The sequence below is a fragment of the Microcoleus sp. CAWBG27 genome (genome assembly GCF_020883145.1).
Classification (GTDB): Bacteria; Cyanobacteriota; Cyanobacteriia; order Cyanobacteriales; family Microcoleaceae; genus Microcoleus.
In genome coordinates this window covers 1-57,671 of sequence record NZ_JAHREU010000033.1, presented here as the reverse complement: position 1 = coordinate 57,671, position 57,671 = coordinate 1, and the positions used below count along the sequence as shown (strand labels likewise).

47 protein-coding genes and 1 CRISPR repeat array (1 of these 48 running past the window's edge) are annotated in these 57,671 nt (G+C 46.6%); of the genes, 23 read left to right on the top strand and 24 right to left on the bottom strand.

Annotated features, from left to right (window positions below; all coding sequences use genetic code 11):
* From QZ938_RS18700 to QZ938_RS18690, 3 genes are all read left to right on the top strand, one after another.
* Positions 1-199, top strand: the end of a protein-coding gene (locus QZ938_RS18700; RefSeq protein ID WP_293352724.1) for an antibiotic biosynthesis monooxygenase. Its footprint begins 431 nt before the window's first position; 199 of the gene's 630 nt are visible here — the last part of the coding sequence; its start codon lies off the left edge, out of view; its stop codon occupies positions 197-199.
* The gene (locus QZ938_RS18695; RefSeq protein WP_293352722.1) at positions 186-800 is read left to right on the top strand and encodes an antibiotic biosynthesis monooxygenase; all 615 of its coding nucleotides are present in this window, start codon (positions 186-188) and stop codon (positions 798-800) included. The genes QZ938_RS18700 and QZ938_RS18695 overlap by 14 nt, the downstream gene beginning before the upstream one ends.
* A gap of 330 nt (positions 801-1,130) precedes the next feature.
* On the top strand, positions 1,131-1,757 hold the full coding sequence (locus tag QZ938_RS18690) for a HEAT repeat domain-containing protein (RefSeq protein ID WP_293144666.1): 627 nt from the start codon (positions 1,131-1,133) through the stop codon (positions 1,755-1,757).
* On the opposite strand, the gene QZ938_RS18685 is transcribed toward QZ938_RS18690, so the two are convergent.
* Positions 1,746-2,039, bottom strand: coding sequence for a DUF2103 domain-containing protein (locus QZ938_RS18685; protein WP_293352720.1), 294 nt, complete (start codon positions 2,037-2,039; stop codon positions 1,746-1,748). The genes QZ938_RS18690 and QZ938_RS18685 overlap by 12 nt on opposite strands.
* Before the next feature lie 334 nt (positions 2,040-2,373).
* Positions 2,374-2,904, bottom strand: a complete 531-nt coding sequence (locus QZ938_RS18680; RefSeq protein WP_293352718.1) for a response regulator — start codon at positions 2,902-2,904, stop codon at positions 2,374-2,376.
* A 259-nt stretch (positions 2,905-3,163) separates the two neighbouring features.
* Here QZ938_RS18680 and QZ938_RS18675 point away from each other — a divergent pair, with 259 nt between their 5' ends.
* Positions 3,164-3,490 (top strand): antibiotic biosynthesis monooxygenase, encoded by a 327-nt coding sequence (locus QZ938_RS18675; RefSeq protein WP_293144672.1) that lies wholly within the window; start codon positions 3,164-3,166, stop codon positions 3,488-3,490.
* Here QZ938_RS18675 and cas6 read toward each other — a convergent pair whose 3' ends face one another.
* Positions 3,491-4,372: a CRISPR-associated endoribonuclease Cas6 gene (gene cas6 / locus QZ938_RS18670; protein ID WP_293144674.1), complete on the bottom strand. Its 882-nt coding sequence runs from the start codon at positions 4,370-4,372 to the stop codon at positions 3,491-3,493.
* A 537-nt stretch (positions 4,373-4,909) separates the two neighbouring features.
* Here cas6 and QZ938_RS18665 point away from each other — a divergent pair.
* The 3 genes from QZ938_RS18665 (at position 4,910) to QZ938_RS18655 (ending at position 7,382) form a co-directional block, all read left to right on the top strand.
* Complete coding sequence (locus QZ938_RS18665) at positions 4,910-6,076, top strand: MFS transporter (RefSeq protein ID WP_293144676.1); 1,167 nt, start codon at positions 4,910-4,912, stop codon at positions 6,074-6,076.
* Between the two features lie 220 nt (positions 6,077-6,296).
* On the top strand, positions 6,297-6,446 hold the full coding sequence (locus tag QZ938_RS18660) for a hypothetical protein (RefSeq protein ID WP_293144678.1): 150 nt from the start codon (positions 6,297-6,299) through the stop codon (positions 6,444-6,446).
* A gap of 168 nt (positions 6,447-6,614) precedes the next feature.
* Entirely contained in the window at positions 6,615-7,382 is a 768-nt protein-coding gene (locus tag QZ938_RS18655; RefSeq protein ID WP_293144680.1) for an SDR family NAD(P)-dependent oxidoreductase, read from the top strand.
* 227 nt (positions 7,383-7,609) lie between these two features.
* Here QZ938_RS18655 and QZ938_RS18650 read toward each other — a convergent pair whose 3' ends face one another.
* The gene (locus QZ938_RS18650) at positions 7,610-8,692 is read right to left on the bottom strand and encodes a class I fructose-bisphosphate aldolase (protein WP_293144682.1); all 1,083 of its coding nucleotides are present in this window, start codon (positions 8,690-8,692) and stop codon (positions 7,610-7,612) included.
* 45 nt (positions 8,693-8,737) lie between these two features.
* Positions 8,738-10,024 (bottom strand): RNA-guided endonuclease IscB, encoded by a 1,287-nt coding sequence (gene iscB / locus QZ938_RS18645; RefSeq protein ID WP_293352716.1) that lies wholly within the window; start codon positions 10,022-10,024, stop codon positions 8,738-8,740.
* Positions 10,025-10,272: 248 nt separating this feature from the next.
* On the opposite strand from iscB, the gene QZ938_RS18640 reads away from it, so the two are divergent.
* The 5 genes from QZ938_RS18640 to QZ938_RS18620 all read left to right on the top strand — a co-directional run bounded on the left by QZ938_RS18640 (position 10,273) and on the right by QZ938_RS18620 (position 14,236).
* A complete protein-coding gene (locus QZ938_RS18640) occupies positions 10,273-10,482 on the top strand; it encodes a hypothetical protein (RefSeq protein WP_293352714.1) in 210 nt (69 codons plus the stop codon).
* Positions 10,463-13,087: a M1 family metallopeptidase gene (locus QZ938_RS18635; RefSeq protein WP_293352712.1), complete on the top strand. Its 2,625-nt coding sequence runs from the start codon at positions 10,463-10,465 to the stop codon at positions 13,085-13,087. Before QZ938_RS18640 ends, QZ938_RS18635 begins: the two co-directional genes overlap by 20 nt.
* A gap of 198 nt (positions 13,088-13,285) precedes the next feature.
* Entirely contained in the window at positions 13,286-13,447 is a 162-nt protein-coding gene (locus tag QZ938_RS18630; RefSeq protein WP_293144690.1) for a hypothetical protein, read from the top strand.
* Positions 13,411-13,689, top strand: coding sequence for a hypothetical protein (locus QZ938_RS18625; protein ID WP_293144692.1), 279 nt, complete (start codon positions 13,411-13,413; stop codon positions 13,687-13,689). The genes QZ938_RS18630 and QZ938_RS18625 overlap by 37 nt, the downstream gene beginning before the upstream one ends.
* 130 nt (positions 13,690-13,819) lie before the next feature.
* The gene (locus tag QZ938_RS18620) at positions 13,820-14,236 is read left to right on the top strand and encodes an NUDIX hydrolase (protein ID WP_293144694.1); all 417 of its coding nucleotides are present in this window, start codon (positions 13,820-13,822) and stop codon (positions 14,234-14,236) included.
* A gap of 615 nt (positions 14,237-14,851) precedes the next feature.
* Here QZ938_RS18620 and QZ938_RS18615 read toward each other — a convergent pair.
* The 6 genes from QZ938_RS18615 to petC form a co-directional block, all read right to left on the bottom strand.
* Entirely contained in the window at positions 14,852-15,334 is a 483-nt protein-coding gene (locus QZ938_RS18615) for a hypothetical protein (protein WP_293144695.1), read from the bottom strand.
* A gap of 177 nt (positions 15,335-15,511) precedes the next feature.
* The gene (locus QZ938_RS18610) at positions 15,512-16,564 is read right to left on the bottom strand and encodes an FAD-binding oxidoreductase (protein WP_293352708.1); all 1,053 of its coding nucleotides are present in this window, start codon (positions 16,562-16,564) and stop codon (positions 15,512-15,514) included.
* Between the two features lie 245 nt (positions 16,565-16,809).
* Positions 16,810-17,253, bottom strand: coding sequence for a photosystem II protein PsbQ (gene psbQ, locus QZ938_RS18605; protein ID WP_293144699.1), 444 nt, complete (start codon positions 17,251-17,253; stop codon positions 16,810-16,812).
* Positions 17,254-17,774: 521 nt separating this feature from the next.
* Positions 17,775-18,626, bottom strand: coding sequence for an alpha/beta fold hydrolase (locus QZ938_RS18600; protein WP_293144701.1), 852 nt, complete (start codon positions 18,624-18,626; stop codon positions 17,775-17,777).
* A 316-nt stretch (positions 18,627-18,942) separates the two neighbouring features.
* Positions 18,943-19,932, bottom strand: a complete 990-nt coding sequence (gene petA, locus QZ938_RS18595) for a cytochrome f (protein WP_293145172.1) — start codon at positions 19,930-19,932, stop codon at positions 18,943-18,945.
* A 241-nt stretch (positions 19,933-20,173) separates the two neighbouring features.
* Positions 20,174-20,716: a cytochrome b6-f complex iron-sulfur subunit gene (petC, locus tag QZ938_RS18590; protein WP_293144703.1), complete on the bottom strand. Its 543-nt coding sequence runs from the start codon at positions 20,714-20,716 to the stop codon at positions 20,174-20,176.
* A 206-nt stretch (positions 20,717-20,922) separates the two neighbouring features.
* Here petC and QZ938_RS18585 point away from each other — a divergent pair, with 206 nt between their 5' ends.
* On the top strand, positions 20,923-21,240 hold the full coding sequence (locus QZ938_RS18585; RefSeq protein ID WP_293144705.1) for a DUF3067 family protein: 318 nt from the start codon (positions 20,923-20,925) through the stop codon (positions 21,238-21,240).
* A 200-nt stretch (positions 21,241-21,440) separates the two neighbouring features.
* Here QZ938_RS18585 and QZ938_RS18580 read toward each other — a convergent pair whose 3' ends face one another.
* The gene (locus QZ938_RS18580) at positions 21,441-21,650 is read right to left on the bottom strand and encodes a hypothetical protein (RefSeq protein WP_293144707.1); all 210 of its coding nucleotides are present in this window, start codon (positions 21,648-21,650) and stop codon (positions 21,441-21,443) included.
* Positions 21,651-21,696: 46 nt separating this feature from the next.
* Here QZ938_RS18580 and QZ938_RS18575 point away from each other — a divergent pair, with 46 nt between their 5' ends.
* Positions 21,697-22,005, top strand: a complete 309-nt coding sequence (locus QZ938_RS18575) for a carbon dioxide-concentrating mechanism protein CcmK (RefSeq protein WP_106149684.1) — start codon at positions 21,697-21,699, stop codon at positions 22,003-22,005.
* Positions 22,006-22,306: 301 nt separating this feature from the next.
* Here the strand turns inward: QZ938_RS18575 and pip are convergent, their stop codons facing one another.
* The 3 genes from pip to QZ938_RS18560 form a co-directional block, all read right to left on the bottom strand.
* Positions 22,307-23,254 (bottom strand): prolyl aminopeptidase, encoded by a 948-nt coding sequence (gene pip / locus QZ938_RS18570; RefSeq protein ID WP_293144709.1) that lies wholly within the window; start codon positions 23,252-23,254, stop codon positions 22,307-22,309.
* 292 nt (positions 23,255-23,546) lie between these two features.
* Positions 23,547-24,314 carry a twin-arginine translocase subunit TatC gene (gene tatC, locus QZ938_RS18565; protein ID WP_293145175.1) on the bottom strand — a complete coding sequence of 256 codons (768 nt, stop codon included), beginning with the start codon at positions 24,312-24,314 and terminating at the stop codon, positions 23,547-23,549.
* Between the two features lie 735 nt (positions 24,315-25,049).
* Entirely contained in the window at positions 25,050-26,003 is a 954-nt protein-coding gene (locus QZ938_RS18560; protein WP_293352706.1) for an NAD(P)-dependent alcohol dehydrogenase, read from the bottom strand.
* Between the two features lie 283 nt (positions 26,004-26,286).
* Between QZ938_RS18560 and QZ938_RS18555 the strand changes: the two genes are divergently transcribed.
* The 4 genes from QZ938_RS18555 (at position 26,287) to QZ938_RS18540 (ending at position 32,252) form a co-directional block, all read left to right on the top strand.
* Positions 26,287-27,045, top strand: a complete 759-nt coding sequence (locus tag QZ938_RS18555) for an SDR family NAD(P)-dependent oxidoreductase (RefSeq protein ID WP_293352704.1) — start codon at positions 26,287-26,289, stop codon at positions 27,043-27,045.
* A gap of 191 nt (positions 27,046-27,236) precedes the next feature.
* Positions 27,237-28,334, top strand: coding sequence for a DJ-1/PfpI/YhbO family deglycase/protease (locus QZ938_RS18550; protein ID WP_293352702.1), 1,098 nt, complete (start codon positions 27,237-27,239; stop codon positions 28,332-28,334).
* Between the two features lie 315 nt (positions 28,335-28,649).
* A complete protein-coding gene (locus tag QZ938_RS18545) occupies positions 28,650-30,044 on the top strand; it encodes an N-acetylmuramoyl-L-alanine amidase (protein WP_293352700.1) in 1,395 nt (464 codons plus the stop codon).
* 192 nt (positions 30,045-30,236) lie between these two features.
* Complete coding sequence (locus QZ938_RS18540; RefSeq protein WP_293352698.1) at positions 30,237-32,252, top strand: family 10 glycosylhydrolase; 2,016 nt, start codon at positions 30,237-30,239, stop codon at positions 32,250-32,252.
* Positions 32,253-32,476: 224 nt separating this feature from the next.
* On the opposite strand, the gene QZ938_RS18535 is transcribed toward QZ938_RS18540, so the two are convergent.
* The 3 genes from QZ938_RS18535 to QZ938_RS18525 all read right to left on the bottom strand — a co-directional run bounded on the left by QZ938_RS18535 (position 32,477) and on the right by QZ938_RS18525 (position 37,751).
* Entirely contained in the window at positions 32,477-33,634 is a 1,158-nt protein-coding gene (locus tag QZ938_RS18535; RefSeq protein ID WP_293352696.1) for an alpha/beta hydrolase, read from the bottom strand.
* A 14-nt stretch (positions 33,635-33,648) separates the two neighbouring features.
* Positions 33,649-34,851 carry an L-dopachrome tautomerase-related protein gene (locus QZ938_RS18530; protein ID WP_293352694.1) on the bottom strand — a complete coding sequence of 401 codons (1,203 nt, stop codon included), beginning with the start codon at positions 34,849-34,851 and terminating at the stop codon, positions 33,649-33,651.
* A gap of 541 nt (positions 34,852-35,392) precedes the next feature.
* Positions 35,393-37,046: a CRISPR direct-repeat array (repeat unit 36 nt; unit sequence GTCGCAATTCACTTTTCCCCGCAAGGGGATTGAAAC).
* 108 nt (positions 37,047-37,154) lie between these two features.
* A complete protein-coding gene (locus tag QZ938_RS18525; RefSeq protein ID WP_293352692.1) occupies positions 37,155-37,751 on the bottom strand; it encodes a TetR/AcrR family transcriptional regulator in 597 nt (198 codons plus the stop codon).
* A 455-nt stretch (positions 37,752-38,206) separates the two neighbouring features.
* Between QZ938_RS18525 and QZ938_RS18520 the strand changes: the two genes are divergently transcribed.
* Positions 38,207-38,911 carry a rhomboid family intramembrane serine protease gene (locus QZ938_RS18520; protein WP_293352690.1) on the top strand — a complete coding sequence of 235 codons (705 nt, stop codon included), beginning with the start codon at positions 38,207-38,209 and terminating at the stop codon, positions 38,909-38,911.
* Between the two features lie 174 nt (positions 38,912-39,085).
* Here QZ938_RS18520 and QZ938_RS18515 read toward each other — a convergent pair whose 3' ends face one another.
* The 3 genes from QZ938_RS18515 to QZ938_RS18505 all read right to left on the bottom strand — a co-directional run bounded on the left by QZ938_RS18515 (position 39,086) and on the right by QZ938_RS18505 (position 48,407).
* Positions 39,086-42,112, bottom strand: a complete 3,027-nt coding sequence (locus QZ938_RS18515; RefSeq protein ID WP_293365618.1) for a calcium-binding protein — start codon at positions 42,110-42,112, stop codon at positions 39,086-39,088.
* A 34-nt stretch (positions 42,113-42,146) separates the two neighbouring features.
* The gene (locus QZ938_RS18510; RefSeq protein WP_293352686.1) at positions 42,147-45,458 is read right to left on the bottom strand and encodes an Ig-like domain-containing protein; all 3,312 of its coding nucleotides are present in this window, start codon (positions 45,456-45,458) and stop codon (positions 42,147-42,149) included.
* 732 nt (positions 45,459-46,190) lie between these two features.
* On the bottom strand, positions 46,191-48,407 hold the full coding sequence (locus QZ938_RS18505) for a recombinase family protein (protein WP_293352684.1): 2,217 nt from the start codon (positions 48,405-48,407) through the stop codon (positions 46,191-46,193).
* A gap of 52 nt (positions 48,408-48,459) precedes the next feature.
* On the opposite strand from QZ938_RS18505, the gene QZ938_RS18500 reads away from it, so the two are divergent.
* On the top strand, positions 48,460-49,815 hold the full coding sequence (locus tag QZ938_RS18500) for a proton extrusion protein PcxA (protein WP_293352682.1): 1,356 nt from the start codon (positions 48,460-48,462) through the stop codon (positions 49,813-49,815).
* Positions 49,816-49,968: 153 nt separating this feature from the next.
* On the top strand, positions 49,969-51,369 hold the full coding sequence (locus QZ938_RS18495; protein WP_293144747.1) for a tyrosine-type recombinase/integrase: 1,401 nt from the start codon (positions 49,969-49,971) through the stop codon (positions 51,367-51,369).
* Positions 51,370-51,894: 525 nt separating this feature from the next.
* On the opposite strand, the gene rodA is transcribed toward QZ938_RS18495, so the two are convergent.
* From rodA to QZ938_RS18480, 3 genes are all read right to left on the bottom strand, one after another.
* Positions 51,895-53,154 carry a rod shape-determining protein RodA gene (gene rodA, locus QZ938_RS18490; RefSeq protein ID WP_293352680.1) on the bottom strand — a complete coding sequence of 420 codons (1,260 nt, stop codon included), beginning with the start codon at positions 53,152-53,154 and terminating at the stop codon, positions 51,895-51,897.
* 636 nt (positions 53,155-53,790) lie between these two features.
* A complete protein-coding gene (locus QZ938_RS18485) occupies positions 53,791-54,138 on the bottom strand; it encodes a VOC family protein (protein ID WP_293144753.1) in 348 nt (115 codons plus the stop codon).
* A gap of 59 nt (positions 54,139-54,197) precedes the next feature.
* Positions 54,198-56,615 carry a tetratricopeptide repeat protein gene (locus QZ938_RS18480; protein WP_293144756.1) on the bottom strand — a complete coding sequence of 806 codons (2,418 nt, stop codon included), beginning with the start codon at positions 56,613-56,615 and terminating at the stop codon, positions 54,198-54,200.
* Positions 56,616-56,833: 218 nt separating this feature from the next.
* Here QZ938_RS18480 and QZ938_RS18475 point away from each other — a divergent pair, with 218 nt between their 5' ends.
* Positions 56,834-57,016 (top strand): NfeD family protein, encoded by a 183-nt coding sequence (locus QZ938_RS18475; protein ID WP_293144759.1) that lies wholly within the window; start codon positions 56,834-56,836, stop codon positions 57,014-57,016.
* Positions 57,017-57,232: 216 nt separating this feature from the next.
* A complete protein-coding gene (locus QZ938_RS18470; protein ID WP_293144766.1) occupies positions 57,233-57,415 on the top strand; it encodes an NfeD family protein in 183 nt (60 codons plus the stop codon).
* Positions 57,416-57,671 lie beyond the last annotated feature (256 nt).

Genomic DNA, 57,671 nt, shown 5'->3' with positions numbered 1-57,671 from the left:
TATATCGGCAACGTTTCATCGCAGTTTAGACGGCACCCGGATGTTCAATTACGGACAGTGGGAGAGTCAAGAGGCGTTTGAAGCAATTTTGAAGCAAGCAGGATTTAATCCAGACAAACCCTATTGGGAAGGATTAGCGCGAAACGAGTTTCATCTCTATCATGTCGTCTACTCGGAGGTTTCAAATGCCGATTGTTAAGCAAGTTAATGGCTTACTAGCTGAGTTCGCCATATTTCCTGTAGAACCTGAGAGCCAAGCAAGTTTAGTAGAATACGTAATTCAAAATATCGATTCTGTTCTCAAACACAAGGAAGGATTTGCTTCTGGCTCACTTCTCCGTAGCCGTGATGGATTGCGAGTTACAAGCTATGTTCAATGGGCGGATCGAGAATCTTATGCGGCTACTCAACCCTTCACAGATTTTGCACTTCCAGATGTTCACTTGTTTGAAATCTTTGCCGCAGAACCTAAAGATAGCGAATTGCATCTCTCGCCGAGCATGGATGGACTTATCAACTTCGGAATTTTCAAGATGAAGCAGCCCGAAAATCAGCCTCGGTTTATTGAGTTATTTCGACAGGCACTTGAGATGGTGTCAGGACAAGCGGGACTGATTTCAACCCATGCTCACCGCAGTTTGGATGGATGGCGTTGCATCAATTTTGGACATTGGCAATCGCTAGAAGAGTATACAGCGATGGATTCAAACCGCCCGTTCTCTCCCATTTTTGGAGAAATGCTCGACTTAGGGAATAACGAGTACCAAAAGACATTGCATGAAGTAGTTTTCACCACTTGATTAGTTATTAGACTTCTTGCAAAAATAGTTAGGACGTTGCTGGGAGCAACGTCCCAAAATTTGATTAAAAGGACTGAGGCAAGAAATCTATTATTTTGAGACCAGGTAAGCAATCTTAGCAGAACGTTCTCGATCGCCAAACGCAGATAATTTTTGCAAATTATCGTCTGTTCGTAGACTGCCAAAGTCGGAACAAGCAATAGAGATCGATTTCAAGGATTCTCGCAGAAAAGCAGGTTTATGGCTATCCGTGCATAATTCATATATTCTTAAAATTAGCAATCTCCAACCTCAAATTGTTTGTAAACCAGTTGTAAATTGTATAAATAAATGGCATTAGAACTAATTCGCGCCGTCGAACAAGCAGATTCTTCCGAAGGCTTGTTAAACGCAGTCAAAGCACTGGCGGCTGCTGACTCAAAAGCAGCAATTCCTACCTTAATAACAGTGCTCGGCTACAACAACCCAGGTGCCGCCGTGGCCGCCGTTGACGGGCTGATTCAACTCGGAGAACCTGCGGTGCTGCCGCTGCTAGAACAGCTTGACGGCTACAATTACGGAGCGAGAGCTTGGGCTGTTCGGGCTTTGGCGGGAATTGGCGATCCCAGAGGTTTAGAGATTTTGCTGGATGCGGCGGCGAATGACTTTGCTTTGAGCGTGCGGCGGGCGGCGGCTAGGGGTTTGGGGACGATTTGCTGGGAACTTATGCCGACACAAAAAATTGCAGATGCTCAACTTCGCACTGTCAAAACGCTGCTGCAAGCGTCCCGAGATCCGGAATGGGTGGTTCGCTACGCAGCGGCGGGAGGTTTGCAAGCTTTGGCTGGTGCTGCGACTGTTAAACCGGATTGGTTAGCGGAAGTTTCGGCAAAACTTGAGGAAATAGCCCAAAGCGATGAAACTTTGGCAGTTAGAGCCCGGGCTTTGCTTGCTAAGGAAAAATTGTCATTTGGCTAGGGTTTGGGCGATCGTCTCTTCCAAGTCCCTTTGTGTGAGAGTGGTTAATATAAAGACTTCTTGTACGGTTTTGCCTTGTCTGGCAATGATTTTAAATCCCCCGCGAATGGGTACTGACACTCTTAATGTCATGTGGGGGATGTGTCCTTTAACTTTGTTAATGACGCCTGGGGTAACGGTTTGAATGCCCATTATGAGAGTGAGGCGCTCTAAAATTGGTATCAAACCAGGAAGGTGAGTAGAGTGATTCCAAACTAGGCGGCCTTTGGGTTGTGCGTTCATGACTTTTTTACCAAATTCAACATACCCAGTCTAAGCCACCCCCGGCTGGAACCAATTTGATATTCCCTCAATTTGTATATCAGTAATGTTACTGCGGGCGTCATTGCGAGCAACGCAACGCAATCTCAAACCGAGATTTTTGAACCCGGGCGCACAACCTGAGATTTGATGGCGCAGAATTGTTCTTTACTTTTGGATGTTTTGGGTTGATGTAGCCTTTCTCAAAAAGATGAGGTATAACAGACAGTTTGCAAAACCAGTAAACTCAGAGGGCTAAAGCCCAACAACGTACCTCATCTTTCTGATAACCGCTATATAGTAGCATATCTGATGGTTAGGATATTCTTAATTCCACTTTCCACGAGCTTGTATTTTTTCTTCCTTCTTCCTTCTTCCTTTTTTTGAGCCTGAGCGAAGTAGAAGTGCCTTCTTGCTTCCTTCGGCTGCGCTCAGTACAAGTCTTTTGAGCCTGAGCGTAGCCCGAGAGCCTTCTTCCTTCTTCTATAACTGTCGGTTTTTCTAGTTGAGTTGCGATCGCCCCGAGGATTTCTGTCATGCTGCAAGGTTTCTTGAGATAGCCGTCTGCTTTGAGTTCGAGGGCTTTTTCCATTTCGGAGGCTGTCAGAAAAATAAACGGAATGCTGGCGGTTGCAGGGTGCGATCGCAAAATCGCGAAAACTTCTAAGCCGTTGAGTTCCGGCATCATGACATCAGACAAGATTAAATCGGGAATTTGGGCGATCGCTAACTCGACACCAAGTTTTCCGTTTTCAGCGCCGACAGCTTCAAAATCGCCCAAGTTCAGAATTTCTAAAACGGTTTCTCGGATTAAGTTATTGTCTTCAATTACTAATATTTTTGGCATTTTTTTTAGCGATTATTTACTTTATTGGTATTTGTCTGTTAGAATTTTTGCAGATAAGTTCTACAAATTTCAATTGGGTTATTGCAAAAAACCGTTTTTTACGTGTTTTTAGGTGTAAAGTGCGATCGCAGCTAGCTGCAATATCTCATAAATCGGTGGCTGTGCTGAGAGCGAAGCTACTAAACGGGCGAATTTTACAATTTTCGGGCGATCGCCTAAAATATAACTTGGTGTATCACAATTTTTTGAGGAAAAGGATATGTCAGAATTTTTAGACTTTCTCAGACATCAGTTCGCCTACATTGCCATTGGCGAATTTAAACCAGGAAAATTCAAAGAAGCAGAAGAACTTTTTGGCAAAGCCGTTGCGACTTATGCCACAGGTTTTAAGGGAGCATACCTACTGCAATTGCCCAATACAGACAAAGGTATTGCCATCATTTTTTGGGAAAGCGTAGAAGAGATGGCCGCCAACCAAAGCGAAGCTTATCAGCAAATATTGAAGCAGATGACGCCTTTGTTTGCGAAAATTCCCGACACTGATGTTTATGAAATCGTCAGTGAAATTAAGCCGAAAAGTGAATGATTAAAAATTTGGCAATCGGCGCGTCATTCCCATTCCCATCGGCGTCTTGCGCCCGACTCCGCTGTAAAGTGCAAAATCTGCTAAAGCATTAATTTGCTTGACAGAAAGCGGATTGACATCTCCCATAATTCGGTAACTAACCTCGCCGACGCAGCCAATAAATTTACTGCGAGAATCAGTACAAACTTCGGTGCGGATATCGAAGAAACTGGGAAAAATAGCTTCTGTGAAAGTAGGTTCGATCGCAATTTCGCTGTACTTGTTCCAACGATTTGCCAAACTGCCAAAAATACTCTCTCTAGTCGGCATCGCACTATCGTACACGCCTTGCCGAAAATTAGTAGGAGTGCAGAAGGTAAACGCAATTTGGCGCTCAGTTTCCGAAGCGCGATCGAACAATTCGGCGTAATTGCAAAAATTCACCCACGGTTGGTGCGATCGCGGTTGGCTGACAATGCTAGTCACGTACAAATCTGTCGGGCCCAGATGCCACGGGCGCTCGAAGTTGAGTTGCTGCCACAGTTGAGTTAGGCGATCGAACAAACCGTCATCCAGCAGAGAAATCCGCCACCAAATCGGCGTATTTTCCCCAATTGCTTGCTTGTGTTCCCACTGTAGGGCCTGGGAAATAGTGCGCCCCGCCGGAGGCAAAACCCTCTTTTGTGGCTGCGGGTTGCTGTTTTTGTAAGTCTCTTTTCTGCTTACTTGGAAAGGGCTTAATGTGAAAGCTTTTTCGTTGGATTGGTCGTGCAGGTACGCGCTCAAATCGCTATCTACAGCACTCACCAGGTTGAGAAATAAGGCGTGGAGATGCCGTCCCGTTAAAAATTGGGATGGGATTGGTGCAACTGGCAGTAGGTTTAAAATAAGGCTGTGAGGCATCTTTTAATTATATATCTTTTTTCAAAAAGATGAGTTAGAAGTTGAGATTTTAGATTTTAGATTTGTATCTATTCACGATGGTTTATGGTAAGGGCAAGCTAGAAAATATTGCGAACATTGAATATCCGCAGGTCGCAGTAACTTCTGTAGCAGAATACATTGGGAAAGTAGGATTATTATAATCGACTTCAAACCCTAGTCAATCATTTTGAATAGACAGGAATTGCATTATCTCCAAAATACCCTGAAATTATCTGTGTTCATCTGTGTTTACCTGCCTGATATTTGGGGTCGATCTAAGCAGATGGGTACAAAAAAAACTTTGGTATGTAAGAATTTGATAGACCGATCGCAAATGATATATATCATGTCCGATCGATTGACCCCAATAAGTAAGGTTTGTAGTGCGGACTTCAGTCCGCAGCATAAAGCGGACTGAAGTCCGCACTACAAACGGTTTTTGTGATGGTAATCAACCGGACATGATATGACAAGCAAATCCACACAAATGAAGGCAGATAATTGCCTAAACAGTCTATGAAACCACACAGCCCTGATACATTTCTCGTTAAAGCAACCCTGCTGCTAGTGAGCACCCTAACCGTGATGGCAGGAGCAACCATCGCCCCTTCCCTCCCAGCAATGCGGCAGCACTTTTCGGCTGTTGCTAATGCCGATTATTGGGTGAGATTGGTGTTGACGGCCCCAGCTTTGTTTATCGCGATCGGTGCGCCCATTGCCGGAATTGCGATCGATCGCTTTGGGCGCAAAGGCTTGCTGGGTTTATCTGTGTTTGTCTATGGCTTCGCAGGCAGCTCTGGGTTTCTGTTGGATCAAATTGGGCTAATTTTGCTGGGACGGATGCTCCTGGGCTTCAGCGTGGCAGGTATTATGACGACTGCAACCACGCTGATTGCTGATTATTACATCGGTGCGGCTCGATCGCAATTCCTGGGATTGCAAGCAGCTTTCATGGGGTTCGGCGGCATGATTTTTCTCACCCTCGGCGGCTATTTGGCCGATCGCAATTGGCGGCAACCGTTTCTAATTTACCTGATGGCGTGGTTGATTCTACCATTGATTTTGCTGGTACTTCCTGAACCCGATCGCGATAAAGATGCTGTTCAACAAACAGGTGCGATCGCATCTGAAACAGTCCCGTGGACGCTGCTACTGACAACCTACGGTATTGCACTGCTGACTCAAATCGTGTTTTACATGATTCCGGTGCAGATTCCGTTTTATCTTCAGCAGTTAATGGGTGCTAATGCTTCTCAAAGTGGATTGGCGATCGCCCTTGCTACCCTTGCTACTTCCATCAGCGCCCTGAGTTATCAACGGCTGAAAGCTCGTTTCACCTTTACGAACATTTATGCGATCGCCTTTGGGTTGATGGGGATTGGTTATCTGGTGATTAGTTTTGCTCGCACCTATGAGATAGTTTTGATTGGTTTGGCGATCGCTGGTTTAGGTGTCGGGTTACTGATGCCAAATATGAACGTATGTTTGACCTCATCAACTCCCGCATCTCTGCGAGGGCGAATTTTGGGCGGACTTACCACCAGCTTTTTCCTAGGTCAATTTACTTCACCCTTCGTCAGTCAACCTTTGAGTCAATGGGCGGGCTTAGGTACAACTTATGGCCTAGCAGGTGGATTGATGCTCGCAACCGCATTCATCACTGTTGGAGTCATGCTCCGGTAGTTTCTAGGCTGTGTATTGCGGGTCGATCGAATTCTCATTAATTGGGAAATTTTGATTCCAACCAAAGCTTGTAAAAATTATTTTTCTGACAATTCCATTGCGTTAATTTCCTGGCATTTTTTAACTTTATGGCTGTATTTGTGTGCAGGCAAATATATGTGTATGGGCGAAGCATGACCGCAGTAAATATGAGATTATAACTAATAATTTATATGCGGTCATGCGAGAACCCTCTTCAAAACTATTTCCCTGGTTCTCGCTTCCGATCGTGGACGATCGCGCGAATGCCATACTTCGACAAAAATTGATTGAGTTACAACAAGTAATTGTGGCTTGGTTCAACCCACACATGGTACAAGCAGGTTCCTGATACACTATACTATTTGCGTAGCATATTCGCCAGAATCCCCACATGATACCTGTAGCCTGGTTGGTGTCGGGATGGATCGGCGAATTGGTTAGTTTCGCTATATCATACTTGTAGCCAAGTTGGTGTATCCGATGTCACTGTTTTAACTCATTTCTTGAAGAGGTTTTTATGAATAGAGTAGAAGGGAAAGTTGCGGTTGTCACAGGTGGCGCTTCGGGAATTGGTCGGGCGACTTGTCTGTTGCTGGCGAAAGAAGGAGCCTGTGTTGCGGTAACGGATATAGCTGAGAAGGAAGGCAGAGGTTTGGTAGAAGAGATTACCGAAAAAGGCGGAAAAGCAGAATACTGGCATCTAAATGTTACACAAGAAGCGAGCGTTAAACAGGTGGTGTCTGAAGTTCGAGAGAAGTGGGGAAAAATTGACATTTTAGTGAACAATGCAGGGATTGTTGGTATCAATAAACCCACCCACGAAATCGCCGAAGATGAATGGAATGAGTTGATGGCAATAAATGTAAATGGTGTTTTCCTCTGTACTAAACACGTTTTGATTTCGATGCTAGAAACGGGAGGTGGCAGCATTATTAATTTGTCTTCTGTTTACGGATTGGTTGGCGGCCCGGATATGCCTCCTTATCATGCCTCAAAGGGAGCAGTGCGGTTGATGAGCAAAACAGATGCGCTATTGTATGCCAAAAATAAGATTCGGGTTAATTCAGTTCATCCGGCATTTATCTGGACACCGCTGGTAGAGAAGTTGTTGGCCGAACAAGGTGATGTGACTGAAGGACGGAAAATCCTTGATAGCTTACATCCGGTGGGACACATGGGTGAACCTGATGATGTTGCTTACGGTATTCTTTATCTGGCATCGGATGAATCGAAGTTTGTTACTGGTTCTGAATTGGTAATTGATGGGGGTTATACCGCTCATTAATAGTTGATAGTTGACAGTTGACAGTTGCACAGTATGGAAATCAAACCGTTCGATCGAGTTTTTTGCTCGGGATTAGAACTGATATCATGTCCGGTAGATTAGCATAACCAAAACGGTTCGTAGTGCGTCCTGGTGTCCGCAGAATAAGAGCGGACACCAGGACGCACTACGAACCTTATAGTATTGGGTTCGCAGCACGCACCCTAATTTTAGTGTGCTGTGAAGTTTTAGGCGATCGTGATTTCGGGCGACAAATAAACGTCTTGAATGGCGTTAAACAATTTTACACCTTCTTCAAAGGGACGCTGAAAAGTTTTGCGGCCGGAAATTAAGCCACAGCCGCCTGCGCGCTTGTTGATTACCGCCGTGCGAATTGCTTCGGCAAAATCGGTTTTTCCCGAAGCACCGCCGGAGTTGATTAAACCCATCCTTCCTGCATAACAGTTGAGCACTTGATAGCGGGTTAGATCGATCGGGTGATCGGTTGTCAAATCGGAATACACGCGGCTGTCGGTTTTGCCGTAACTCTTGCCGCTGGCTTTCGCAACTGCTCCGTATCCATTGTTGCATTCGGGCAATTTCTGTTTGATAATGTCGGCTTGAATTGTGACTCCCAAGTGATTTGCTTGCCCGGTCAAATCAGCGGCTGTGTGATAATCTTTGTCTTGTTTGAAGATATCATTGCGGAGATAACACCACAGAATTGTTGCCATTCCGTACTCGTGAGCGTGGGCAAAAGCTTGACTGACTTCTTGGATTTGTCGCGTCGATTCCGGGGAACCAAAATAAATTGTGGCTCCGACTGCAACGGCTCCCAAATTCCAAGCTTGTTCGACGGAAGCAAACATTATTTGGTCGGATTGATTGGGATAAGTTAGCAGTTCGTTGTGATTTAGTTTGAGGATGAAAGGGATTTTGTGCGCGTATTTGCGAGATACGCTTCCTAACACTCCGAGAGTTGTAGCGACAGCATTGCATCCTGCGGAGATTGCTAGTCTGATGATGTTTTCGCTGTCAAAATAGATGGGATTTGGTGCAAAAGAAGCGGCCGCTGAGTGTTCGATTCCTTGGTCTACTGGCAGGATGGATAAATAGCCGGTATTTGCCAAGCGTCCGCTAGAATATAGTTGCTGGAGCGATCGCAAAACTTGAGGAGAGCGATCGGTTTGAGCGAAAATGCGATCGACCCAATCCGGGCCCGGCAGGTGCAACAAATCTTTGGAAATTTTTGCTTGATGGGTGAGCAAGTCTTCGGCTTCGTCACCAAGCCAAGATGCGATCGCACTGGGAACTGATAGTGTAGCTGTCATACAGATTTACCCTCTCACTGTTTTTGTAGACATTTCACGACAATCTCAACCAAACGAGTAGTTGTAACCATCGTTGCGATGAACAGGTTTAAGTTGATTTCGAGAAACGCTAATCACACTATCGTTCACCCGAATATCAAAATTACCTTTGAACCTAGTGGTTTTAATTCTTTTGCATTTAACCCCCTGATGTTTTCCATCAATTACTGAAACAATATCTCCCGTATTCCAGCCCGCGACTTTTTTCTTTGGCTTGTATCCCCGACGCGGAAACCCATATTTATCAGTCTGCACGACTTGACGACTACCCAAACCCATCGCCTTAATTAACAACGGTTGATTGATCGCCAAAGTTAAACCCTGACTGACATCTCGACAACAAGCAGCATCGATCCAATGAGCTTTTGGAAACTTCAAGTTAGTCCGGTTGAACTTAGTTAAAGAACCGCGTCCTACATAAATAGGTTCAATCGCTGTGTCTTTCAAAGCTTGGAACAAAGCGGACTTGGTTGCGTTAACGGCCGCTGCGTCCTTCAATGAGGTTTTAGCTTGGCTCATTATTTTCTTAAGAATTTCGGGCTTCTTCTTGAGAAAATCTCTCAGATCTTGAGTCCCCTTTTTGAGGTTACATTTTTCACAAGCCAAGCAAAGGTTAGAAACACGATTAGTCCCACCCTTGGCGCGTGGATTGATATGCTCAACTTGCAACGGTAAATTTTCACTACCGCAGTAAGCACACTTCCGCTTCCACTTTTCGAGCAGGTATTCTCTAACCTCGTAACCTTGCAATTCCCCTTGTTGATACTCAACGCCGGAAATCTCTGGATTTTGCATTTTTTGAGTGTCAAAGTTTACTAACTCGAAAGCAATTGATTGGATAGGTGCTAGTTTACGAAGGCGAGAAACCCACGTCATAGTAGTTAACACTCGGTGCTGCAAGCTCGGAGGCAACCAGCCTTTCAGACGAGTGCGATTTAAGAATCTCGCTTTTCGATAACGAGTTTTGCGGTTACGGCGCCCACGTCGGACGGCTCGACGGGTTTCAAGTCTTGACTTGATAGCTTGACCCCGATGGGTGAGTTCAGCACACCAAATGACTTGGGTTCCCTGAACCAAAGCTATGCCAGTAGTTTTGCTACCAGGATCGATGCGGATTTCAATGGGCACTGGTGAATCGTTGACCGATTTTTTCAGGATAATTGCAAACGGGTACAGTCTGAAAACCTTTGCTTTACCTGCATTCAATAGCTTTCTAGCTATCACTGGCAGGCACGGAGTTAGAGGTTTTTTGTCGGAGTCAAGTACGAATACTTGATTTGGGGTTTTAGACATGGTTGCGTCTATTCCTAATTAGTAAAGGTTGCCTCGGCACGGTTATTAGGCGGTACTTTCTCCACAGCACTGGCTTTACAAATCCTTGCCTGTTTAACTGCGGAGTTATAGTGCTTGGGGCTGGCACGTACTCCAAGGTATGAACTTTAACGCTCCCTAATAACGAAAGCCTGGACTTACTTAGCTATTTCGGGATTTCTCCAGAAATGTCTAGGATTTCAGTAAGTCTCAATTTCAATTGCAGGCTGATGATTGCAGACATTAGCCTTGCTGATATTGTAGCTAAAAAATCTTTTTTTCCATCCCGGCAACGATCGCCTGAATTTTTCAGATTAGCGACAACAGCAACTGGGACGCGCTACTCTGTAATTAAGCTGGCAGTTCCGCCCGATAGCTGCTGCCTGCGATCGCCGATCGACTCACAACTCCTCAATCACAATGTCAAACAACTACTTTGATACTGAAAACGGTCACAAATCCTTCGAGATGCCCGGTGCTAGACCCCACTACAACCCCGATCGCCCCGGACAAGTAGAGCATATTTTCCTCGATTTAGTGCTCGATATTCCCAAACAAAGTTTTCGCGGCACTTGCAGCATCCGCATAAATCCAGTCCGCAGCGGTATTGACAAATTAACCTTAGATGCTGTTAACCTGAACATTAAATCTGTCAAAGTCGGGGAAACCGAGCAAAATTTCGACAGCGACGGCGAAGTGCTGCAAATTCAACTGCACGAACCAACAACAGCTTACGAACCAATTACAATTGCGATCGCCTACTCGGTCGAAAAACCCCAGCGCGGCCTCTATTTCGTCGGGCCAGACAAACACTATCCCGACAAACCAACACAAGTTTGGACTCAAGGCGAAGACGAAGATTCCCGCTTCTGGTTTCCCTGTTTCGACTATCCCGGACAGTTGGCAACTTCCGAAATTAGAGTGCAAGTTCCCAGACAATTTTTTGCAATATCCAACGGCGAATTAGTTAGCACAAAAAACGACGGCGATGACAAGATTTATCACTGGTCGCAAACTCAGGTACATCCGACTTATTTGATGACATTAGCAGTCGGAGATTTTGCCGAAATTAAAGACGAATGGAACGGCAAACCAGTTAATTATTACGTCGAAAAAGGTCGCGAAGCTGACGGTAAGCGCAGCATGGGCAAAACGCCCAAAATGATTGAATTTTTCTCTAAAGCATTTGGCTATCCTTATCCTTTTCCTAAATACGCTCAAGTCTGCGTCGATGATTTCATCTTCGGCGGCATGGAAAATACATCGACAACTTTGCTAACAGATAGGTGCTTGTTAGACGAACGCGCCAGCCTGGACAATCGCGGTACAGAAAGCTTGGTCGCCCACGAATTAGCTCACCAATGGTTTGGCGATTTAGTAGTAATTAAACATTGGTCTCATGCTTGGATCAAAGAAGGCATGGCTTCCTATTGTGAGGTGTTGTGGACTGACAAAGAATACGGCAAAGAAGATGCGGCTTATTATATGTTAGGTGAAGCCCGCAACTATTTAGCTGAAGACAGCGCTCGCTACCGCCGCCCGATGGTGACTCACGTTTACCGCGAAGCGATCGAATTGTACGATCGCCATTTGTACGAAAAAGGCGCTTGCGTGTATCACATGATTCGCGCTGAGTTGGGCGACGAACTGTTTTACAAGGCAATTCAAACTTTTGTGCGGGATAACGCTCACCAGACTGTGGAAACGATCGATTTGCTAAGGGCGATCGAAAAAGCTACGGGTCGCAATCTCATGTTCCTGTTTGACCAGTACGTTTATCGCGGCGGCCATCCAGATTACAAAGTTGCTTATTCCTGGGATGGCGACAGCAAATTAGCGAAAGTTACTATTACCCAAACTCAGGTAAAAGACAACAAAAATGGTAACGGTAATAGTAAAGATGTCTTTGACCTCAAAATTCCGATCGGCTTCGGTTACAAACCGGAAAAAGATGCAGATGAGCGAAATGCTGCTAATATAAAAACTTTCACGGTTCGAGTTCACGAACGCGAGCAAAGTTTCTATTTCCCCCTAGAAGAGAAGCCCGCATATATCAGTTTTGATGTCGGCAATAAATACCTAAAAACAGTTGCTCTAGAGTATGGAGTTGCCGAACTAAAAGCTCAGTTACAGTTCGATCCAGACCCGGTTTCTAGGATTTACGCCGCCCACGCTTTGGCGAAAAAGGGAGGCTTGGAAGCTGTGAAAGCGCTGTCAGAAGTTCTCAAGAAAGAGCCGTTTTGGGCTGTGCGGGCGGAAGTGGCCGGTCAGTTGGTTGAGATTAAACTCGACCAAGCTTTTGATGGTTTAGTAACTGGTTTGAAGGATAAAGATGCTCGGGTGCGCCGTGCGGTGGTGAATGCGTTAGGTAAAATTAAGACTCACGAGACTTATAAGGCGCTGAGGTCGATCGTTGAAAAAGGCGATGACAGCTATTATGTAGAAGCGGCCGCAGCGAGTGCGATGGGTGCGATCGCAGGCGCTAACCCCGACGAAAAGCCCACGGACGAACAGGTACTCAAAGAGTTAAAATTGGTTTTGAAAGAGCGCGAGGGCTGGAATGAGGTTGTGCGATCGGGTGCTATTTCCGGTTTGGCGCAAATGAAAACTTCTGAAGATGCGCTCAACCTGATTTTGAAATACACAGCCGTCGGTACTCCGCAAGCTTTGCGCTTGGCTGCAATTCGCTCTTTGGGGACAATTTCGACAGGTCAAACTAAGCTCAATTTGGAACGGATTTTGCACCGATTGGCGGAACTTTCTAAAGAGACTTTTTTCTTGACTCAAGTATCTGTTGTTGTCGGTTTAGGACAGATGGAAACTCGCAAAGCTATTCGCATTTTGCGTTCTTTAGCTGACCAAACTCCTGATGGGCGCGTCCGCATGATGGCTGATGAAGCTGTGCAAAGAGTGCAGAAAAATGCTGGTTCTGATGCAGCGGTGAAGCAGTTGCGCGAGGAGTTAGATCAGGTGAAAAAGGACAATCAAGATTTGAAGAGTAGGATGGAAAATCTGGAGGCTAAGGCGAAGAAAGACAAAGATTAGGTGAATTTTGTAAGGTGCGTCGTTATGAGATTGTCGCTGCGATCGACAATTGTGTCGGGCGACACACCCTACGAGCTAATTGTAGGGTGTGTGACGGCGATAAATCGTTAAATCGAAACCAGCCAAATGTGTACAGTCACGCACCGCCCCAGTAGCAAGCTAAATCTGACAAAAAATATTGTAGTAAGGTGCGTCGCTATGAGATTGTTGCTACGATCGAGGATTGTTTCGGGCGACGCACCCTACCAGCTAACAATTACAATAATTCTAACATTAGGTATCCTGGAAGACATTCTGCCAGTTCAACAGCAGCCATCTATTTTGTGGATAAATTTGGCAAAACTCTGGAAACGCCGTTAGTTGGGTTGGGTGCATTTAAAGTTGCGATTGGCGATCGCCCTGTTATTAAAATAATCTTATTTTTTAGCTGTATTGCCTTGAAGTTTGGTATTTTAAGCAAAGGTAAAATCCTACATATTTCTATTTCTGACTTAGTTATTGTCTCGACTGAGAGATCGCAAATAGAACTTAAGCAATCCGACTCAATAAATAAACCTGGCTTTTTTTATGAAAAAATAGCTTTCAGCAATTATTTTTCATAAAAGGAACTGATTTTGCTGTATCGGTGGGTAAGTTCTAATAGATAATCAGGGTGTATCAACATTTTTATTTTGAATCTTCAACTTTCAATCAAGTTGAAGCAGCCTTTGCACCCTAAAGATTGCATAAATCATGAGTACAAGAACTATTGTATTGGTAGAACAATCGGCTGTCATTCCCTACCGCATTCAAAACGGACAAATTGAAGTAATGGTGATCACTTCTTCAACGGGTAAGCGTTGGGTGATTCCTAAAGGGTTAATTGAACCTGACATGACTCCTCAAGATTCTGCTGCTAAGGAAGCTTGGGAAGAAGCAGGTTTGTTGGGTAAGGTGTTCCCGGATTTGCTGGGAACTTACGAGTACCAAAAGTCTGGCTATACTTGTCAGGTAGAAGTATTTTTACTGCAAGTACAAACTGTTCTGGAAAAATGGCCGGAAGCTAGCTGTAGAAAGCGACAGTGGGTAAGTATTCCGAAAGCAATTAAGCGGGTTAATGAACCGGAACTTAAACTGATTCTTGCTAATTTACCGAATCGGTTTTGCTGATTCAAAGGTTCGTAGTGAGGACTTTAGTCCTAATTAACTCAGGTTCGTAGTGAGGACTTTAGTCCTAATTAACTCAGGTTCGTAGTGAGGACTTTAGTCCTAATTAACTCAGGTTCGTAGTGAGGACTTTAGTCCTGATTAACAGGTTCGTAGTGAGGACTTTAGTCCTAATTAACTCAGGTTCGTAGTGAGGACTTTAGTCCTGATTAACAGGTTCGTAGTGAGGACTTTAGTCCTGATTAACAGGTTCGTAGTGAGGACTTTAGTCCTGATTAACAGGTTCGTAGTGAGGACTTTAGTCCTGATTGACTCAAACATGGAGAAAGGGCTGATGATGCCACACTTTCATGCGAGGGAGGACGATCGCACTACACTCGGAAAATCATTATTCTGCTGTACAAGGAAAGGACTGAAGTCCTCACTACAAACCTGGAAAGGACTGAAGTCCTCACTACAAACCTGGAAAGGACTGAAGTCCTCACTACAAACCTGGAAAGGACTGAAGTCCTCACTACAAACCTGGAAAGGACTGAAGTCCTCACTACAAACCTGTGCAAATGGAAAGGACTGAAGTCCTCACTACAAACCTATGATATCGGTGTGAAAAGTTTTACCTCAAGCGTTAGCTGACAGAAAAGGAAGGCTTTCGGCTAAGTTATCCTTGACTTCAATTCCCTGTTTTTTTGCCCAAAACTGGCTTAAGAAATGAATTTGCCGCAAGCCGACAATTAAATTTAAACCAGGTACAAACATCCACCAAACAGTTAGCGGTTCTTTAATTCCTTCTTGGCGGTACAATTCGTTAACTGTGTTGTAAAGTTTGAACTGCACGATGTAAATCCAAGCAATTCCCACGAAGGAAAACCAACCAAACCATCCGGGAACGTCGGGGTCGAATATTCGCAAAGCTTGGGGGATGGCTACTCCTAAAACAAAGGGCAACAAGCAAAGTGTCCCCGACCAACCCTTGCCGTTATAAGTCCGCAATTCTTCTTGAATAATCCATTTGTACCAGCCGTAATATAGCAGCAAGCTGACTCCAGATAGCAAGATTACTCGCCACAAAATTCGTGGCTTTCCTAAGGGGTTTTCGGACATTTTTAGATGTAAGATAAGACGGCGGTTGAAACCGCGCCTAGACAAACAATGTCCGCCTCCGCGGACTCAAGAAGATAACGTAATTTCAATTACCTAGTCTTCAACCCGCACTCCTCGGGTAAAGTCTCGTGTTGACGCGGTTTCAACCACTTTATTGATTATATTAACATTTGTTAATTATTGCAAAATCATCTCTCGGATCGATCGCGCGGTTGCAGGGGCCAGCAGAACACCGTTGCGGTAGTGGCCGCTAGCTATCAAAACCTTGCTGTTACTGGGAAGCGCTTCGATAATTGGGGCTGGGCGTCCTTCGGGGCGCGGGCGCAATCCCGACCATTTTCGGATGATTTGGGCCTCGGCTAAGGCTGGACAAAGTGCGATCGCCCTTGCCATCACTTCATCCAACATATCAGCATTCGCCTGCACTTCCCCGCCGTTTTCGGGAAATTCCACCGTCGCCCCTACCCAACATTCTTGATTTGCCAAAGGTACAATGTGAACGTCATCGCAGGTAATTACTGGCGCAAAATCTGGGTTTCCTAAGGGATTTTTTGACCGCAAATGCAGCGCTTGTCCCAACACCGGGCGAATGTCCACCAATTGATTTAGCGATGCAGTGACAGCAGCGGAACCTAAACCAGCAGATACAATTAGTCGATCGAACTTGCCACTATCAGCCATTTGGGCCCCTGCAACTTCCACCCCAAACTCAAAAATCACTTTATTTTGTGTAGCAGCATCCACCAAAGCCAAAGTTAAAGTAGTTGGATCGACTTGCCGGTCTTGAGGCGAATAAATACCAGCAATTATGTTATTCTTTAAATCGAGATGAGGGCAAAACTCGCGCACTCGTTCCACCTCCCAAAGTTCTAATTTCCAACCTTGAGACTTGCGAGTTGCTGCTAGCTTTTCCCACTTACTTAAATCTTCTCCTTCCGAACACAGCATCAAAATTCCCTGTTTGTTAAATGGAATTTTCCGCCCCGTAGCTGCTTCCAATTCAGGAATCAAAGTTTCGTAGCGCTGAAGGCTGGTTTCCCTCAAATGCCAATTTCTGCCCTTCGTTTTGTGGCTGATAACTCCCATCAAAACGCCGAGGGCTGCACCTGTAGAACCTTGTGCTGGGGGCTGTTTGTCGAATACAGTGACTTTTAATTCGGGAAATTTACTTAATTCAAAGGCGATCGAAGCCCCGACAATACCGCAACCAATAATTGCAACGCGAACCATTGAATTTTATATTTTAGATTTTAGATTTTAGATTGTACAGAAGAATACCGGGCGGTTAGAAACCGCGGCTACATAAACGAAACCCGCCTCCGCGGGTTGAAGAACGGGCAGTAAAAATTACGTTTTACGTTATTTTCTTTACACCACGGAGGTGGACTTCGTTTGTGTAGACGCGGTTTCAACCGCCGTCTTTGTATAGGCGCGGTTTCAACCATACGTCCGATCTGCGCGACAAACTAAAGCTATTAGGCTTTAGGAAGTAGCTGCAAGAAAGTATCGAAATCCTTCACAGCTTTGCTATAACTAGCGGTGATTTTGGCATTGTCAGCCATTTTAGCAGCGTTATCAATCTCTACCAAATCAGCAAACAAACTCTTGGTCAAATCCATAGCTTGCTGTTGAGATTTCGGCAACAAACTGCCCGACACGGTTTTCATCGTGGCGCGCAATTCGCCGAGAGGCCCGTGAATGTAAGTTTTGGCATCAATCCAATTTTTTTTCTGAATTAGGGTTCCTAGGTTGTCCATGCGCGATCGGAACTCTGTCAGAGTAGGAACATAGCGCTGAATCTGTTGGATCTGGGCTGCTGTGTAAGTCGTGGGAACTTTTGCTTCGACACTGCTGCAACTAACCAGAAATGCCATCAAAAATGCCATCATCAAGGCAAAAAAGGAACGGGGACGAGTCATAAAAACAATACGGTAAGTGGTAAACTCAGAGTATGAAAGACCTGAGAGGAAAACGACCCGGCGATTTTAATCGCCTTAAATCTTTCCATTACTGCCTTGGAGTTGCAAGAGTCCGGTGTACTTTTGTAATGTACTTTCGATGGGACAATTACCATCTCAAATGTTGCAACCAGCGATCGCATAATGTTTGCTCCTGATGGAGCCTCCCTTCCGGGGTAATGTTCGCCTTGACCTGGTTATAAAGGCTTGTTAGACCTGCGACACTGTTTCAGTGACTTTAAAACTGTTTAATCGCAGATGACAGAGCGGAAAACTGGCGTCGCATTCTCCGGTGTCGTGACCTAAATAACGTCTCCTCCTAGGAGGGGTCTGGTCAGAACAGCTTGCAATTTCTTACAAGCTCAGTGGCTTGAGCCTCTGAGTTCCTGACAGCGATTTTAGACTTTAGATTTTAGATTTCTCGTTGCGGGCCGGCACCGAGACACCGCCCCTACTTTGCACCGAGAGTTATGTACAAAATATTATTTTACCTCCTTTTGGCGCAGAAAAGTTATCAGAGCACCGCCAACTTTTTCTGACCAATGTTCTTGAGGATAATGGGAAACTTCTTCTAGGGTGACTAACTCGGCATTTTTCATGGAAGTGACTAATTTTTTAGCTGGTTCAACACTCAGCCAAGGGTCGGTTAAACCCCACACAAATAAGGTTGGGCTTGTCCATCCTTGTAACCCGGATTCAATTTCTGCCATGGACTTTGGCAATTGAATGTTGCGGATGGTGTTCATTAGCGATCGCCCTGCATCCGAACTCTTCAAAAACGGGCGCCGGTAAACATCTAAATCTTTGTCTAATACCCTGATGCGGCTTCCGCCTTCGAGGGTTCTGTCCACCAAAAGTGGGTCTTGCGTCAGCATATCACCAATAAATGGCAGTCCCAACTGCTGCATTTTCCAAGGCAATTTGATATCTGCTGAAATTGGTGTATTTATGACTACTAAACGATCGATTTTATCGGGATTTCGTAAAGCGTATTGAATGCCGACAGATGCTAAAAATCCTTGGACGACTAGGGAAACTCTGTCTAATTCTAGGGTTTGAATAAAGCCTGCAAGGGCGTCTGCAAAGGCATCGGGAGTATAAGCAAAGTCGCGTTTGTCTGGTTTTGTCGATCGCCCGTAGCCCACCCAATCCGGCGCTATCGATCGAAATCCCTGGGCAGCCAAATCTGGCATAATCGCACTCCAGGTAAAGCTTTGGGAGGGTATACCGTGCAGCAGCAACACAGGAGATTTATCACTTTCGTTTACCGGATTTGCTTCCCGATAAAACCATTCCAGTGACCCTACTTGAATTGTTTTCTCATCAATTGGCATTATTTTACTTCTTATTTATCAAAGAATAAGGCGGGTATTCCCCGCCTTACTTACTTACTTAATAGTTGGGTACGCACAAAGCACCATTAGTCTCAACAATTGCCTAAAACCTTTTGTATCTCAGGTTTGTATCTAAGTCTCGATCCCCCTAAATCCCCCTTAAAAAGGGGGACTTTAAGAATACTCTTGTTCCCCCCTTCTTAAGGGGGGTTAGGGGGGATCTAGGCTTAATAGTAAGGCAGCAGTCTCGCACTACACAAGACGTATTTGTTGACACTAATAACTGAGCACTTTACCCAACTCATGAAAGTCCTGCTTAGAAATTCATTTCAGCAGCTTGAACTTTTTCGACCTGTTTCTTCTTCAGAACCAGCATGATTTGAGCTAGCATGGTTATAGCCACGAAAGCCATCAATCCTTTAACTCGTCCTGCACTTTGCAGCACAATTTCCACGTCTTTTTGACCGAAACCGCCTACATTAGGATTGTTCGTCAAAACTTCGCCGGATGCAACAGTTTGTCCTTCAGTAACAATCAGTTCTGGGCCTGCGGGAATTGTATCAACAACCGCTGCACCTTCTGCTGGTTGAATTGTCACTTCATAACCGCCATCTTCGGGTTGAGCAATTTTAGAAATAGTGCCAGCTACTGAGGCATTATAAACAGTATTGTTGCTCTTGGCGCCAGTAGGATAAACCTGACCGCGACCGCGGTTGCCGCCGACATAAATTAGATATTTGCCGTAGTGAACTGACTTGTCAGTTTCGGGATTTGGCGACAAAACTGGGAATACCAATTCTTTGTATTGTTCGCCTGGGAGCGGGCCCACTAAAACAACATTTTCTTGGGTTTCGCTGTAAGGTTGGAAGTAAAGATCGCCGACTTTTTCCTTCATTTCTTCGGGAATTCTGTCAGCGGGAGCAATCTTGAAACCTTCGGGTAACATGACAACTGCGCCTACATTCAAGCCGCCTTTGCTACCGTCGCCGGTAACTTGCTGCACGCTTTGATCGTAGGGAACTTTGACAATTGCTTCAAAAACTGTGTCGGGTAAAACAGATTGGGGGACTTCTACTTCAGTCGGTTTGGCACCGAGGTGGCAGTTAGCGCAAACAATCCGCCCTGTAGCTTCGCGGGGAGTAGCGGGTGCTGTTTGCTGGGCCCAGAAAGGGTAAGCGAATGCTGCTTGGGGAAGTGCGATGTCGCTACTGAGAAAAAATCCGGCGGCGGCGATCGCAATTAAGGCAGTTTTGGCGATCGTCCTGGCACTGCGGCGAAATATCGCAGATAAGTTAATTTGTGGCATCAGAGTATTCAATCTCAAAGGTTCAGACAATTTAGTCATTGGTCATTGGTCATTGGTTATTGGTTATTTGTTATTGGTTATTTGTTATTGGTTATTTGTTATTGGTTATTTGTTATTGGTTATTTGTTATTGGTTATTTGTTATTGGTTATTAGAAACTACTAACCACTAACTCCCAACTCCTAACTACTAACCACTAACCACTAACTATTAACCACTAACTACTAACTAATGACTAACAACTAAGACCACCAAGGTTCTTCGCCGGTGCGGAAATCTGTTTCTTTCCAAGGGGTAAAAGCCACCTTGTCATCTGCGACAGTGGCGTGGGCCAAGGCCAAAGACAAAGGTGCGGGGCCCCGTACCACTTTGCCCTCACTGTTGTATTGAGAACCGTGGCAAGGACACATAAACTTGTTTTCGCTAGCATTCCAAGGCACGACGCAACCCAAGTGAGTGCAGACTGCATTGATGCCGTATTCAGCGATAGTTAGGTCTTTTTCGACCACCAGATAAGTGGGGTCGCCTTTGAGGCCTTGGGCCAAAGTGCGATCGCCCGCAGGGTGCGAAGTCAAATATTCGCTAACGATGATGTCGTTACCCAAGGCATCTTTAGCGGTGACACCGCCACCAACAGCCCCACTCGACGGAGGAACAAAATATTGGACAACGGGATAAAGTGCGCCCAGTGCCACACCTGTGACTGTACCGAACGTCAGCAAATTCATAAATTGGCGACGCCCCATATCGGGAACATCGGGATTTCCAGCAGAAGTTTGAGCCATGACCTGCCTTTACGGTTTTAAGTTACGTTTGTTTGTGAGCCAACTTGTACGTGCAGACAACTCGGACTATCGGTGCTAATCTGCTCGCACAAATTTGAGGCAGCGAAAATTCCTTTTAAGAATGCGCCTTCCAGCCTTTATTAGAGTATTATTACATTTTTTGAACTTTGTCTTTTATTGTTTAACAGATTCACTCAGGAGCAACCATGACGGGCAAGGATTTACACCAGCTACTCCTACAAAAATGGGGAAAGTCTTACGATATCAGATTGCGGCGAACGCGAGGCAAGATTTTTGTGCAGGTGATGTGGAAATATTTGGAACAGGTGTCTTTTCCGATGACGGAGGCTGATTATTTCGAGCATTTGGACGCGGTGGCCAATTACCTCAACGGCTGGGGCAGCACCGAACAGGTGAGAGAATATATTGTCACTACTCGCGATCGCCCGCGCTTGGGCAAAGCTGTCAGCGTTCCCCTGGATTTGGGCGAAAGAGCCTCGGAGTGGTTGCTTGATGAGTTTTGAGCCATCAGTCATCAGTCCTTAGTCTTTAGTCCTCAGTCATATAAAATACGGTGACATCCGAATCATACCGGAGTGCGATCGGGAAAGCTGCAAAGGAAATCATAGCGATCGATCGCCCATCTCGTCGCTTGTAAAGTTTTGTGTCTGGGCGGGGCTGGATTTTTTAAGTTGAAAGTCCCAAAAATCGTCAGGCGAATTTGTCAGCCAGCGTGGGGGCGGTGAGGAACCGTCGCTGTGGCGCAGCTAATTTTCGCAGTTTTTTGATTCAAACTTATGATGTAGCGGGCTTTCCTGGGCGCCAGACAGCAGGATTGAAATGCCGCAGGAGGCTGTGGGGCTGTGAAAATTTGGGGCGGTGGGGTTTCTAGCTGACCAAAATCATCCGAACCAATTTCTGTCAACACTTTCACATACAATGAGTCTCAGATATCTTGTGAAACTTAGGAGAATGTTGTAATGGGTGTTGCAGTTGGAATGGTTGAAGTCTTAGGATTTCCCGCTGCCGTAGAAGTTGCAGACTCAATGGTGAAAGCAGCCCGAGTTACTTTAGTTCGCTATGAAAAAATAACCCGTGCTTACTGGACAATTATAGTTCGAGGAGATATCTCTGAAGTGCAAGCAGCCGTTGCTGCTGGAATTGAATCAGTTAAAAAGGTCGATGGCGGAAAGTTGCTATCGTATCACATAATTGCTCGTCCCCACGAGAATCTCGATTACATTTTGCCGATCGGCTATACGCCTGAAGTAGAACAGTTCCGAATGTAGACAAAGTTTTGACAAAACTTTGGTGTGGGATTTTAACTTTTACTAAAATATAGAGGCGCGGGCGATCGCACCTCTATATTTTTTATCAATCTTCAAATTGAGCGATCGTCTAATACTCACCAAAAAATCATTTTCACGCATAATATTGTTTCCGGTTCCATGGGAATGATTTAACCGCAGAGAACACAGAGCACACAGAGAGAGAAGGGGGAGTTGAATAATTCTGATGCTACCAGATTTGATATAAAATCTTTATAGGACTAATTAAAAATCAGCAATTCACCATTAGCAATTTGGATGACTACCAGTCTGCAAACTTATCTGTTGCCTCCATTAAACAGGTACGAATTCCCGGTTCGCTCATCGAATGTCCGGCATCGGCAACTACAATGAACTCAGCTTCAGGCCAAGCACGATGCAGTTCCCACGCCGAGATCATCGGGCAAACAACATCATATCTTCCCTGAACGATAACCGCCGGAATCTTGCGGATGCGATCGATATTTAAAAGCAATTTATCTTCCGGGTCTATAAATCCCTTGTTGATAAAATAATGGCACTCAATTCTGGCAAACGCCTCGGCAAAAGCATCAATTCCAAAGCTTTGCTTGACATCTAAATCGGGAAATAATCTACTCGTACTCCCTTCCCAAATTGACCAAGCACGAGCCGCTTCTAATCTAATGTGAGGATCTGGACTCGTCAAGCGCTGGTAATAAGCTGTTAGCAAATCGTCCCTTTCATTTATGGGGATAGGTTTAACATATTCTTCCCAAGCATCCGGGAAAATATAACTTGCTCCTTCTTGATAAAACCAGCGAATTTCTTTTTGTCTCAGCATAAAAATGCCGCGCAAGATTAAACCGTTACAACGGTCAGGATGCGTTTGACTGTAAGCTAAAGATAGAGTGCTTCCCCAGCTACCACCAAAAACAACCCATTGCTGAATATTTAAATATTCTCGAAGTTTCTCAATATCGTTGACTAAATCCCAAGTTGTATTTTCTTGCAATTCTGCATGAGGTTTACTTTGACCGCATCCGCGTTGGTCAAACATCACCAAACGCCATTTTTCCGGGTTAAAATATTGTCGGTAAAAAGGCGGACATCCACCTCCTGGGCCCCCGTGTAGCAATACAATAGGTTTTCCCTCTGGGTTGCCTGACTCCTCAAAATGAATTGTATGGATGTCAGAAACTTTGAGTTTTCCTTCGTTATAAGGTTGTCTGGGCGGGTAAAGTTCTCGCATTTTTTCAAGGATTGATAACTAGATCGTGTTTATTTTACATCCTGACGATCGCACTGGTAAATCAAGATAGGCGATCGATCGAAAGAAAGTTGTGGGACAGTCAAGATGCCTGTCCCAGTTATTTTTAGAATCTTGTCTATTGCTTGCTATTTCTAAGTCTCACCGAATAGCAAGAGTTTGAAGCCCTTACTCATCAAGGCAGATTGTGATAAGAACGGAGTTTAAATCTCGGTTCTTATCACTTCGCTGTCACCTGTCAACTGTCAACTGTCAACTGTCAACTGTCAACTGTTTAACGCCCCAAAAGCTTCACCAAACCGACGCCACCAAAGTAAAGAGCCAGCACCGCACCCCCCAAAAGACTTTGCGTCAAAGGGTCAGTAGAAGGCGTTAAAACAGCACCCAAAACCGCCGCACCCAAGACTACATAACGCCAGCCAGATAGCATTTTGCTAGAAGAAACTATTCCCAAAACGCCGAGCAATACTTGGACAATTGGGATTTGAAAAGCTAAACCCGTGCTGAACATTAACAACAGTACAAATTTAAAGTATTTGTCGATCGACCACAACTGCTCTACAACATCCGCCCCGTAGGTAACAAAGAAGTTCAGCGCCGCTGGAATCAAAGCGATGTAAGCAAATACCAGCCCGCCCAAGAAGAGGAAACTAGAACCCAAAAACACTGGCCCGAGCAACTTGCGTTCTTTGCGAGTCAAACCCGGTAGCACAAATAGCGCTATTTGGTAAAAAATAAACGGACTTGCAATCAGCAAACCGCTGTATCCCGCTACTTCGATAGAAACAAAGAAATACTCACCAGGAGCTAGTTGTAGAAATTTGACAGGCCCGGCGGGTACTTCTAGCAATTGTACGATGGGTTTAACAGTTAAAAAACAACCAACTACACCGACTGCTACTGCAATTAGCGAGTAGAAAAGTCGCTGTCGCAATTCTTCTAAATGATCGAACAAAGACATCTCAACTTCGTCGGGAAGTTCGTCTAGATATTCGTCTTCGAGGTTGCGGGAGCCCAGAAAACTGTCGGCGATTGGTGCAATGCTATTTTCCGGGTTAACTTCTTCAGCTTCTAAGTTGCTGACATCGGTGAAATCGTCGGCGACTGGTGCAATGCTATTTTCCGCGCTAACTTCTTCAGCTTCTAAGTTGCTGACATCCGTCGTAGAATCATCGGCGATTGATGCAATGCTATTTTCCGTTTCCGCGCTAACTTCTTCAGCTTCTAAGTTACTTACACTCGTAGAATCATCGACGATTGTTGAAATGCTATTTTCCGGGTTAACTTCTGCACCTTCTAGGTTACTCATACCCAGAGAATCTTCAGCGGCTGGTGCAATATTTTCCGGGCTAACTCCTGCACCTTCTAAGTTGTTGACAGCCATCAAATCATCGGCGACTGGTGCAATGCTATTTTCCGCGCTAACTTGTTCGAGGTTGTTGTCGGAATCTTGTTTGGATGTCTCCAAGTCTGAGGGCACAGTCATAGGGAATGGGGAATTGGTAATGGGGAATCTTTCAACAGTTGACAGTTGACAGTTGACAGTTTGAGAGCGACCTCTACCTAGAAGGAAGAGGATTGGAGTAATGAATAGTCCGAGCTTAATTTGTCCATCAAAGACTTGGGGATTTCAACCAATTCTTTGTGGTAATGGGGCAATTTTAGATTTGTTAATTGGTAATTGTAATTGGTAACTATTAACTGTCAACTCAGAGAGGGCGGGCACGGGGGCACCGCCCCTACCAATTGTCAACTGTCAACTGTCAACTGTCAACTGTCAACTGACTTCTTCAATGCCGATCGCAATTTTGCCGACAGCGCGGCCGGTTTCGCTATAACCGTGGGCGGCGGCTACTTCTGGTAAGCTGTAAGTGCGATCGACAATCGGCTCAACTTTATCGGATTCGATTAACTCCCGCAAAATCCCCAAGTCGGCTGGGTTGGGATTGGCTAGAATGAATTTAGCTTTTTTACCAGGAATAAACCAGCTCGTCAACATCGGTGCGAGGTTGTCGAAACTCGGCAAAGTCGAGATATAAACTCCCTCGGCTTGCAGCACGTTTTCGCATTCAGCAAATGTTTTTGTCGCCACAGCATCCAAAATTATATCATACTTTTCGCGCTGTTGAGTAAAATCAATTTCTGCATAATCGACAACAAAATCTGCTCCCAAACCCTTGACAAATTCTCTATTCTTGGCGCTGCAAACTCCCGTTACTTCCGCATTCATTGCTTTAGCAATTTGCACGCCAAACATCCCAACTCCGCCGGAAGCACCGTTAATCAATACTTTGTATCCTGCTTTAATTTCACCCAAATCTCTCAATGCTTGCAAAGCCGTTAAACCTGCGATGGGTACTGCTGCTGCTTCGACATGGGTGATGTTGTGAGGTTTAAAGGCGGCACTCGATTCTGGCACGACAGCGTATTCGGCACAAGCACCGCCAGCGATTGGATTTAAAAATGTATAAACTTCGTCTCCGGGTTGAAATCTAGTCACTTCCGAGCCGACTTCTACGACTACTCCCGAGATGTCGGAACCGACAATTCGAGGAAAGTTAAATCCTGTGAGTAGTTGCAGGTGTCCTTGCCGGATTTTCCAGTCTACGGGATTGACGCTGCTAGCACGAACTCTGACTAGCAATTCGTTTGTTTTGGCGATCGGCTTTTCTACTTCTCGGTACTGCAATACGTCAACGCTGCCGTGGCGATCGAATACAACTGCTTTCATGGCGATTTTTTAGGTTTATTTTTAAGAGAACATTTCATCCTGTACAATTATCGTATGGCAAATTCTATTCGCTTGTGAATCGGATTTATTTTTTTTTACCGCAGAGGGCGCAGAGGGCGCAGAGAAAGAGAAGAAAGAGAGAAAAATTATCGTTCTATTTTTAAGAGGACATTTAATCATGTACAATTATCATATAGCAAATTCTATTCGCTTGTGAATGGGATTTATTTTTTTTACCGCAGAGGGCGCAGAGGGCGCAGAGAAAGAGAAAAAAGAGAGAGAAATGATTGATTTAACTGGAAAGGTAATTTTAGTGACGGGCGGCTCGAAAGGGATTGGTGCAGTGACGGTGCGGACTCTTGTTAATGCTGGGGCTGAGGTGATTTTGCATTACTGTCGCAGTCAGCAAGCGGCGGAATCGGTAGCAGCAAGTGTGGCGGGCGATCGCTGTTTTTTATTAGCAGCAGATTTGATGTTACCAAATGCGGCCTCTCTTTTGTGGCAAGATGCTGTAAAGTGGCGCGGTCATATTGATATTATAGTTAATAATGCTGGGATTATGCAGTCAGCGGGTATTGAGGACGATTTCGATATTTGGTCGTCGGCTTGGCAGCAAACTCTACAAGTTAATTTAGTTGCGGTTGCCGATTTGTGCCGGGAAGCAATTCTGCATTTTAAAACTCGCAATGGTGGTACGATTATTAATATAGCAAGTCGCGCTGCTTTTCGCGGCGATGACCCGAATTATCTGCACTACGCTGCATCAAAAGGTGCGATCGTTTCTTTGACTCGCAGTATTGCTAGAGGATTCGCTGCTGATAATATTTTGGCTTTTACTGTGGCGCCGGGATTTGTGAGTACGGAAATGTCGGATAAGTTTATTCGGGAGTGCGGTGAAGCACAAATTGTGCGCGATATCCCGATCGGCAAAATCGCCCCTCCTCAAGATGTTGCCAACGTAATCGCCTTTCTAGCATCGGGTTTGGCTGCCCACGCTACCGGAACCACGATCGACATTAACGGAGCCTCTTACGTGCATTAACAGTTGTAGGGGCGGTGCCCCCGTGCCCGCCCTCTTCGTTGACAGTTGATAATGTTGCTCTACTATAAAATAGCTCTAAAGACTCACCTTAACAGCTTTTAAGAATAACTAATTTATCACTTTAGCCAGATGCTCAAAAAACGAGAGGTGATTTATGTTTAGATAAAAAGATAGCTTAAGGGAAACTGATTATGACAGCAGATAACGGAGCCAAAAGCAAACGAGTTGCCATACTAATCGAAAATGGAGTTGAAGATTCAGAATTTCTGGTTCCTTACAACGCCTTAAAACAAGCAGGATTTGACGTAGTTGTCCTCGGTTCGCGGACAAACGAAAAGTATGCAGGAAAAAATGGTAAAGTCGCCCAGCAAGCTGACGGAACTACCACTGAATCATTAGCAGAAGAATTCGATGCAGTCGTAATTCCCGGCGGTATGGCTCCCGATACTATGCGGACAAATCCCAATACAGTGCGGTTTGTCAAAGAAGCGATGGAACAAGGAAAAATAGTCGCTGCTGTTTGTCACGGCCCGCAACTTTTGATTGAAGCCGACGCGCTCAAAGGCAAAAATGCGACTGGTTTCTTGGCAATTAAAACAGACATGATTAATGCCGGAGCTAACTACATCAACGAACCTTTAGTAGTTGACGGTAACTTGATTACTTCCCGCCAACCGGGAGATTTAGGAATATTTACTACCGCTATTCTAGCGCGCCTCGGTTACGGCGGTAAAGCAGTCGGCTTACCCGAAGAAACTGACACGAATGCAGAATGGTGGAAACTAGCTAATGGTTGGGGCGGCTCGACACAAGCGGACATTGTGAAAGGTTTGAATACCGCCCTCGCAGGGGAACGCTATGCTTGCGAAGCGTTTCAGAATTATGCGGAAAAAACCGGAGATGCCGATTTGCGATCGCTCCTGGCGGACACGATTCAAAATAAACAGAAACACATCCTCGCTCTCGAAAACCGCCTCAACGATTTCGGCGAAAAACCGTCAATTCCCGCCCAAATTGCTGACAAATACGCTAAATTAAAAGCCTCAATGCAAGGAACCGATGAAACCTTCTTGCTGCGGAGCACTCTCGGCGATTTGCAAACAGGTGTTGTCGATATCAACAACCTGCGAGCGAAGTTCACCGATCCGGTATCAACTGCCATTTTTACAGAGATAGAAGCAGATTTGTCCAAGTGCGAGCAAGTCGTGGCTAAACTCTTCCGCGCCCGCGCAGCTTCCCAAGAAATTAAAGCGCCAAAACCTTCGACTAGCCCCGCTGTCAAGATTTAAACAGTTGACAGTTGACAGTTGACAGTTGACAGTTGACTGTTTGAGAGCTACCTCTACCCTTAAGTCAGAGGATTGGAGTAACGAATAGTCCGATCGTAATTTCTCCCTTAAAGACTTGGGGCTTTCAACCAATTCTTTCTGGTAACCTGCACCCGGATTAACAAGTTTGTAGTTGCGCCCAGGGGTGAAAACCCCCACCTAGGGCGCAACTACAAATTTGCTATGCAATTATAAAATCTACGCCTTTGCGGTAAAATAAAGCCCAAGCTGAAAAAGCAGAAGTTCAAATAATTGCAGGGTTGAGGATTTTATTTAATGGGTGCTATTTTTGTTTCAGCCGGACACGGCGGGTTTGAAGGCGGCGTGCGCGATTCTGGGGCGATCGCATTTGGTACAACCGAAGCACAGGAAATGATCCTAACTCGGGATTTAGTAGTAGCCGAATTGCAGAAGCGAGGCATCACAACTTTCTCTGTGCCCGACACTCTAAGTTTAGTAGAAACTATCGCTTGGATAAACAACCGCTGCCAGCCGGGAGATGTAGCATTAGAAATGCACGCTGATGCTTTTTCTAATCCTCAAGTTCGGGGTGCTAGCGCATTTTATATTGGTAGCAACCCCACCAGAAAAGCTGATGCGGATTTGCTGTTAAATGGCTATTTACGTCGGTGTCCAGAAGTACCGAATCGCGGTGCTAAACCAGATACTGAAGCAGGTGTTGGCAGCCTTGGATTTTGCCGCCGCATCAACATTCCTTCGATTTTAATTGAACTCGGTTTTATAACCAGCCCTGACGATTTGAAGGTATTTCAAAATCGCCGCCGTGATGTCGCCCTCGGACTCGCTGACGGACTTGAAGCTTGGTTAAACAATACTCCTTTAAAACCCTTACCGACACCGACACCGACACCGACACCGACACCGACACCGACACCGACACCAAAACCTACAGTTTATCCTTTAATTAATATCCAAATCAACGGTGCGCCCCACGAAGACAAAGGCATTTTGGTCAATGGAAATGCTTTTGTTCCTTCCGAAGTTCTAGACGCTCTCAATGTTAAACCAGAGGCAGCCGATCGCCGAATCACGTACAATGGAGTAGTATTCGTGCGGGCTGTCGATTTGCGCGATAACGACATTTCCGTCACTTGGGATCAGGCAACCACATCAGTCTCCCTGCGATCGCGCCGGGATATCCTCTCCGGCGTAGGAAAAATCATGGGACGCGGTTTAACTACCGCCCAACAAATCACAGTATTTCTCACCAAAACAAACAGCAAAGCCCTGGTAATATTTCCCAACCTACCTCAAATTTACGTTCAAGAAGCAGCCGCAGAAGGCGTCAACCACGACGTAGCTTTTTGCCAAATGTGTTTAGAAACAAACTATCTCAACTTTGGCGGTGCAGTCAAACCAGAACAATTCAACTTTGCCGACATGGGAATTGTCAGCCCCACAAATTCCGGCATTTCCTTTCCCGATGCCAGAACAGGAATTAGAGCGCAAATTCAGCACTTAAAAGCTTACGCCAGTAACGAACCAATCAACCAACCTTTAGTTAAAGAAAACGTGCGTTTTCGTTTTGTCAAGCGCGGCGTAGCCCCCACCGTCAACGAACTTGCAGGCCGATGGAATTCCGATCCTTTATACGGACAAAAAATCATCAATATCATCCGGCTGCTGTACGAAAATGCCAGTTTGCTGTAGTCAGTTGACAGTTGACAGTTGACAGTTGACAGTTGCTATAGCAATTATAGTTGTATTAGTTATTAGTTATTAGTTATTTGTGACTTGCTACTAATAACTAATAACTAATAACTAATAACCGCTCCCCAATGCCCCATTCCCAATGCCCAATGCCCCATTCCCAATTCCCAATTCCCGATTATAAATACAACTATGGTTTCCAGCACTAATCGCTTTTCTGACATTCAAAATCATTGGGCAAAAATATTCATTGACGGCTTAGTAGAAAGAGCCGTAATCAGCGGTTTTCCCGATCGCACTTTTCGCCCCAACAGCAACCTCACCCGCGCCCAATTCGCCTCCATAGTCAGCAAAGCCTTTCCCGTACCCGACAAACGGCCCTACATACCCTTTATCGACGTTCCCGCCACCCACTGGGCCGCCACAGCCATTCAAGCAGCATATAAAAGAGGATTTATCTCCGGCTATCCCGACAACCTGTTTAAACCCGAAAGCCTGATTACCAGGGCCGAGGCATTAGTTGCCTTAGTCAGCGGCATATTTGGGTCAAACGCTGCACCGACAACCAATCTGGTTCTATCAAACATCTACCAAGACAGTACAGAAATTCCTAATTATGCCAAAAAGGCGATCGTCATAGCCACCCAATCCGAAATAGTCGTCAACGCCCCCAATTTAAACCTATTAAATCCCGCCGGAAACGCCACCAGAGCCGATGTAGTCGCCTGGGTTTATCAAGCATTAGTATATCTCAAAAGAGCACCACAAATATACAATCAATATATTATAGTTCTCAGCAAAGTTCCCAGACCCCAAGTTTACGTAAACCACCAGCGAGAATTTCGCGGAGTTTGGATAACATCCGTGTGGAATATTGACTGGCCGTTCAGCAACAAACTCTCCACAGAACAGCAAAAAGCCGAACTCCTGAAAATCCTGGACAGGCTGCAAGAAATGAATTTCAATGCAATTATCCTCCAAATTAGAGCTGCGGGCGACGCCCTTTACGCCTCAGAATTAGAACCTTGGAGTGCGTGGCTGACAGGAACCCAAGGAAAGCCACCGCAACCTTACTATGACCCTTTAACATTTGCCGTTACAGAAAGCCACAAACGCAACATCGAAGTTCACGCTTGGTTCAATCCGTACCGCGCCAAAGTTTCCAGCCAAACCCCTCCCAACGTCCGCCCGCACATCTCAGTTACCAATCCCGAATGCGTTTATCCGTGGGGCGACGACTTGTGGATGGATCCGGGAATTGATTTAGTTTTAGACAAGACTTACAACGTAATTTTAGACGTAGTTAAGCGCTACGATATAGACGGCGTTCACTTCGACGATTATTTCTATCCCTATCCCATTGACGGCAAAGAATTTCCCGACAGCAAGATTTACAATAGTTATATTTCCAGAGGCGGCAAAATGAGTTTAGGAGACTGGCGTCGCGAAAATGTCAACAAATTAGTTAGAAGACTCGGACAAGGAATTAAAACAGTCAAACCCAACGTAAAATTTGGCATCAGTCCCTTCGGCATTTATCGGCCCGGACAACCACCGCAAAGTCGCGGTTTAGACGCCTACGAAACACTCTATGCCGATGCCAAAAAATGGTTAGAATCAGGTTGGGTAGATTATCTCAATCCTCAACTTTACTGGCGCATCGATCAAACAGCTCAAAGCTATCCAATGTTGCTGGAATGGTGGTTACAAAACAACCCCCTAAACCGACATATTTACGTAGGAAATAACCTCGGGAAGCTCGACGGCAATAAGTGGACGGTGCAGGAAATCAACAATCAAATTGAGATTACACGCAACTCTAGAGACAGCTTAGCTTTAGGCAACGTTTTCTTCAGCATGAAAGCATTTAGTGAAAACCGCCAGCAAATCTACGATAATTTCAAATCGACAACATACACGCAACCCGCACTCGTTCCCACTATGCCTTGGCAAAATGGAAAGCCGCCGGCCCCTCCAGTATCAGTGGTAGTACAAAAAGCGGGAAATAACAATGTTTTGCAGTGGAAAAATTCGGCCGATAAAAACATCCGTTCTTGGACGCTTTATCAAAAGAATGGCAATAGCTGGAAGCTAATCAAAATTATCAATGCAGACACCGTACAAGTAACGGTAGGAACTGGAATTTATGCTTTGTGTGCGGTAAGCATAATGGCCGTAGAAAGTGTTGGAGTTTTTATCGAAATCTGAGGATAAAAAATAAGATATTAGGAGATTGTAAAATGCAAAATCTGCAACTTCCCGAACAAAGACGAAAATTATCTACAGTGTATTCCATGTATATGTGGTGCATACGATCGCGGGCAATATCTCGTGTAAGGTGCGTCGCCACCTGTAAATCTGCAAGTTTTATCTAAGGTATAGGAAGCGACGCACCCTACAAATTGTATTTCATGAACCTGGAATATGCTGTATTACTTTGACAAAAACCGCAGCAACTCCTGATTAAATTGGTCTGGCGCTTCATGGTGAGGCATATGACCAATGCCTGAAAGCTCTACTAAAGTGCTGCGAGAAATCGCTTTTGCTGCAAAGCGACCAAGTTCAGAAAAATTTCCCATTGTAGCAGCCACATCCGGGCTAACGTAGGCGCGCCCTAATGCAATTCTGTCTTCCAAACCAATAATCAATAGTGTCGGTTGAGTCAGCGCAGACAACTCGTAGCGAATCGGTTCTCGGTAAATCATCTGCCAAGTTCGCGCCATTACCCGCGTCCAACGGCTGTATTCGGCACTTTGACTGAGGCGAATGCGAGTTTCAACAAAGGGCAAATCGCGTTCAGGAACCCAGGTTTTGACAAAGTTTCGGAGAAATCGCTCGATCGCCCCTGGATCGCTCAAAGACTCATCTTGCTGCAATTGTTCGATCGTTTGAGGCGGCACTTTCAAGCGATAATCTTCCAATCCAACGGGTGTTTCCAATACCACTCGCTGAATGCGGTTTGGATAAAGCCGCGCTAACCGCACCGCCAACATTCCACCCATCGAGTGCCCCAAAACATCGACAGTTTGAATATTCAGCGCATCCAGAAGCTGCACGGTATTCATGGCCAGCATATCGAAGCTGTAATCAACATCCGGCTTGCTAGATTTGCCAAATCCAACTTGATCGGGGACGATCGCGCGATAACCTGCGGTAGTAAGTGCTTGAATCGTCGGTTGCCAATAGTTACCGGAAAAGTTCCGCCCGTGAAGCAACAAAACCGTTCGTCCGTTAGCGCGATTGTTAGGCTGGATATCCATGTATCCCATGCGGACAGGCTGCCCTTCGATTGTTAAATTCAAAAACTGAACCGGATGAGGATAGGGCAATCCTTCGAGGGCAATTCCGAGGGGATTGTTGGCGGAAACAGTGGGCGATCGGGCGATCGCCGGAGACGGTTGAATTGCCCAGAAAGCCGTACCGAACGAACCGATACAGACCAAGATACCCAGAAATAAGCCAGCGAAAAACAGCGATTTGTTTCGTGATATTTTTTGTTTTACGGTCAGCATACTGCTTGCCTTTTGTTGCAATTTACCGTCTCGACATCGGAGCAATTCGTTGGTTGTGTTCCAGATTTCTCTCATCATCAAACAGCTATTTTCTATCGTCCGGGCTGCCCTTTCGTACCTGTCCAAACGCGGAAGATTTGATAAGGCGGCGTTCCTGCATCGGTGGGTTTACCCGTAAAAATCGAAGCGCGATGGAGTTGATTGATGTTGATGTAGAGCCAAGAATCTGCACCAAAGCGTACATTGTCCGCAAAGAGAAAGCGTTTATCTTGCACGAGGCGTGTTAATTTGCCGTCTTTGCTGAGAACATCGATCGCATCTTCTGGCAAATTCGTGATGAAATGATTGCCCTCTGCATCGGTGCTGATGCCATCGGAAATCGGCTTATTTCCGACTAATTTAACCGATCGAGCCAGTTGCTGGGATGAGGCTTGTTCCCGGAGTAACTTAGCTGGGACGCTGTACCATTTAGTACCCGTCATTGCGCCATAAAATACGGTTTCGCGATCGGCAGAAAGAGTAATCGGATTCACTGCAATCCGTGCCGGATTCTGCGATCCATCGGGACGGCGGAAGGACAGTTTTTTGCCTTCCACAACCATGTCAATATTCTCAGCCTGAAGGGACGGATGTCCCTCCCAGCGCCAAGTGCGGCGATTTTTCGTGTCAACGACTAAAATGCCTGCTCGATCGCCACTGTCGGCAATATAGACAAAGCCTCGCTCTGTATCCACAGCCAGATCCTGCAAAATTTGACCATTCGGAGCCGCCGATGAGTCAAGATCCAGGCGGAAGGCGAGTTTACCCGTGTTGATGTCAAAAGCCACCAGCTTCGGCTGTGCTGCGGGCTGGTTGTTGGGCATCCAATTGCCGTGATCGATGACCCAGAGGCGGTCTTGATTGTCGATCGCCACTCCGTGCGCTGTATTCAACACATCCTTACCGCTACCTGGCGCAGCATTCCAAGCCGCATCGGGAAAAGGTTTCCATTTGTTCTCCCCAGGAAAGATTTCAATTAATTGAGCAGTCCCGCGGCGCATTCCGTGGACGCTGGCAAAGATGCGTCCCGTGCGAGACACCGTAATATTGCCTGGAGTAATGTTCAGATTCGCCACGAGTTCCAGTTGACCAACTTTGGGTGCAGTGGCAGAGTCGCGAGTATCTGCTATTTGAGTAGCCTGAGTTTGGGATGTGTCGGCTGGTGGCACAGGATTGGTGGTGGCGGAAGTACAGGCGATCGCAGTCAGAGTAAGCGCGAACAACGCGATCGGCATTAACTTTGATGTCCGTTTCATTGTGAGATGCTCCAATCTACCGAAAAACTGTGGGTGGATTCAGGTTTGAGACGAGTCGCCAAAGGCTTGTCCTAACCTGCTTACATTTAAATTAGACCAGTCTATTCTAATTGTCAATACTTGGGACTCTGACCCACCGGTGACTCAGCCCTCGACTTCGATCGTTCTTTGAAAGTATTTTTTTTGACACTTGACAGCCAGAGAAATGTAGGTTATTATGCCTTCATTGCTAGATTCCAGTAGTAAATCCACACACACTAAAATAAACTTGTCGTGTTAGTTACTACCCAAATCAACAGCACCAGTACCTAGAAAATTAAATACTTTAAAGTAGTGTTTTAGCAGTTCAATCATTTAGCCATGCGACCGCCTCGCTAAATGGCTGAAACACCTATTCTCTCGTCGAGGCGGTCGCTTACTTATCCAGTAAGGGTTTCAGCGATTTTTGACAGTTGATTTTCGGCTCTAAGTGAGCTCAGCATAAGAGGCGGTCGCAAACGGCTTTTAGAACCTTTACTGGGCATGGCTTCCACAACGAGGGGTCGCAATTCACTTTTCCCCGCAAGGGGATTGAAACTACTCACAATCGGTATTTGATGACCACTTTCGTGTCGCAATTCACTTTTCCCCGCAAGGGGATTGAAACTACTAAAAGGATGATTAGTTGATAAACTTTCATGAGTCGCAATTCACTTTTCCCCGCAAGGGGATTGAAACTTAACTTTTGTACCCTCACAATTATCTTGTACTAAAAGTCGCAATTCACTTTTCCCCGCAAGGGGATTGAAACCTCCCTTGAAGAAGTAGAAAAAAAGGAATATTTGCGTCGCAATTCACTTTTCCCCGCAAGGGGATTGAAACTTTAAGGGAAACATTGCAAAACCATGCCTCTAGAGTCGCAATTCACTTTTCCCCGCAAGGGGATTGAAACTTATATACCCTCTTGTTAACCCGGCGTTCGGTAGTAAGTCGCAATTCACTTTTCCCCGCAAGGGGATTGAAACGCAAAGATCGTATGAAATGTTTAGTATATTGATACTGTGTCGCAATTCACTTTTCCCCGCAAGGGGATTGAAACCTTATCGTGGGCGATATAGCCTTTCAGTCTTTCGATTTCATGTCGCAATTCACTTTTCCCCGCAAGGGGATTGAAACTTGAAATGTAAACTTGTTCAGCATCTTCGTCGTATACGGAGTCGCAATTCACTTTTCCCCGCAAGGGGATTGAAACCTGTTGGCTTATATAGTAACCAGAGTTGCTACACTTTAAGAGTCGCAATTCACTTTTCCCCGCAAGGGGATTGAAACTAGAAAACAATACATCTAAAGAGTAATTAATTGTCTCTTGCGGTCGCAATTCACTTTTCCCCGCAAGGGGATTGAAACCCAACAGTCAGGTTATATTCCACATCTAAATTTCTGGTCGCAATTCACTTTTCCCCGCAAGGGGATTGAAACACCAAATACAGACCACTGAGATTCTTTTTCTGCTCTTACCGCATTGATTATTGAGTCGCAATTCACTTTTCCCCGCAAGGGGATTGAAACATTAGATCTTTGATTTGGTCTAAAATTATTTATTGTCGCAATTCACTTTTCCCCGCAAGGGGATTGAAACCTAATTAATCAACTATGGAATCGCTGCAGGAGTCGGGTCGCAATTCACTTTTCCCCGCAAGGGGATTGAAACTCTACAGCAATTGCTTTACTCATATCTTACCTCTATTTGAGTCGCAATTCACTTTTCCCCGCAAGGGGATTGAAACTCTACGATCGCCATTCCTAACGTCTAATACGCCGTGTCGCAATTCACTTTTCCCCGCAAGGGGATTGAAACTGATATTTTTGGGCCCAGCCATCCTTGTATATTGTCGCAATTCACTTTTCCCCGCAAGGGGATTGAAACTTGATATAGTTTAATTGGTTGAGTAACATCTCAAGTCGCAATTCACTTTTCCCCGCAAGGGGATTGAAACCTCGGTAGACTTTAAGCAGTGGGAACTCTTGATTAGCGTCGCAATTCACTTTTCCCCGCAAGGGGATTGAAACTTAATTCATCAAAGTTGTCATGAATTCTTTTTAAGTCGCAATTCACTTTTCCCCGCAAGGGGATTGAAACTTTCCCAAATATCTTGTGTATCAAATTCACCCTTGATATCGTCGCAATTCACTTTTCCCCGCAAGGGGATTGAAACTCCCGACAGGGAGCGGGTGTACTTCATAAATGTGGAATCTACTTTATGTTCCAAAACTTGCGGACAAGTTAAATTGAGACAAATCCAACTCGTCCGCCACTTTTTAAGCTACTTTAAAATCATCCCAAACATAAACTGAATGTAGTTCTTCAAAGGAGCATCACTTTTGCTCACTTTCATTTGCAACAAAGCACCTTCCCAACTATTTAAACAAAACTCTGCTAAGTCTTGAGCCTTTTGCTTTTTGGAGATTTCACCCGCAGTTTGGGCAGCTTCAATGCACTCAGCAAACTGATCTCGCCAACGATCCGTAGCTTCTTGCAACCGCAGGCGAAAGCGATCGTTTTGGTCAGCCATTTCTTGGCTAAGATTGCCAAACAAACAGCCTTCCCGGTATTGCAGAGTTTCAAATTCCTCTAACTTAAAAGTAAAGTAACGCTTCAGCCGATTCAGAGGAGTGAGACTGGTATCGCCTAAATACTGTTCGACAATGCGATCGTGCATTTGGGAATCGTACTCGATAATCGCCAAACCGAATTCTTCTTTGCTACTGAAGAAGTGATAGAAAGAACCTTTCGGAACCCCTACCGCTTGCAAAACTTCCTGAATTCCGGCGTGGTTGTATCCTTTTTCCACAATAATTCGTCGCCCTGCTTTAATCAGAGCAAGTTTCGTATCTTCTTTGATTGCAACTTTTCCAGCCATTAACAATATTAGTAAACCAGTCGTCTTAATCAGCTCTCTGAGATTAGCCTAATCTCTGTCATTTTGTCAAGAAGCAAAAGCTTTAGTGCTGGTACAAAAAACACAATAATTCCGGTATCTAAGATAGTGAGCCAATTTTCCCGACAAATCCCCTAAAGTTTCCCAAATAATTTACGGCAATCCTGACAACAGATAAACAGTTGACTAATATTATCATGTCCGAGCGAATGACCACAATAAGATTCGTTTGTAGTGAGGACTTTAGTCCTTCGATTATAAGGACTAAAGTCCTCACTACGAACCTTTTTTATGATGGTAATCGATCGAACATGATATAACTAATGACTAATGACTGATGATTGATCACTAATAAATTCTTCCTTCCGACAGAAGACTTTTTGTCTGCAAAAACGCTATCCTATTCCCAATATTTTGACGTTGAGAATAAAAAAACTATGGTTCCCTTACGCGATGACAATCCCACCAGTATCACTCCCTACGTTACCTTCGGGCTGATTGCTGCCAACGTATTAGTATTTTTGTACGAACTCAGTTTGGGCGATCGCCAATTAACGCAATTTTTCTACTCTTGGGCGGTAGTTCCTTGCCAGTTAAGCAATATGTGTCGGGTGTCTCTGCCAGTTTCGCCATTTCCCGAATGGACGACGCTAATTAGCTCGCAATTCCTGCACGCAGGCTTTCTCCACATTGCCGGAAATATGTTATTTTTGTGGATTTTTGGTAACAACGTAGAAGACCGTTTAGGTCACGTAAAATATTTAATATTTTACCTTAGTTGCGGTGTTTTAGCATCACTAACTCAGTGGTATTTTTCCTCATCATCGGCTATTCCGTCCCTAGGTGCTAGCGGCGCGATCGCAGGCGTGATGGGCGCATACATTCTCAGATATCCCCAAGCCAAAGTTCTTACTTTACTACCTTTGGGCATTTTTATTACTACAGTCAGAGTTCCCGCTTTCTTCTTTCTCGGATTTTGGTTTGCACAGCAAGCATTGAGCGGTTTGGCTTCCTTGAATGCGCCGGCAAGTGTGGGCATGGAATCCGGGGGAGTTGCCTATTGGGCCCACGCCGGCGGCTTTGTTTTTGGCGCGATTCTCGGCCCTTTGTTGGGACTTTTTTCTGAGGAAAATCAGATTTAGATAAGACGGCGGTTGAAACCGCGTCTACACAAACAAAGTCCGCCTCCGCGGACTGAAGAAAATAACATAATTTCAACAGCCCGCTGTTCTGGTCTTCAACCCGCGGAGGCGGGTTTTGTTTGTATAGGCGCGGTTTCAACCGCCCAGTCTTCTGCGCTTTTTTGCGATCTATTCCTAGATAAACGTGAAGTCAAATCCTGAAAGAGAAGTAACTCCTGTTACACCATTTAACTTCGCCAAAATGCGAGAATCGTTGCCGGCGAGGTTGTTGCCATTGCCGTCATAAATGATGTATGTATTGCCGCCGGAATCGTAGGCAAACAAGAATGCACTTCCTCCTAGAATATTTGCAGAAACAGTTGTCTGCACGTTCAGTAGAACTAGAGTGCCACTATTGAGATTTGGGAATCCGGGGGCAAAGTTAAACTGATCGGCGATCGGCACACCGAGACCGGTAAAATCAGTAATCACATCGTATCCGCCCGCGGCGATCGCAGCATTGATGGCCGCCGAAGAAGCTGCATCAAAGGCTATGCCACCATCCGCAGGACTGGTATAGCGGAATTGATTGCTGCCGCCGCCGCCCGTTACGGTATCTGCACCCAGGCCGCCTACGAGCACGTCGTTATCCAAGCCGCCGTTTATCGTATCGTTGCCGCCTTGGCCGTCAACAGTATCTGCCCCTGCAAAACCGTTCAAATTGTCCGGTAAAGAGCCACCAACCAACCTGTTAGGCCCGCTATCCGCCGGCAAGATTGAAACGGCGATCGTACCTGTGCCCGGAATTGTCCCGAATCCGTCGCTGACGCTGTAGGTAAAAGTAGTTGTACCCGCTACGTTGCCGGGGATGAACTGCACCTGAGTTCCGAGATTCACAGCTATGCCCAGTTTTGGCGTGCCGACATTGATAATGCTGAGTGGCCCTTTTTGTGGGCTGGAATCGTTGGCGAGTACGTCGATGAACGTCGGTAGCAGATTATTCGTATTCGTAAATACGATGCCATCATCGCCAAGCACCGGCGGCAGGCTAGTCGGAAGGGTTGACGATGTATTGAAAGAGTTGATGTTAATCGCGACTGAGGCTGCTGCGGTGCCACCTTGATCGTCCGCTACGCTGTAGCTGAAGGAACCGGCTGACCCGATTACATCAGTTTTAGGTTGGAATTGCAGGCCGAGTAATTCCTGAACTGTTAATTTTTGGTTCAGGGCGATCGGAGTTGTACCGACAAGCACTTGACCGAAATTCGGATTGGGCACTCCGATTACTCCGATCGACAATGGCTGGCCCTCTGGATCCGTGGGCTGGGAAATGCTGAGAGACAGGGGCGAATTTTGCAAAGCTGTCAGCGTTTTACCAGTTTCGACGATCGGCAGTTCGTTAGGAGTTGGAGTGGTAAAACTCGGCGGAACTGGCCCCCCACCAAAAGGCGGAGGAGTTGGGGTTGTCGCAGTTGGAGTCGGGACTATAGAAGGACTCGGACTCGGAGTTGTCCCCGGTGATGGACTCGGACTCGGAATCTGTGTCGGCAATGTCCCCGGTGATGGAGTTGGACTCGGAGTTGTCCCCGGTGATGGAGTTGGACTCGGAGTTGGAGTCGTCGGAGTTGGAGTCGTCGGAGTTGGAGTCGTCGGAGTTGGAGTCGTCGGAGTCGGAGTCGTCGGAGTTGGAGTCGTCGGAGTCGGAGTCGTCGGAGTTGGAGTCGTCGGAGTTGGAGTCGGTGGCGGTGTCGTAACAGGTTTTGTCCCCGTTGAGGGTGTGGGAGAAGCACTTGTCCCCGTTGGTGTTGGAGAAGGACTTGTCCCCGTCGGTGTCGGAGAAGGACTTGTCCCCGTCGGTGTCGGAGAAGGACTTGTCCCCGTCGGCGTTGGAGAAGGACTTGTCCCCCTCGGTGTTGGAGAAACACTTGTTCCCTGAATAGTAAAGGGATTATCTTCTACGCGCGGTATTCGAGCCGTAGTGAACCTAGATTCATCTAGCGAACCAGGTCGCACATCAACCAACACCGCCAAAAATTCGCCAGTTTGCTTGTCCTGAATAATCGTGTTGCTAGAATTCGAGCCTTGACCCTGGAAGATGTTTAACTGTGTAAAGTTCAGACCTCCAGCCAAGCCGATCGAATCTCCTGGCTTAAAATCTCTGATTAAATCAGCATCACCGATCTCGCGGCCGCCAGTAGTCAGAAACCCGCTACTAGAAACCGACGTACCCACCCTACCGAGAACAAAGATATCCGAACCCTCGCCTCCTGTCAGAGTATCAGACCCGCGATCGCCCGTCAGAATATCATCCCCAGCATCTCCAGACAGAGCATCATTGCCATCTCCTCCAAATAGCAGGTCATCACCCTCGCCACCCTCACCAGTATCGTTACCAACACCGCCGCTGATGACATCCCCGCCGTCGGCGCCCAAAAGAATATCATTGCCCGCAGCGCCTATCAGGCAGTCATTGCCCGTGTCGCCAAAAACAGTGTCACTGCCCTTGTCGCCAAAAATCAGATCGTCTTCGGCACCTCCGCGCAGACAGTCATTGCCTTTACCGCCATACAGCGTATCGTTGCCTTCAGAGCCCAAGACAACATCGTTCCCCTGGTCGCCAAAAACAGTATCGTTGCCCTGGTCGCCAGAAACCAAGTCATCGCCTTTGCCGCCCCGCACGCTGTCATTACTGCGCCCGCCTTCAACGATATCTTTACCAGCGCCACCATTGAGATAATCGTTACCGTCTTCGCCCCTGATGATATCGTCCCCGTCCCGACCCAGAACCGTGTCGTCCCCGTCGCGCGCGGAAATCGTGTCGTTGAACAAGCTGCCGATTAAATAGTTATTCCCGTCATTGGCGACAACTACACCATCGACAAACAGCGGCTGTGGGGGAGGCGTGGGTACAGTCGGAGTTGGTCGAGGCACCGGTACGATCGAAATCCCCGGGCCTGTCCCCATCGTTGTCGGGGAAGTCCCCGTTGTTGTACTTGGAGAAGTCCCCGTCGTTGTGGTTGGAGAAGTCCCCGTCCCACTCATTATTGGAGAAGTCCCCGTCCCACTCATTATCGGAGAAGTCCTCGTTCCCGTTGTGGTTGGAGAAGTCCCCGTTGTTGTACTTGGAGAAGTCCCCGTCCCCGACGACGGCGTAGGAGAAGTCCCCGGCGACGGCGTAGGAGTGGTCTCCGGTATGATAATTACTGGTACTGCACTGGGCATTTTTCGGACTCCTTGCGACGCTACTCAAAAACGATTAGATAAACTTAAAGTCAGAGGCAGTAATGACGGTGCTAAGAGCTCCCGGCACTGTAGGAATAGAATTCAACACTGCCAAATCGAAAGCTGGAAGACTGTCGTCTGCCACATTCGGGTCAAAGCCGAGAACATACTGGTTAAAAGTATTGTTCAGGTACACGAAGAAAGCTCCTGTTTTGCTCGAACCGTTTTGATTCTTCAACACTGCATTGATTGCTTGAGCGTTGTCAAATTTAGATTCAAACAAAATCACTTCTTGCTTGCTGATGTTGTCGCCGCCACTGCCGATATTCCTGACGATAAAACTGGTGAAATCGTTAGTAGTTCCCGAGTTGGTTAAACCTGCGAAATTTGACGACCTGAACAAGAATCTGTCGGTACCGGTGCCGTTAGCATTAAAGTCAGTAATGATATCTACACCTTCACTCGGAGTTTCGTAGTAGAAGAAATCATTACCAGCATCGCCGGTGAGCAAGTCAGAACCGTTCCCGCCGCCCAAAATATCATTGCCCGCACCGCCGGAAAGCGAGTCATTGTCATCGCCACCCAATACCAAGTCGTTGCCGAAGGCGCCGCTGAGACAGTCGCTACCGGCGCCGCCGTCTACAGTGTCGTCGCCCGCTTCGCCCAACAGGGAGTCGCCGCCGCCCTCGCCTAATATGTAGTCGTTGCCCGCACCTCCGAGTCCGGTGTCGCTGCCTTCTCCACCTAAAATGGTGTCTTCGCTATCGCCGCCGGAGATCGAATCGTTATTGATACCGCCATCGAGCAAGTCTCTGCCGATGCTGCCATCGAGGATGTCGTCGCCGGCACCGCCCTCGATCGAGTCGTCACCAATTCCACCCAATAATGTGTCGGTGCCGCTGCCTCCAAGTATCGAGTCCTCGCCGGCTTCTCCCAATATCGAATCATTCCCAGCGCCGCCGTCAATGGTGTCGCCGTTGTCACCGCCCGAGATGATGTCATTGTCATTGCCGCCGAACATCAGGTCGTTGCCCAGTCCGCCGGTTAGCGAATCTATGCCGTCTTCGCCATTGACGGTGTCGTTGCCCAGTCCGCCGTCGAGGTTGTCGTTGCCGATCGAGCCCAGCAGCGAGTCATTGCCTGCATCACCGAATGCAAAGTCGTCGCCGCCCCTGCCGTCGATGATGTCGTCCCCGGCACCGCCTGAGATGGTATCGTTGCCTGCCCCGCCGATGATGTAGTCGCTGAGGTTGCTGCCTGTAAAGCTGCTGGCAGGAAGTGCGGTGCGATCGACAATATTATCTACCACCGTAATGCTGAACGATGCCGGCCCGATCTTTGAAGACCCGTCGGAGGCTGTAAAGGTGAAACTGTCGCTGCCACCTCCTGCTAGCAAGTTGTATTTGACGATGTTGTTGTTGACATCGTCTTGGCTAAATTTGCCGCCCACGTTGAGAAATGTGGTACCCCTTTGCACAAAACCTCTGGTAGCGTCGGGGGCTTTAGTAATCGTGTAAACAATTTCCGATGGAGGGTTGTCGGGATCTGTCACCAACAAATCGGCGGCGGTGATTGTCTGAGTCGGAGCACTTTTGGCAACTACCACACCGTCGTTAATAACTAGCTGTGGAGGGTTGCTGACGTTGATAGTTACTGTCGCTTGAGCCGTGCCGCGGTTGCCGTCTGAGATCGAGTAGCTGAAGCTGTCAGAACCAGAGAAGCCAGCATTTGGGGTGTATTTGAAGTCGCCACCGCCCAAGGGAGTCAGAGTTCCTTTGGCTGTTGGGGTAAAAGTCGTAACCGTCAAAGGGTTCTTGTCTGCATCGGTATCGTTCAACAGAACGTTGAAACTCAGAGTTTGACCTGAAACCGTAGTGAAGTTGTCGTTAACTGCGACTGGAAGCTGATTGACAGGTGTCGGACTCGGACTTCCTGTCGGCGTCGGACTTGCTGTTGGTGTCGGGCTTCCTGTCGGCGTCGGCGTTGGACTCGGACTTGCCGTCGGCGTGGGGAAGATTGGCCTCGGACTCGGCGTCGGAGTGTCTGTGGGAGTCGGAGTGTCTGTGGGTGTGGGAGTCGGACTCGGTGTCGGAGTTGGTGTGGGAGTCGGACTTGCCGTCGGTGTGGGAGTCGGCGTCGGACTCGGAGTCGGCGTGGGAGCCGGCAGTGGGGTGGCGCTACCTGGAACTACGGGGGCAATTACAAATGAGCTGCGTCCCAGGGTTCTGCTGTCTACTCCGGGCAATACTGCTAAAAAGTCGCCGCTGACGCCGTTGCGAATAATGGTGCTGCCGGCTTTGCTGTCGGTGCTTTGGAAGATTACCAAATCTTCAAACTTGAGGTCGCCGCTCAGCCCGATCGCATCTTCACCTTGGCGAAAGTCTGTGAAAATATCAGCATCGGCGATATCCGGGCCGCCTGTGGTGAGAAATGCTGGGTTAGTGCCGTTGCTGCTGCTGCCACCGGGGGTACTGAAGGTACCGATCACGAAGACATCTCTGCCTTCGCCTCCTGCTACTATGTCTTTGCCTGCTTCGCCCCAAAGAATATCGTTGCCAGCACCACCGTCCACGATATCGTCCCCAGCACCGCCGAACACGATATCGTCGCCGTCACCTGCAAAAATTGTGTCCGCGCCGCCATTGCCGTAGAGCCAGTCGCCTCCTTCGTTGCCAAATAGCAAGTCTTCGCCTTCGCCACCGAAGAGCGAGTCATTACCTTGATCGCCCCAGAGAACGTCATCGCCGCGATCGCCCAAAAAGCTGTCGTCGCCCAACCCACCGCGCAAGCTGTCGGTGCCTTTGCCGCCGTAGGCTGTATCTTTGCCTTCACCTCCAATTACCGTATCGTTGCCGTCATTGCCGTACAACAAATCGGGGTTATTTCCCCCGTCGAGGGAATCGCCCCCTTTGCCTCCGTACAAGGTATCGAGTCCTGAACCGCCGTCGAGCACGTCGTTGCCGGGGCCGCCAAACAATACGTCCTCATCATCGTTACCAAATAGTAAATCGTCGCCGGCCGATCCTTGCAGGTTGTCATTGCCTTGCAGCCCGGAAATCACGTCGGGGCCGGGACTCCCAACTAACGAGTCGTTGGTTTCTGTTCCCCGAAGTACGCCCCCAATGATTGAGGGTACGGTACCTTTTCCTCCGCCCAATGTGTCGTCTATGCCGCCAAATGTGTCGTCAGAGGGAGTTGGCGTCCGGGTTGGTGTCGGCGACGTTGGCGTTGGCGTCGTTGGCGTTGGCGTCGTTGGCGTTGGCGTCGTTGGTGTTGGCGTCGTTGGCGTTGGCGTCGTTGGCGTTGGCGTTGGCTCAACTATAATAATTGGTACTGCACTGGGCATTATTTTGGCTCCTTATCAACAACGATCCCGATTAACTTTAAGAACTGATTAGTATCAGCTTGTTGCCACAAATCTGGCTTAAAATTGATTAATAATCTCGCTCATTTCTAGCATACTAAATCAAAATTGCAAGGGCTATAGATATTTTTTAACTCTGATATATTTCGAGCTAAAAATATTAATGATTGCACGTTTTGATACCTGTTTTGGGTACACTTTTATCTCCCCCAATTTCCCTCGAATCTAGAAGTCAGGCTGCGAGTAAAGCCCGAGTATCTATCCAGAGGTAGAAAAAATGAAAATCTTGGCATTCATAATTTTCTTTCCTCCTGCTTGTTGCCCAATGGCTTAGGGTGACTGTTGACCGAAGGACGAGCCCGCCGGGCCCCTGGATGCGAGACACGGGGATAAGTCGGCGGCGGTTTCAACCGCCTAAGCGTATTTGTGATAAAATGGAGCAGTAAGTAAGAATAACCATCTACGTGTTGAGACATCCTAGTTCTGAGAAATCCAGGCAACGGACATATCCGACTTCGCTTCGGAACAGTTAAAGGGCAAATAATGGCAGGTTGTTGAGCGTACCGTATCTTTGGCATTAGTGATGGACTCCGAAAGCATAAAAAAGCTAAAAGTATACGCAAAGCTTGGATTTATTTAAGCTGAGCGGGTAGAGGCGCCTTGATTTCCACGAGTGAAAGTTCGTATCAGGACTCTTCAAGAATCCCCGTCCCTTTAGGGCTGGGGAGTATCAAAAGAAACAGAGCTGTTAATGAGAGGCAGAAGCGGCCCGGTTTGCTCTTGGCCGTTGACGGCTAGTTCGCTGTGGCAAAGGTAAAGCACAGAACAACGACTTAACAAATCTACCAGAATTCGCCGCAGTCGCTGTTGGTCGGCGGCCGTTTCGTCTTCGGTTCCCCAGGGACGCCCCAATTGCGATCGCACAAATAAGGGTGCACCAAACAAAGTCGCCGCACCGCCGCTCAGCCACAGGGGCGAACCGGCATCCAGCCAAAAGTGCCATTTGTGGGCGCGGCGGCTGCTGCGGTACTGGAAGATGTTGGCGAGGGTGACGGCTTGGGCTTCTGGGCCTTGGGAACGGACTGGAAACGGGTTGGCGGTGACGGTTCCTTGGCGCAACAACTGGATGAACCGGGCGATTGTTTCTGAGTCGCCCCCGTTTGTGGGTTCTACACGCTGCATTCGCGCGTGTATTTCCCAGTAGTGGGCGGCGGTTTCCATTAACTCTCGGAGGGCTGCTAGCCGATCGAACGGCAGATATCTGTCGTTGATGAGAAATTTCTGGATCGCTCGATCGATCAGCGCAATGGGACTGGGTAACAGCCGCTCCTGTTGTTGCGATCGCTGTTGTTCGATCCACTCTACAATTTGCTCGTAGGCAAAAGCTGCTCTGTGTCCCACTCTGTCCCACCGGGGAAAGGCTGTAATTGCCAGAAGTTGAGGTCGATCGACATCAGGACAAAAACAGTGATCCGCAATTAAACCTGCTCTCACTTGGTCGATCGATTTGAGATTTTGGATTTGAGATTTTAGATGGAAATTGGGGTTATCTTCTGCTGTTTCCGGCAATTCCCGGTGTTTCTGGCTGCCTAAAATTACTAGCATTTCGGCTACGGCGTCTCGATCGACTAAACGGCCTAGTCCAGGATAAACTAACGCTAGCAAAGTCAGCAAAGCTCGAATCTCTGGCGTAGTCGATAGGGGACGCTGATCGTTGAGCGATTCGGCTGCGATACCATCTCGGGCGAGAATTTCGGTTAAACTGTAACGGGCGATCGCATCCATCCCAGGAGCAACTACGGCGATTTCCTGCGCTTCGACAGCTTTTGACTTCACCGCATCCACGATAATTTCGGCGGTTTCTCGCAGCAGTTGCGCCCGGGAAGTGGTTTCGAGCGATCGAACCGAGCCTGGTAAACTCAAGCCTAAAGGATAAAAACCGTCAGAATTTACTGCCAAACTTACGGCCAAATCCCCAATCTCTGAGGATAAACCGGCTTGTGCGTCCAAATTTTCCACCAAGCCGCAGCGGCTTTCGAGTTGGGCGAGGTATTCCGTGTCAGCCCCCAAACCCAAACGCACTCCTCCATCCGGATTGTAGGAAAAGGCCCCCGCTGCGCCAGTGTCGAGCATTCGATCGAACAAATGACGGCTGATGGCTGGATAATCGTCAACATCATCGGCGATGACAGCTTGATATCTAGAAGCCAACTGCTGCTGGTAAGTGACATTTGGCAACAAATAGCGCCAGTAGAGTTCGCAGACAATCCCGTAAGTCAGCAGCCCCCGCGTCAAGCACCATTCCCGCCACCTTTCGAGCAACTCTCCCATGCTAGTCCACAGGCTATTCGAGCCGTCACCAGCGGCAAATCCCTGTTGGAGAATGTGGGGAATTTCTTCTCTGGGCGTACCGCTGACAGCAGCAAGTTGTAATAAGTCTAGAGTTCGACGCACCATGCGATTTGGACTTACCCCTGTTTGTTGCAAAATCCCTTCGTCTAACTCGCGACGCCAGAGTCTGGCTGCAAGTTCCAATTCTGTTTCAGGTTGCAGCCGCAGGGGAAATTGAGCCTTCAAATCCAGCGACTGCAAAAGCAGCGGCCAAAATAGCAATACTTCCTGCTCAAAAAAACCGAATGGTGTTGTGGAGTGAAAGGCATATTTTCCTTCGGTAGCTATGGCGATGCGATCGGCCAATTCCAACCGATTGTCCCCGTTAGCTGCTAAGACTAAAATTGCTGGGGCTGTTTGTCCTGCCCGCCACCGCCCGGAACGCCCGCGGCTTGAAACGTTTGCGGGCAAGGGCTTGACAGTTTTGCTCCACACGCAAAACTGCTCGACTAAGCGAGCTGTTTTGCCACTGCGAGCGCCTCCTACAATCCAAATAGAATCTGCGGAAACGGTTCCTAATTTATCTAAATTTGTTACCATACCATGAATACTTTAATCACTAATATCTGCTACTAACTAATGGACTCCAGCTATGAATACTTCTCTGTGGAACAGGTTTGTAAAATATCTCTACAGCGCTAACCAGTGGTATAGAGAAACGCCTGAAAGGGCACTAGAACAAGCCTATGATGCTGCGCTAGCAATTAAGGCGATCGAAGATGAGCATTTTGGCGGCCAAGGCATCTCCGAGCGATCGGGAGATTACGGACACAGCACCCTGTCTTACTTTAAATCCGAACTGAAAAAATACCTCAAGGTCATCCAAACGAGAATGGTTGAGTTTAATGCTAGCCGTTCTTTTTTGGAATTGCCCGATCGCGTGGGGGCAAAACCGCAGGCGGGTAACAGCGCCCAGCGCCACCAACAAGGATTAGGTTTAGAGAATAAAGATCGATCGTCCCTGGTATTCGAGAAGCTAGAGTTTATTGATGGAGTCATTGACAAGTATATTAATAATAGTAAATCAACTGCCATTGTCCCACTTGTCAGTTCGGTAAACGTGCAGGTGAAATCTACAAGCAGTTCTCAACCTAACGCCAATCAAGGATTAGCTAATGGCAATCAAACTCATGGGGAGGTTGACACTAGCTCTGAAGAGGTAAATTTATTACCCCGATCGCTTTTGGGAACTTTGAATCGAATTACTAAAGAGTTAGATCCGGAAGCGGAAAAAGAGGTAGTTAGAAATTTCCGAAATTCTAAAGTAAAAACAGTCATTTCTCTGAGATTTGTTTTGCTTTTGATTTTAGTTCCGCTGTTAACAAATCAAATTTCCAAGAACTTTATAGTGGGGCCAGTAATTGACCACTTTCGAGTCAAGCATAATGCTCCATTATTCATAAATGTTGACCTAGAAGAAGAAGCCTTAAAAGAACTAGAGCGATTTGAAAATCATCTAAAATTTGACACTTTAATTGGCATAGCACCGTCACTTTCTCCAGAGGAAAAAGAAAAGAAGGTTGCCGAGAAAGCAGTTGAGCTAGCTGAGGAATACCGCAAAGAAAGCGGTGGAGCAATTAAAAATATTTTTGCCGATTTGATTTCCGTGATTGCCTTTGCCGCGATTCTCGTCACAAACAAGAAAGAGATTGAAGTTTTAAAATCTTTCATGGATGACGTAGTTTATGGACTCAGCGACAGTGCGAAGGCTTTTGTAATTATTTTGTTTACCGATGTGTTTGTGGGATTCCACTCGCCGCACGGTTGGGAAGTAATTCTCGAAGGTTTGTCGAGGCATTTGGGACTCCCAGAAAATAGGCAGTTTATCTTTCTGTTTATTGCGACGTTTCCCGTGATCTTGGATACGGTATTTAAGTATTGGATATTCCGTTATTTAAACCGGAGTTCGCCTTCGGCGGTTGCTACTTACAAGAACATGAACGAGTAATCTGCAAACCATTCTATACTCATTACACACAGGCGCCTAAGTTAGGCGCCTAGCTAGTAAACAGAGATAATCTAGACCAAATCTAGAAAATCTATAGAAACCACAGAACCTTTACAGACCAATAGTTACAATCATTTCAAAGGGAGAAACACCGTGTACGCCAAAAATAAAGCACAGGCTGCTTGTGACGTAAAAGTTACGATCGACAGAGGTAGCATCCGCCTTTCATTTCCCAAGAGGCACACACCCCTGTGGGAACTAATGGACGGTAAATCACGCAAGGGCAAGCCAAAGTACCTCTACCTAGGTAAGGCAGGCTTCTCAGCGTCTGATCCGACCGACGTTAGGCGTGCCGAGTTGATAGCCGCTCAGATGGAGGATGACTTAGATCATCCTGAGTGGGAAAAGTTGTTCGATCGCACGCTTGAAAAGTACGGCTTGGCGGGCTTGCTAGGTGGCAAATATGCCAAATTAGCTGACGTACTTCAGTTGCCAGGCGTGGTACAAGCGCAACCCGAAATTACTGTGGGGACAATGTGGGAAGCCTATTTAGAATGGAAGAGAACTGTCATTGAAGAAACGACGTTCAAGGTTACATATGAAAAGCATTTCTCCAACGCCATTAAGAGCTTGTTGTATTTATCGCTAGATAATGCTCAGCAAATTAAAACAATGGTTGCAGAAATAAGTGTTTCTAAAAAAAGTCAGTTGTTGAATGAACTTAGTCGCGCTTTTGACTTCTGTAAATCAAAAGGCACATTAGTCAATCCAACAACTGAGAACCCTTTTGTACTAGATAAGTACAATACGCCTACTATAACCACCCAACAAAAGTATGCCAGCAGAATTGTTAACGGGGAGGAAAAAGAATGGCATGAAATACGGGATGAAAAAACGCTAGAAGATGACAGACGCGCTTTTACCAAGGATGAACGTGACATCATTATCAAGGCTTTTTACGAATCGAGACGCGTCAATCGACGGGCGTTAGCGCCATTAATTGAATTTTATTTTCTTACAGGATGTCGAACGGGAGAAGCCTTGGCACTCACTTGGAATGATGTTGATTTAGATCGCGGAATAATCCGATTCAGTAAATCGTTGGGTATCTCAACGAAAAAAGTGAAAGAAACAAAAACGGGTGAAACAAGATTGTTTTATTTCAGCAACAAATCTCGGTTAAAAAATTTACTTTCTGGGATAAAAGCAACATCGAAATTTGGCTTAGTTTTTGCGAATACTGAAGGTAATCATATGCTACAGGCAATTATAGGCAACGTATGGCGGGGGAGTCATAGCTCTAAGATGGTTGATGGCACAAAGGTAAACCACTTCTACCCTGGTATAGTCACTCGGTTAGCTGAACAAGGTTTAATCAGCAAATATCTACCTCAGTATCACACCCGCCACACGTATATCACGCTCACAGCGCACGCCAATGCTCATAACAACAATGCCTTGCTTCACATAGCTACCGCTTGCGGTAACAGTGTTGACGTAATACTCAGGCACTACCTGGGCGTAAGCGAATCAGTTGAATTAACAGAGGTCTAACCTCTTACCCCCTCTCCTTATCACGTACCTCCCTTACTAAGGGATGTATTTTTTTTGCCAATTTTCGATCGCGATTTCAGACAAAAAAATACTCTTGCCACCACAACAAGAGTATTTACCAACAGATACATCAACCGGATAATTAATTACTGAAGCGATCCGCTACCGCTTAGTTCCGTAGTCATCTTGTCTAGCAATTGTTGCATCTCTACAAGAATATGAACGAGTAATCTGCTGATATTTCAACAATTGACAGTTACCTAGGCGTAGGGTGCGTCGCCACGAATAATTCTCGCCCTCAACCAGGCTGAGGGCGAGCGACGCACCCTACAATTTATAACTGAAGTCCTCCTCAGAGACGTAGGGTGCGTCGCTACGAATAATTCTCGCCCTCAACCGGGCGGCCAGCAAGCGACGCACCCTACAATTTATAACTGAGAACCGCTATATCAGGACTGAAGTCCTCACTACAAACCTGTTATTCTGTTTGTAGTGAGGACTTCAGTCCTCAAAAAATATCATGTGCTAATTCCAACGCTTCTTGCGCTGTCGCTGGTTCGCTACCGCCTCTACCAATCCCAATCCGAGAAAATTACTCAGCAGCGACGCATTCCCGTAACTCAGGAAAGGTAGCGGAATCCCCGTAACCGGCGCTAAGCCTATGTTCATCCCAATATTTACGAATACCTGAAAAATTAACATTGACAGTACGCCGATCGCCAGCAAGGAACCAAAATTGTCGTTTGCAGTTTGTGCGATCGTCACCAAGCGGAAACAAATGATCCAGAACACCAACAGCACTGCAATGCAGCCAATAAAGCCCAATTCTTCGCCGATCGCTGAAAAGATAAAGTCCGTATGCTGTTCGGGAATAAAGTTAAGCTGAGTTTGGGTTCCGTGAAACAAACCTCTGCCTTTGAGTTCCCCAGCCCCGATCGCAATCCGAGATTGAATCAAGTGATATCCACTACCTAAAGGGTCTTTCTCGGGGTTCAAAAACCCTGTCAGGCGCATTTTTTGATAATCCTTCAGCACGCCCCAAAATACGTGTCCGACGTGTCCCGACACCACATTCACTAGCACAGCACCGAAAGTCCCCAGCCAAGGCCAAGGTAGGCTTCGCCAAGCGATAATACCCGCAACGACTACCCAGGCTATCCAAATCGGTGTGGACACGTTATTGAGGAGAACTGAGAATAGAGGAGAGAACAGCAATATCAGCCAACCGGGATTAACATTACCCCAGTAAAACATCCCCATTGTGATCGCGCCAAACACCAGCGAAGTACCTAAATTTGGTTCGGCAAAGATCAATCCCCAGGGCAGGGCCATAATCGCCAGCATTCTCAACATATCGCGCACTGTAGGGACAGTCTTGTCGTGGAGGAGAGCCGCTAAGGTGATAATCATCCCTATTTTGGCAAATTCTGAGGGTTGCAGGTAGAAGCCGCCGATATTGATCCACCGCTGGGCACCGAGCCCTGTAGTACCAATAAACCGCACTGCGATCAGCGACAAATTAATAATTACGTAAATCTGCCATTTCCAGTCCATCAGTATTTGGTAGCGACAGCGGGAAATGATGATGGCGAGGAACAAACCGACTCCGCCAGTTGCCCAGTGCCGCCACCAGTCGATCGATCCCTGGTTGATTTCGACGCTGCGGATCATGATTCCGCCGAAGATGGTGAGGCCGATGCAAGCGGCAAACAGCCAAGGATCTGCTTCTTCCCAGGGTTTGAAGATCGATGTCCAGCGGTTTCTGACTTGTATTCTTTGGAACATGAGGATTTTAGATTTTAGATTTTAGATTTTAGATTTTAGAGCCGATTTTCGGAAGTTGTGGATATATTTTGGATTCTGAGCCTGCACCGTAGTTTAGAAGCATTGGTGTCAATATGTTACTTTATTCTGCCAGTTGTACGGAGGTTCCGGGCCGTCTCCCACGGGATCGCAGTGTCTGCGGCCATCATTCTATGGCTTACGGGCTCCTGCACCAAGAAACCGGGCTTTTCCGTCTGATTGAGGGTTGACATTTCGTGTATTAGTGGCGAAAAGTGGGTTGCTGTCCGCAATTTATACCATTTTCACAAAAGATTGTTAGATAATAGTTGTGCTTGTTTATAAAACCATTGCGATATGGTGCGTCGCTGGTAAATTGTCGATATAGCGGTTCTCACAAAGATTCGCGGACGTTGTTGGGCTTCAGCCCTATACGTTTAAGGGGTTATCGAGCTGTCAGTTATACCTCATCTTTTTGAGAAAGGCTATACCTCGCACGATCGACAAAATTTGATATTCCTGGACGTACAAGTAGTCATAAATCTGGGTTTTTTACTAAAATCCTTGGTTATGGTCACAAATTAGATAAAAAACCCGGTTTCTCTGCTTCTAATACGTCCAGAAGTTGACTAATCGACCTCAGACAGGTTCGTAAAGGTACTCAAAACCGTTACCGTCGGGGTCTCTGCCGTAAAAAGACGCTGTACCGTCGCGGTGTTCGTGAATCTGGGTGACGGAAACACCTTCAGTTTTGAGTTGTTCGTAGGCGGATTCCATTTCGGTGCGATCGTCAAATACAAACCCAAAATGCGGCCCTGCTTGGTCGTAAGTCGGACTCAACAGCGCCAGTCCGTCATCTCCTGCTTTCAAATAAGCCCAGTCTGCATCTTTCCAAACTAACTCCATTCCCAATTTGCTGTAGAACTCAGCAGCTTTCTCTATGTCTTGCACGCAGACGGCTACGTGTCCCAATCGTTTTAGTTTCATGTCTAGAAATTTTATTGTTGTGCTTTACTTTATTGTATCTTTTTTCCTTTGTTTCTCAGTTAATTAGGGATTTTTTCGGGATTTTTGGTAGCGGCAAACTGTACTTTTTCTACTTGTTTGCTGGCGTCCATTTCGCTGAACAGTTGAATGGCGCGATCGAAATTTTCTTGGGCTTTCTCGATGTTACCGAGTTTTTGTTCTGTCAGTGCGAGTTGATAGCAAGCTTCGGCTCGGTCTAATTTAGCGCTGGGCAGATCGAGTATTTCTATTGCTTCTGCATGGTGCTGCATGGCTTGGTCAAATTCTCCTCGTTCTCGGTACAGGGCAGCTATACCGCTAAGAGCTTTGGCTTTGACGGTGCTGTACTGGTTTTCGTCTGCCTGGGCGATCGCCTGACTGTACAAGCTCAAAGCTTTTTCTGGATCTCCGAGGTTTTTGTAAGTGCTGGCTAGAAACACTAACTTGTATCCCGTACCCACTAACTGACTCTCTTCGCGATCGGCATATAGTTTGTCGGCGAGTTCCTTGGCAGCTTTTTTGACTCCCACACAGGAGTTGAGAAAAGCTAACCCGACCTCGATCGAATAACTGTTAATCCCGATAATCCCGATTTCCTCCCGCGAATTTTTCATCTTGGCAAATATCTCCAGAGCTGGTTCTAATTCCAGCATTTCTATTTTGCAAAACCCTATATTGATTGCAGCGTTAAGTTTCCAAAATTCTAGATTAGCTTTTTGGCCGTTTTCCGGTTCGCTATTTTTTGCTATATTTTGCAGACATTTAGTTGCTTTTCTTTCGGATATTTGGTGACATTCTATGGCTTGATTGATATCGCCCAATATTCTGTAAGAAACGCCTAAAATACTGTAAAGACCGCTCAAATAATAGTCAGAAGTCACATTGTTGACGATGCGAGTAGTTGCTGAAATTATTGGCTGCAAGAAACCTAGTTTATAGAGCGCTCGTCCGAGCTTGTAGTCTTTGGCAAACTGGATATTGATTTTTTTGAGGATGACGCTAGCGGCCTGCTCGAAACAGCTAATTGCCACGTAATGATAGTAAGCTTCAAAAGCTTTCAGCGCATCTTCTACTGTTTCAATAATCTCGACGCTATCCGTCCAAAACTCGGCTGCTTTGCGGTTGGCGGTGTCCCAGTCTGCGGGCGAAAGCCGATCGACTGCTTCTTCTCTAATTGCTGGATGCACCCAGTATTCGCCTTTTTGGGACTCGACTAGCGATCGGTGCAACAGCGATTTAATGATTTGTCTGCGCCCAGCTTCGGGTACGTCCCAAAGCAGGCACAAAAGTCCGTCACTAGGGACTGTCGGCACGTCTTGATAGCGGTAACAGCCCAAGCGGCAGAGGAGTTGATAGGCTTCGGGATCTAATTCTTGCAGGCGGTTGAATTGACTGGTAACTAGATTTTTTAAGTCGGTTTCCACCAACGGATCGTCGCTATTTTCCAGCCAGTAGGCTGCCATATCTCCGTCAAAATCTTCTCGGATTGTGCCCCAAAGAATGCCCATGGCTTTGGCATTACCGCCGTAAACTTTGTGCATTTCCCCGAGTGCGACAGGATCTATTTTGATGTTGCGATCGCTAAAATACTGCTGCCAAGTTTCCACATCCAATCCCGGAAGCAGGTAGTGTTCGACGGTTACGTCAGAATCGCAAAGTCGATCGCGACTGGTAATCAGCGTTACCGACTGCACCGCCGCGTCAGCCAAAACTCGCAACAGTTCGACGTACAGCCGGTGCGGTTCAATAAACTTGCCTTGTCCGTCGAGGGCGGCTTCCAAGTTGTCAATCAAGACGCCGACTTTGAGAGTCTGAAGTTGCCGCTTCAGCCGCCCGAGGGTGACACCAAAGTCTGGCCCTGGTTCTTCTTGGAAGTCTTGCTTTAACCATTCTTCGATCGCACTCTCTAAGGCTGTGAGGTTTTCTGTCTCTTTTGCCATCAGCAGTTCAATGACGCGATCGAACCCTTGAGATTTCAGGTACTGTCTGGCTAAAGTCGTTTTGCCCATACCGCCGGCACTTTGGATCACAATCACTTTAGCGCCTTGGGCGACCAAAGTATTCAGATCCTCGATCGCCTGAGACCTACCCAAAAAGTTGGGATTTTCGATTTCCAACTCCGAATCTAGCCCCAGAGACGATCGCGGCGGAACAATTTGTCCCGACTGGGGTTCTAGTAAAGTGCTGCGCCAATATCGATCTATTACCGCTTGCAGGTTATCTCTTTTAACTTTTTCGCCTTCTCCAAACAAAGCTGAAAGGCGCTTCCACAAATTAGAAGCAGCATCCTTAACAGTCCCTACTCCATATCCTTCACTCTCTGCAACCTGTTGGTACGTCCTGCCTTGCACCCCCATCCATGCTTCGCGAAAGATCGCGCTGTCAAGGTTGTCAAGAGTTTTCAGGTTTCGAGCCACAAGTAACGAGTTAGTAAAATCCAGTGCTTGATCCGCTTCCATTGAGTCACCAGGTTTAGCGTTACTTACCTATATGAAACAACTCTAACAGACTTTTTCCGACTCGCTTACACGCTCAAACAGCCGACTTATAAGGACTTTTGCCGACTGACACAGCCGAGGTTGACCTGCCAGACTGTTGAGTGTGGAGGGGAAGTTGACCGACAAGCTTCTGACATCCGCACCAATCAAGTCGAACATACATTCAGGAGCCAGCAGCTATGTCTATTAACACTGATGAAAAGGCGATCGTCGATGAAGCAATTCGCCCTCAAGAGTCCGGGCGGGTGCGCTTTCAAAGCACTTGGTGGCCTGCAAAATGCGATCGAGACATAACTTTTCACCCCGGCGATGTGGTTCGAGTTGTGGGAATTGACAACATTACCCTGATTGTCACAGCCTAGTTTTGACAGTTGACAGTTGACAGTTGACAGTTGACAGTTGACAGCCAGAGGGCGACCTCTACCTATTAAGGAAGAGGATTCGAGTAATGAATAGTCTTTTTTAATTTCTGCCTACAAGGGTGGAGGCTTTAAACCAATTATTTTTGGTAGCGAGTCGAGCAATCAGTTTTTCGCATCTCAAAGTTCAGCCAAACTTATAATCAGGAGCCAGCAATCATGACTTTTGACAATTCCGAAAAAGCGATCGTCGATGAAGCAATTCGCCCTCAAGAGTCCGGCCGCGTGCGCTTCCAAAACAGTTGGTGGCCTGCAAAATGCGAGCAAGAGATGACTTTTCAACCAGGTGACGTGGTTCGCGTCATCGGAATTGACAACATTACTCTGATTGTGGCAGCCTAGCTATCGATCGAGCCAACGAATCGAGTCCTACAAGTTTTTACCTCTCAAGAATCCGACGAATCTGCACTCAGGAGTCCTAAAGTTATGAGTCTCAACCATTTGAAAAAAGCCGTCGTAGAAGAAGAAATCCGGGCGTTGCTGAATCAAGGTATGAATGCTCCAGGAATGGGAATATCGTCAAACTTCAAGTAATGTATTAATAATTTAATAGAATGCTTGAGCATTTCCTCACATTTAGAATAACAAAGAGTCTTGC

What these genes read in the sequence shown, in the direction of transcription:
- QZ938_RS18575 (WP_106149684.1), top strand. Translation starts at nt 21,697, where the DNA reads ATGGGTGTTGCAGTTGGAATGGTTGAAGTCTTAGGATTTCCCGCTGCC.
- QZ938_RS18695 (WP_293352722.1), top strand. Translation starts at nt 186, where the DNA reads ATGCCGATTGTTAAGCAAGTTAATGGCTTACTAGCTGAGTTCGCCATA.
- QZ938_RS18485 (WP_293144753.1), bottom strand. Translation starts at nt 54,138, where the DNA reads ATGAAACTAAAACGATTGGGACACGTAGCCGTCTGCGTGCAAGACATA.
- QZ938_RS18630 (WP_293144690.1), top strand. Translation starts at nt 13,286, where the DNA reads ATGAGATTGTTGCTACGATCGAGGATTGTTTCGGGCGACGCACCCTAC.
- QZ938_RS18650 (WP_293144682.1), bottom strand. Translation starts at nt 8,692, where the DNA reads ATGACAGCTACACTATCAGTTCCCAGTGCGATCGCATCTTGGCTTGGT.
- QZ938_RS18610 (WP_293352708.1), bottom strand. Translation starts at nt 16,564, where the DNA reads ATGGTTCGCGTTGCAATTATTGGTTGCGGTATTGTCGGGGCTTCGATC.
- QZ938_RS18680 (WP_293352718.1), bottom strand. Translation starts at nt 2,904, where the DNA reads ATGCCAAAAATATTAGTAATTGAAGACAATAACTTAATCCGAGAAACC.
- QZ938_RS18690 (WP_293144666.1), top strand. Translation starts at nt 1,131, where the DNA reads ATGGCATTAGAACTAATTCGCGCCGTCGAACAAGCAGATTCTTCCGAA.
- iscB (WP_293352716.1), bottom strand. Translation starts at nt 10,024, where the DNA reads ATGTCTAAAACCCCAAATCAAGTATTCGTACTTGACTCCGACAAAAAA.
- petC (WP_293144703.1), bottom strand. Translation starts at nt 20,716, where the DNA reads ATGGCTCAAACTTCTGCTGGAAATCCCGATGTTCCCGATATGGGGCGT.
- pip (WP_293144709.1), bottom strand. Translation starts at nt 23,254, where the DNA reads ATGCGAGAACTTTACCCGCCCAGACAACCTTATAACGAAGGAAAACTC.
- QZ938_RS18480 (WP_293144756.1), bottom strand. Translation starts at nt 56,615, where the DNA reads ATGGAAGCGGATCAAGCACTGGATTTTACTAACTCGTTACTTGTGGCT.
- rodA (WP_293352680.1), bottom strand. Translation starts at nt 53,154, where the DNA reads ATGTTCCAAAGAATACAAGTCAGAAACCGCTGGACATCGATCTTCAAA.
- QZ938_RS18635 (WP_293352712.1), top strand. Translation starts at nt 10,463, where the DNA reads ATGTCAAACAACTACTTTGATACTGAAAACGGTCACAAATCCTTCGAG.
- QZ938_RS18540 (WP_293352698.1), top strand. Translation starts at nt 30,237, where the DNA reads ATGGTTTCCAGCACTAATCGCTTTTCTGACATTCAAAATCATTGGGCA.
- QZ938_RS18530 (WP_293352694.1), bottom strand. Translation starts at nt 34,851, where the DNA reads ATGAAACGGACATCAAAGTTAATGCCGATCGCGTTGTTCGCGCTTACT.
- QZ938_RS18535 (WP_293352696.1), bottom strand. Translation starts at nt 33,634, where the DNA reads ATGATGAGAGAAATCTGGAACACAACCAACGAATTGCTCCGATGTCGA.
- QZ938_RS18525 (WP_293352692.1), bottom strand. Translation starts at nt 37,751, where the DNA reads ATGGCTGGAAAAGTTGCAATCAAAGAAGATACGAAACTTGCTCTGATT.
- QZ938_RS18660 (WP_293144678.1), top strand. Translation starts at nt 6,297, where the DNA reads ATGCGAGAACCCTCTTCAAAACTATTTCCCTGGTTCTCGCTTCCGATC.
- QZ938_RS18470 (WP_293144766.1), top strand. Translation starts at nt 57,233, where the DNA reads ATGACTTTTGACAATTCCGAAAAAGCGATCGTCGATGAAGCAATTCGC.
- QZ938_RS18505 (WP_293352684.1), bottom strand. Translation starts at nt 48,407, where the DNA reads ATGGTAACAAATTTAGATAAATTAGGAACCGTTTCCGCAGATTCTATT.
- QZ938_RS18545 (WP_293352700.1), top strand. Translation starts at nt 28,650, where the DNA reads ATGGGTGCTATTTTTGTTTCAGCCGGACACGGCGGGTTTGAAGGCGGC.
- QZ938_RS18510 (WP_293352686.1), bottom strand. Translation starts at nt 45,458, where the DNA reads ATGCCCAGTGCAGTACCAATTATTATAGTTGAGCCAACGCCAACGCCA.
- cas6 (WP_293144674.1), bottom strand. Translation starts at nt 4,372, where the DNA reads ATGCCTCACAGCCTTATTTTAAACCTACTGCCAGTTGCACCAATCCCA.
- QZ938_RS18640 (WP_293352714.1), top strand. Translation starts at nt 10,273, where the DNA reads ATGATTGCAGACATTAGCCTTGCTGATATTGTAGCTAAAAAATCTTTT.
- QZ938_RS18665 (WP_293144676.1), top strand. Translation starts at nt 4,910, where the DNA reads ATGAAACCACACAGCCCTGATACATTTCTCGTTAAAGCAACCCTGCTG.
- QZ938_RS18600 (WP_293144701.1), bottom strand. Translation starts at nt 18,626, where the DNA reads ATGCCAATTGATGAGAAAACAATTCAAGTAGGGTCACTGGAATGGTTT.
- QZ938_RS18685 (WP_293352720.1), bottom strand. Translation starts at nt 2,039, where the DNA reads ATGAACGCACAACCCAAAGGCCGCCTAGTTTGGAATCACTCTACTCAC.
- QZ938_RS18615 (WP_293144695.1), bottom strand. Translation starts at nt 15,334, where the DNA reads ATGTCCGAAAACCCCTTAGGAAAGCCACGAATTTTGTGGCGAGTAATC.
- QZ938_RS18620 (WP_293144694.1), top strand. Translation starts at nt 13,820, where the DNA reads ATGAGTACAAGAACTATTGTATTGGTAGAACAATCGGCTGTCATTCCC.
- QZ938_RS18515 (WP_293365618.1), bottom strand. Translation starts at nt 42,112, where the DNA reads ATGCCCAGTGCAGTACCAGTAATTATCATACCGGAGACCACTCCTACG.
- petA (WP_293145172.1), bottom strand. Translation starts at nt 19,932, where the DNA reads ATGCCACAAATTAACTTATCTGCGATATTTCGCCGCAGTGCCAGGACG.
- QZ938_RS18560 (WP_293352706.1), bottom strand. Translation starts at nt 26,003, where the DNA reads ATGAAAGCAGTTGTATTCGATCGCCACGGCAGCGTTGACGTATTGCAG.
- QZ938_RS18550 (WP_293352702.1), top strand. Translation starts at nt 27,237, where the DNA reads ATGACAGCAGATAACGGAGCCAAAAGCAAACGAGTTGCCATACTAATC.
- QZ938_RS18520 (WP_293352690.1), top strand. Translation starts at nt 38,207, where the DNA reads ATGGTTCCCTTACGCGATGACAATCCCACCAGTATCACTCCCTACGTT.
- QZ938_RS18585 (WP_293144705.1), top strand. Translation starts at nt 20,923, where the DNA reads ATGACGGGCAAGGATTTACACCAGCTACTCCTACAAAAATGGGGAAAG.
- QZ938_RS18655 (WP_293144680.1), top strand. Translation starts at nt 6,615, where the DNA reads ATGAATAGAGTAGAAGGGAAAGTTGCGGTTGTCACAGGTGGCGCTTCG.
- QZ938_RS18675 (WP_293144672.1), top strand. Translation starts at nt 3,164, where the DNA reads ATGTCAGAATTTTTAGACTTTCTCAGACATCAGTTCGCCTACATTGCC.
- QZ938_RS18475 (WP_293144759.1), top strand. Translation starts at nt 56,834, where the DNA reads ATGTCTATTAACACTGATGAAAAGGCGATCGTCGATGAAGCAATTCGC.
- QZ938_RS18555 (WP_293352704.1), top strand. Translation starts at nt 26,287, where the DNA reads ATGATTGATTTAACTGGAAAGGTAATTTTAGTGACGGGCGGCTCGAAA.
- psbQ (WP_293144699.1), bottom strand. Translation starts at nt 17,253, where the DNA reads ATGACTCGTCCCCGTTCCTTTTTTGCCTTGATGATGGCATTTTTGATG.
- QZ938_RS18500 (WP_293352682.1), top strand. Translation starts at nt 48,460, where the DNA reads ATGAATACTTCTCTGTGGAACAGGTTTGTAAAATATCTCTACAGCGCT.